This window comes from Acetobacter sp. UBA5411 (assembly GCF_002409645.1).
Taxonomy (GTDB): Bacteria; Pseudomonadota; Alphaproteobacteria; order Acetobacterales; family Acetobacteraceae; genus Acetobacter.
The window spans coordinates 46,233-103,903 of the sequence record NZ_DHNR01000034.1 but is presented as its reverse complement, the minus strand read 5'-3'; the positions used below and the strand labels follow the sequence as shown (position 1 = coordinate 103,903).

The following is a 57,671-nucleotide window of genomic DNA, read 5'->3' as shown; positions in this document are numbered from 1 at the left end:
ACCGTTTCCGCAATCGGGATTAGGCGGCCAAAGATCTGAAGCTGACGCGCGATCTGTTCGCAGCGGCTGCCGGTGCTTTCCAGCGACATGAGCAGCGAGGACTTGAGCTGCGCCCGGGCGCGGGACAGTTCGTCCATACCGACCGACTGCTGCACCTTCTGAAGTTCCGCCAGCGTCACTGGAATCAGCTCACGGGCTTCTTCGCCACCCGTTCCCGCGTAAATCCCGAACAGGCCACCATCAAGGAACGGCGTGGTGAAGGAGTAGACCGAATAGACCAGTCCACGCTTCTCACGGATTTCCTGAAACAGCCGCGACGACATCCCGCCGCCGAGCAGCGTCGAGAGCAGCAGCGCCGCGTGATAATCCGGGCCACCATAACGGATGCTCGGGAAGCCCAGCAGGATGTGCGCCTGATCCAGTTCCTTGGGGAGACGGAATTCGCCACCTGTATAACGGCCGGGCATACGATCCGGGACGGCTTCCGTCGGCAGATCGGCGAAGTGACGGCTGACCCGCTCCACCACATCATCATGGTGCAGGTTGCCGGCTGCCGCGACGACCATGTTCTGTGTCGTGTAATGCGTCCGCATGTAGGACATCAGCGTCTCACGACTCATCTCACGGATCAGCCCTTCCGGACCAAGCGTCGGCATGCCCATAGGCTGGCCGGTGAACGCCGTTTCCTGAAAATGATCGAAGATGATGTCGTCCGGCGTGTCGTTCGCCTGACCGATCTCCTGAAGAATTACGCCACGCTCACGCTCGACTTCTTCCGGCAGGAAGGTCGAATGCGTCAGGATGTCGCCAATGATATCGACCCCAAGCGGCAGGTCTTCCTTGAGCAGCTTGACGTAGTAGGCCGTCTGCTCGCGGGCCGTGTAGGCGTTGATGTGGCCGCCAACATTCTCGATCTCTTCGGCAATCCGGGCTGCCGAGCGGGTGGCCGTTCCCTTGAACGCCATATGTTCGAGAAAGTGGGAAACACCGTTCTCTTCGGGGCGCTCATTGCGCGTGCCGGTGGCGACATAGGCGCCAAATGACACGGTTTCGACGCGGTCCATGCGTTCTGTGACGACCGTCAGGCCGGAGGGAAGGCGTGTCTGCTGGATGGGATCGGTCATGAGCGTCCTGAAAGGGGAGTGGCGGGAAGTCGCCACTCCTGAGATGGAAATCAGTGGCTGTTGGACAGCACGGCTGATCTTACGGCGTCTTCAACGGTTCCAAGGGCGTTGTCCACCACGCGGAAACGCTCCTCGCGGTCGAACAGATCGGCCAGTGCGGGAGGAAGCGCCGGGGTAATGCCCGTGGCAGCCCGCATCGCATCCGGGAACTTCGCCGGATGTGCGGTCGCCATGGCCACCATCGGGACACCGGGTTCACGGAACTTGCGTCCGGCTGTGATGCCGATGACGGTGTGGGGGTCAGCAAGATACTGGCTGTTCTGATGCACGGAACGAATCTGGGCTTCCGTCTCTTCGTCATCAAGGGCGAGACCCGAGAAAAGCGTGTGAATCGACTCCCACACCTTCTCCGGCACATCCATCTTTCCGGTCGAACGGAAACCGGTCATCAGTCTGGCGCAGGCTTCGGCGTCACGGCCCAGGAACTCGAACAGCAGTCGCTCGAAGTTTGACGACACCTGAATGTCCATCGACGGTGACAGGCTGGGCACAACCTGACGGGCAGACATGTCATTGCTGTTGAGGAAGCGGGTCAGAATGTCGTTGCGGTTCGAGCCAACGCAGAGATGCTTGATGGGCAGCCCCATCTGCTTCGCAACCCACGCCGCCAGCACGTTGCCGAAGTTGCCTGTGGGAACGGCAAATGAAACTTCCCGATCGGGTGCGCCAAGCGCCAGCGCGGAATAGACATAATAGGGAATCTGCGCCGCGATACGCGCCCAGTTGATCGAGTTGACCGCAGACAGCTTCATGTCCTGACGGAACGGCGCATCGGCGAACATCGCCTTCACCATATCCTGACAGTCATCGAACGTGCCCTTGAGGGCGAGGTTGGTGATGTTGCTGTCCAACACCGTCGTCATCTGGCGACGCTGCACATCGGAGGTGCGCCCTTCCGGGTGCAGGATCACAACCGTCAGACGGTCACGGCCACGGCAGGCCTCGATCGCAGCGGAGCCGGTGTCGCCGGAGGTCGCGCCGACAATGGTGACGCGCTCATCACGCTCGGTCAGAACATGGTCGAACAGGCGTCCGAGAAGCTGAAGCGCCATGTCCTTGAAGGCCAGCGTCGGACCGTGGAACAGTTCCTGCACATACAGGCCGTCCTCGATCTGGGTCAGAGGCACGATGGCGGCATGATCGAACTGCGAATAGGCGTCCTTGCAGAAGCCCAGCAGCGTGTCGTGGTCGATCGACCCGGCGGTAAAGGGCGCAATGATTTTCGCCGCCAGTTCCGGATAGGGGAGCGCCCGCATGGCGCGCCACTCATCAGCGGAAAACTGGGGCCATGATTCCGGCATGTAAAGCCCGCCATCCTCGGCGAGCCCGGCCAGCAGGATATCGGAGAAGGAGTGGACCGGGGCCTTGCCACGGGTGGAGACGTATTTCATGCGCTTTCTATAACCGGTCTGGAGCGAAGCGGGGAGGGGACTATTTGCGAAGAACGTCAGAAGTCGCGTCTTCGGGAACATGGAAGCTGTAAACGGTCACAGGCCACTGCACCGTCGTCTGTCCATTCTGAAAGCGTGCGGCCTGATCAAGTTGCGCGGCTGGCACGAAAAGCGCGTTGCCAGACGGGGTCGTAGATAGGGACAGCCCACCCGGCCATTTCAGACGGGGATCGGTGATCAGGTGATGCGGAATCCGCCCCGGCGTGTAGCTGTCGATGCTGCCCGTGGTGACGTCCGACCAGTACAGCGTGCCATCCGGACCGACCGTAAGTCCGCCCAGCGCATGGGTTTTATACCAGAGCGTGGCGCTTTCCTGTAGGGCGGTGTTCGTCGAATCCGGATCGTCGAACAGGCGCGTGGCGATGCGATAAAGCGGGCCGCAATAGGACTGCACATACAGCCATTGTCCATCCGGGCTGATGGCGACAAGGGTGGCGTCAATGGCCAGTGGTCGCCCATCCCGCGCCTTGACCTCGCCCGAGGGGGTGACGATCGGACGCTTGGCGGTCAGCCCTTCAACGTGATCGAGAAAACGTCGGGCGACCCCGCTCTCAAGGTCGATGACCAGAATCCCCGGCACCCCCGAATCCGCGACATAGGCCGTCTGCTCATGCACGGCGATGCCTGCCAAGATGCTGCCGTCTCGCAGCGCATCGGCTGAAACGGGGAAAGAGCGTTTGACCTGACCTGTGGCGGGATCGATCTGAATCAGCTTGGCAGGCGCTTCCGGTTTGGCCTCCCGATCCGGGACGCCGCTATCGACAAGCCAGAGCGTGCCATCAGCCGCCCGCGTCATGCTGGTCAGCGCCACGAACCGTTTGGCCGGATCCCCTTCCGTCGCATTCCAGTCCGCATCAGGGTAGGGCGCGGGCGTGCCGCCGACTGTCGCGATGCTAAGTTGCGGGTTCGGATTACCCAGCCAGCGCGGCGCTTCCAGCACCAGCCTGCCATCGGGGAGAGCAATCACGGACTCCCATATCTGGGAGGACGACGTCACGGCGGGCGTCAGATCAGCCGCGGTTGCTTCCGGCTTTTCCGGCATGGGAACCGCCAGCGCAGACGGGGAAAATATCGCCAGCGCAAGCGGCAGGGACAGACAGGTGACGAGAAGCAGCCGTTTCATAAGCGAGAGTTTCACCCCGTTCATATCCCTCTGACAACACCTCGGGGTGCGATCCAGACGCGCAAGATATTTCTGTCAGGCCGTCAGAGCGAGAGGGTTGGCCAGCGCCAGCCCCTCCGCCACGGAAACGAATTCGCCACCCAGTTCAACCTTGTCCGCGCCGAACCGCTGGATGAACAGCTCCCGCACGGCTGGCACAAACGAGGTGCCGCCGGTGAGGAACACACGGTCGATCTGGTCCGGTGTCAGGTTCGAGCGCTCAATGGCAAGATCAATGGCGTCTCCGAACTGCGCCAGATCGGGCGCGATCCAGCGTTCGAAGTCGGAGCGCTGGATTGTCTCCTCGATTGTGAGACCCTTTTGCGAGAAGCGCAGCACAGCGCTGTCTTCGGAAGACAGGGTCCGCTTCGCGGCGGAGACGGCATTATAAAGAAGCTGTCCGTTCTGCTCACGGATCAGTTCGACCAGATTCATCAGCCGTTCAGGCTGGGAGGCTGTGCGAGCGACTTCGGCAATCTCATTCAGAATGCGCGGAGTCCGCATCAGCGACAGGCGATGCCAGCGAGCGAGGGAAGTGTACCACTCGATCGGCACGGGAAGCGGCTCACCGCCCATGATGCGGAACGTGCAGTCGCGGCCCAGAAACGGTGCGACAACATGATCGATGATCCGTGTGTCGAATTGATCCCCGGCCAGCCCCACACCCGCATAGCCCAGCGCCTGTGTAGGCTGTGCCGTTCCCGGCTCGAACCGGAGAACCGAGAAGTCACTTGTGCCGCCGCCGAAGTCACCCACCAGCACCGTTGCCGGATGATTGAGGCGATGCGCAAACTTCCATCCGGCGGCTTCCGGTTCAAGCATGATGGAAATCTCTGGGAAACCGGCTTCGGCAAGGCTGGCGCGCAGCCGGGCCTCGCCGAGATCGTCATCGGCATTGTCACCGACAAAACGCACCGGCCGTCCGACTGTCACGGCGCAGTCCTGTGGCGCCAGCTTCGCCAGCTTCATCAGTTCCTGCAGGAAGGAGGCGACCAGCGTTTCCAGCGGAACGCGCTGACCGAAAAGCTGGGTCTCACGGAAACTGGCCTGCGCCAGATAGGACTTCATCGACATGATAAGCCGCGTTTCGGTCGGATCGTCGAGATACGCCTCAACGGCCTCTTCTCCCACGGCGCGTTCGGTCAGACGCCGTCCGCCCGTCAGTTCCTGCCACAGCGCCAGAAGCGTGCGGCATGTATCCGCCGTGTCTCCTCCCGGCGTTGGAAAGCGCACGGTACGCGTGTCGCCGTCCTCGTTCCGTAGAACGATGACGCTGTTCGTTGTGCCGAAATCGATGCCCAGCCGGACAGAAGGAGAGGAGGAGCCGTTTTTCATGAGCGGGGACTTAAAAGCTGCGACTCCTCCTGTCCACGCCTGACTGTCACGATGTGCGTTTTCTTTTCCTCACACCTGACCGGGCTGGCTTGAGGTCTTTCAGAAAGTCCGTCAGAGACTGCGGTTTTCCAAGACAGTTTCCTCGCCCTTCCTGACAGCCGATGCTCTGCAGGAAATGAAGTGTTTCAGGCGTGTCCACGCCTTCGGCGCGTGTGTTCAGGCCAAAATCACCACCCAATTGCACCACGGCTCGGGCAATGCTCTGGCCTGCCTGAAGATGCGCCGGGTCATCATGACAGAACAGATGCCGGTCCAGCTTTACGGCTGTGAGTAGCCCTGAAAAGCTTCGGTCCCGCAGAAGGGACAGACTCGTCAGACCCGTTCCAAAACCCGAGAGCACAAGCCCGGCCCCTGCATCCCGCAAGGCTGCGAGTGAATAAATCAGAATCTCGTTATCAATGGCGAGGCTCGTTTCCGTAAATTCAAAATCCAGCCTCGAGGTTTCAAGCTGGTTGTCGGAAAGGAGGCTGGCCAGATGGGGCAGCAGATCATCCGGGAACGTGTCGGCGGCCTCGACAGGCAGGGCCAGACGGCAATCTGGTGGAAATTCAGCCGCTATTCTGCATCCTTCCGATATGAGCGGCAGCCAGACAGGCTCCTTGTGGCGTCGCCGGAGTGTCGTGCGTCCAGTCGAAAAGGTCGGAGGAGGACAGAGATCGCCGCCTGCAACAGCCAATGTCGAGAGTGAGAAACGGGGTACGATACAGAAGCTGGCCTCGGTCCTTTGCCTCGTGTGCGTGCCTGTCAGATGCGACGTGATGCGGTGGGTGGTCTCCGGGGGACCAGAAACAGGTATAACAGGCAAAAAAGCTCTCCCGGTAAGGCGGATCACAGGAGAAGTTACAAACAGCAGGTAATTTTCTGGTAAATTATGGCGATCCTGACAAAAAAGCCGGAGAAGATATCCGGCTGTCAGAGAGTTCAGGGCAAACCAAGACTTGTCCGGGTTTCCGGATCGACCGGAATGCCGATCTCCTGACGACGAAGGGCTTCCTGCCACTCCCGATCGCCCGGCGCCAGAACAGGATGTCCGGAATCGATGGATGGTCCCGCACGCAGCAGGTTCAGGTATCGCGTCATCGCCGCATCATAGCTGGCTCGCCCGATAAAGCGTTCCGGGTCGATGGCGATGACAAAGTGACCGACATTCTGGCGTGCTTCTGCCGTTTGCTCGGCATCCGTGCCGACCATTACAGGGTCCGTGTCGGCTCCCGTCATCACCGCTGCAAGAATGGTAACGAGACCGGCCAGAGCCGCTCCCTTGAAGCCGAACGTTTCTCCGCCGAGCGGCTGGAGGAAAGAGGCGTGCCGTGGGTCCCGCGTCGGCTGGCCATGCTCATCCAGCGCAACGTCTGCGGGCAGATCAATGCCGAGCGCCTCATAAAGTTTCACGCGATTGAACGGAATGGACGAGGTCGCCATGTCGAGCAGCCAAGGCTCGGCATCACGCACCGGAGCGGCTGCGGCAATCGGGTTGGTGCCATGAAACGGAGCAACGCCCGAGAACAGGGAGACAGCCGAATCCGAGTTGCTCACAACCAGACCGATCATGCCCTGTCGCGCCGCTTCGATCGCGTAAGCGCCCGCTGCCCCGAAATGTGTGGAACGATGAACGCCGACAGCGCCGATACCGGCTTCCCGTGCCAGTATCATGGCCTCGGACATGGCGCGGTAACAGGCGGGGTGAGCAAGACCACTGTCGGCATCCAGCCGTCCTGTCGCAAAAGCCGTCCGTGTATAGAGTGGAGACGGTGCTGCGTTGAGGCCGCCTGACCGCAACAGTGAGGCGTAATAAGCCGCCAGCCGGACCCCATGACTGTCCACGCCGATCCTTGAGGCATGCAGCAGCGCCCGCGCCGTCTCGGCAGCGTCGGAAGCCCGTGCGCCTGCCTCGACAAGCAGCGTCTGCGCACGGTGTTTGAGCATTTCTTCGGGATAATACCGAACGCGTGTTTCGTTAGTCACTCAGAGACCTGCTTTCGATGAAGGAGCGAGAGCGGCACGGACCTGCTCGCGATCAAGCGAGCCATTCCATGCTGCAATGACAACGGGCGCCACGCAGTTTCCCGCCAGATTGCCGACGGCGCGAGCGATGCCGATAAACCAGTCGATCGCCAGCAGCAGGACGAGACTGGAAACCGGGATGGACGGGGCCGCGGCCAATGTTGCCGCCAGCACCACGATGGCGATGCCCGGTACGCCATGAGCGCCCTTGGACGTGATGAGCGCCGTGGCAAGCATCGACAGCATCTGCATTGCGGTGAGATGTGTCCCCGTTACGTTGGCAAGAAAAACAACCGCAAGGCCGAGATAGATGGACAGCGCGTCGAGATTCAGGGAGTAGCCCGCGGGCACGACCAGCCCGACGACCTGTCGGGACACGCCCATGGCTTCCAGCTTCGCCATGATCCCCGGCAGCACTGAATCGGAACTGGTCGTCGCCGTTACAATCAGCAGTTCTTCCCGGAAATGACGTGCGAAGCGGAGAGGATTGACCCCGCAGAGAAACAGACAGCCGCCAAGGATCACCACGATGAAGACGGCGATGGCGACGAAGTACAGCACAACGAATGAGGCGAGATGCGCGATCGCGTCCAGACCATACCGGGCGATCGTTGCGGAGACGGCTCCGAAGACACCGAGTGGCGCGGTGGCGATAATGAGCCGCATCATGCGGGAAAAGACAACCGACAGGCTTTCGATCAGCCGTGTCACCGGCGCACCTGCTTCTCCAACATGCGAGAGACAGCAGCCGATCAGGATCGCAAAGAAAAGGATCTGAAGAATATTGCCTTCCGCAAAGGCGGCGACGGGAGAACGCGGAATGATACTCAGGATAAAGCCGGTCACGCCCTGTCCATGCAGAAGATGGGCGTTACCGGCATAGGAAGAGATCAGATGCGCGTCTTCAGGTGTCGGAGCAAAAGGCAGACCGCGCCCCGGTTCTATCAGGAGGGCAGCTCCGACCGAGAGAAGCAGCACAAGGGTCGTCATGGCTTCGAAATAGATCAGGGCCCGAAGACCCAGCCTGCCGACGGCGCTGAGGGAGCCCGCGCCGGTAATTCCGGTGACGACAATGCAGAACAGCAGCGGACCAACCGCCATAAGGATCAGGCGCAGAAACAGATCGGCGAGCCAGCGGCACTGTCCGGCAAGTTCGGGCAGGAAAAGGCCTGTCAGCACACCAAGACAGGTGGCGACGACCACCTGAATGAAAATGCCCGGCATGCGCCTCGACCTGCCCTGTGCGGGCATCGACGCAACGGTCTCGGATATCGTCATGGCCGCCTTTCCGTGTGTTCGATGAGTAGGGTCATTGCGGAAACGACACATGTCAAAAGTTGCCGTATCCGCATGACCTTTAGTAACTGACGTTGATTTTAGCGCCGACAAAGCGTGGAAGCCCTGGAATCACTCCATAGAATGTTGCCTGTGTTCCGCCCGAGAGCCAATAGCGGCGATCCGCAAGGTTTTGGCCGTAAACGGTGACGGACCAATGCTGCTTGGGGGCTGCGAAGGTCAGGAAGGAGTTGACGAGGAAATAGGCTGGCGCACGGTAAATGCCACCATCGCCGATATGCTGGGGTTGTGTCTGGGCTCCGCGATAACTGTAGTCCGCGTCATAGGTCATTTCGTAGTTTTGCAGAACTTTCCATGTATAGGTGACCGCTCCTGAAAGCGTGAGATTGGCAAGTCCCATGTTATAGCCGTCATAGTTCGTATTGACGGGTGACCAGGCTCCCGTCGCCGCGAACTGCGCCGTGGTCGCGCTGCGGTTGAGGCTCTGGAACTGGGAATAAGCCCCATTCTGGTAACCGAAATTCTGCGTCAGGACGAGCCCGCGGAAAGGATGCGCCTCAATGTCGAACTCGGCACCGTAAATATAGGAACGGGGGGCGTTTACATAACCGCCGAGTACGCCATAGGGCGGAACCAGAATACTGCCGAGAATCTGCTGGTCACGGTAATCGTAGTAAAAACCGGCAGCATTGAAGCGCAGTCGCCGGTCGAACAACATGGTCTTGAAGCCGCCTTCATAGGTGAGAACCTGTTCCGGCTTGAAGGGTTTGAGCTGACTGGCCTGCTGCGTGATGTTGGCCGAGAAACCACCCGGCTTAAAGCCGCGGGAGAACATCACATAGCCCATGATATTGTGTGTGAACTGATACTGCGCACCCACGCGCCCTGCAAACTGGTTTGTCAGAGCACCGAAGTTTCCAAAATTCTGAACATTGGTCGGTGCTCCCGTGTTCAGATTGTAGTCGGTGCTTGTGACGTTCAGCATCTGGCGATCATCGGATTCATGACTGATCGCGCCGATCAACGTCAGCTTTGGCAGAATGCGGTAGGAAAGCTGCACATACTGATTGAAATTCTGCTGATTCTGACGGTACGCCGTCTGGTTGAGGGGCGTCGTTCCCGGCCGGTCCGACGAATCGTACCAGAAATTCTGGGCCATGCGGGAGCGGCTGTAATACATCCCTGCTTCCCAGTGAAAACGCGCATGCGTGTCGAGAGATTCCAGCTTGATTTCCTGGGAGAAGACATTCGACTGGTTGTTACGGAACATGTTGCCATAGGACGCGACAGAGTCTGTCTGATTCGTCAGTTCATGTTCGTCCACGGCTTCGTAGGCGCTGATCGTCCGCAGACGACCCCAGTTGAAATCCCGAGTGAAACGAACGTTGGCGCCCCAGAAGATATTGTCTTCTCTCGGCTTCTGGTTGTTTCCGTTTATACCGATGATTTTCGCAAAGCGTGGATCAAGGCCCCACTCCGTTTCCATGAGATTCGACGTAACAGGCACGCCATAACTGTTGTAAAGGTTGTGTCCCGACGATGCCTCCGACTGATCCGTCGTCCAGTGACCGCCGATATCCAGCGTGGAGGCATCGTCGATTTTCCAGCGCAGCTTGCCACGGAGCGCGCCGATATCGGCGTTACCATAGCCTTCGCCTTTGGAATTATGCTGATAGCCGCCACCCGTCAGCGACTGTCCCGCAATCCGGAAAGAAACCGAGCGGGAAATAGGGCCAGAAACGAAACCTTCCACACGGTTTCTGCCATAACTGGCAATATCTTCCGTGACACCCGCATGGAACTGGGGTGTCGGATCACCGGTATGGAAATTGATTTCACCGCCTGTCGTGGATTGGCCATGCGTGAAACCTGAAGCTCCGGGCGCGATGGAGATGTCGTCCATGTCAAATAGCATGCCGGACGTCATGATGCTGATCGGATACGCTACGCCGTCAACATAGGGCATGACGGAGGGTGTATTGTTCTGCGTGAAATCCATCAGGCCGACGCCACGCAGTGCGAAATTCAGGGCGGCGCTGCCAAAGGACGGCTGGATGGTCAGGTTCGGCGCGATACGGACGATATCAGTCATCTGACGGATATTGCGGTTCTGCAGTTCCTTTCGGGAAAGAACTGTTTCGGAATGGGCTTCATGCTGTCCGGCACCCGTTACGCCACGCCGGACGGTCACATGCACGGCCTCATCATTGTTTGCAGGCGCTTTTATACCCGGGTGGGGTTTTTTCTGTGTGTGGGACTTTGATGCGGCCTGTGCAACTTTCTGTTCTGCAAAGGCGCTTTCAGGAACACAGATGCTTGCAAGGAGTGGTGTTGAGAGCAGAATGGTACGAAGCGAGAACGGGGAACGGCAGGCAGGGGCGCTGGACATCAGGCGTCTCCGGGTCGGGTCAGGGCATGCGGCTCAATGGTATTGTCCCGATTCAATACTTGGGCGAATCTTGTATACAAGCTAGAATGCAGAGAAATATTATTCCACACAAAAACGTATCGAATCCGAAATATTTTTATTGATACGCTGGATCGCCAACCGGGCTGTGCCATGTGTGCCACGGAGGACAGAGCTGTCTTTGCTTGCCTGTTGACCGGGCGGCGTTCATAGATTCCCCATGCAGGATCAAAAGCCAGACACACCGCCACTTGGAGGCAATCTCATAGAGCATCGCATCATGCAGGCGGTGCTGTCCGGACAGATTTCGTCCGGGGAGCGGCTGGGTGAAAAGGATCTCGGTGAGATTTTCGGCGTTTCCCGGACCCGGGTGCGCGAAGCCATGATGCGGCTCAGCAGCCGGGGGATTGTTGTTGTCTCACCACGTCGAGGCTGGTTTGTCATTGAGCCCACCGTTGAGGAAGCCCGCGAGACAATCGAGGCGCGACGGGCGGTGGAGGTCGGGCTTTTATTGATGCAGAAAAGCATAAGACCGGAGGCGATTCGGCAACTGGAAGAGCATGTGGCGGAGCAGCAGAAGGCCATAGACGAGGGCGATTTTGCGCGACGCAGTTACCTGCTCGGGCATTTCCACGTCTATCTCGCAGAAGCGCTGGGTAATTCTGTGCTCGCCGGTATTCTGGAAGAACTGACAACCAGAACGGTCCTGATCGCAGCGCTTTATCAGCCGACCGAGGACGCCCAACACTCCTGCGACAATCATCGTCGGCTTATCAGCGCAATGGCGGCTGGCCATATGGAAAAGGCTGTCCAGATCATGAACGCGCATCTGACACGTCTAGAAAAGGTGCTGAATGTTCGTGCTGGCAAGAAGAAGTCAGGTCAGGCTGAAAAATAAAACTTCCCTGTAATCGCCAGCCTCTGTCCTGATTTTTTATGTGCAGCACAGAGGAAAATGGGAAGGACTTTGCAGAAGGCATGAATGCAAAAAAAGCCCCACCGCAGAACGGCAGGGCTTTTTCAAGCGGACCGAAAAAGGAGAATTCCTGTCCGCACGTAGTGCTTTATTGAAAGATCAGACGAGAGCCTGCTTCAGTGCAGCCGTCAGTTCCTTCGTGCCAGCTTCGCCGCCCATGTCACGGGTGCGAACCTTGCCGCTGGTGATCAGGTTCTTGATCGCCGTGTCGATCCGGTCAGCCAGATCATCGCGACGGACGTGACGCAGCATCATCACCGCAGCCAGCAGAAGAGCCAGCGGGTTGGCGAGGTTCTTGCCTGCGATGTCAGGAGCGGAGCCATGCACCGCCTCGAAGATCGCAGCTTTCTCACCGATGTTCGCGCCCGGCGCCAGACCCAGGCCACCGACAAGACCAGCAGCCTGATCGGAGAGAATGTCGCCGAACAGGTTTGTCGTGACGATCACGTCAAACTGCCACGGGTTGGTCACCAGCTGCATGGAGCAGGCGTCGACGATACGCTCGTCACACTCGATCTTGCCCTTGTATTCCTCGGCGACCTTGCGACCAGCCTCAAGGAACATGCCGCACATCTGCTTGATGATGTTGGCCTTGTGGACCAGCGTCACCTTCTTGCGGCCGTTCTGCACGGCGTAATCGAAGGCGAAGCGAACAATGCGCTCGCACTCCTTGCGGGACACATAGCCGCCTGAAAGCGCAATACCCTGCTTGTCGCCATTGGCCGGAATCGTGTGTTCCATCGCGGCGTAATAGCCTTCGAGGTTCTCACGAACGATCACCAGATCGATGTCTTCGTAACGACCACCGGGAATGATCGTCTTTGTCGGACGAAGATTTGCGTAGAGTTCGAACTCCTGACGCATGGTGACGTTGATGGACTTGAAGCCGCCGCCGACAGGCGTGGTTAGCGGGCCTTTGAGAGCAAGGCCGGTCTTGCGGATGCTCTCGAGGGTGTCTTTCGGAAGAGGATCGTTAACCGCGTCAACTCCGGCCATGCCGGCGATGTGACGTTCCCACTTGAACGGAGCGCCAACCGCATCGAGGATCTCGACCACCGAATCCATAATTTCGGGACCGATACCGTCGCCCGGAATAAGGGTGGCGGGGATTGTTTTGCTGTTCGTCATCATGAACTCCCTATACATCCGCCGCCTCTTCTGCCTCGCATTGAGAGCCAGCGCGATACGCAATTACGTGTTGTCACTTCCTCTTGATGGGAGAGCAGGCATGCACCAGCCAGGATTTTGTTTCTCCGGAGAGCAGCGGACCAACCTCCGTCAGCACTCTCTCATGGTAAGAATCAAGGAAATCCAAGGCTTCCGGTCCCATCACGGCCGGATCAACCAGACGGCGGTCAAAAGGAGCCAGAGTCAGCGTCTCGAACTCAAGAAAGTTTCGTCCGTCCTGTCCGACATCGGATGATCTGACCATTTCCAGAGTCTCCAGCCGGATACCGAACGCGCCCGGACGGTAATAGCCCGGCTCGTTCGAGACGATCATGCCTTCCTCAAATGCGATTCTGTTGGGCAGCTTGGAAATGCGCTGCGGTCCCTCATGCACGGACAGATAGCTCCCCACGCCGTGTCCCGTGCCGTGGTCGAAATCCAGACCTCCCTGCCACAGCGCATACCGCGCCACCACATCCAGCGCGCTGCCGGTGGTGCCGACGGGAAAGCGCGTCCGCCCCAGCAGCAGATTGCCCTTCAGTACGCGGCTGAACGCGTCCCTGATCTCAACAGGAGGCTCATCCGGCCCTGTCCAGACGGTGCGGGTGATGTCCGTCGTGCCATCGGGATACTGCGCGCCGCTATCCACCAGATAGACCGTGTTCGCGCCGAGGCGACGGCTGGTTTCCGGCGTAACGCGGTAATGAATGATGGCTCCGTTCGGTGCGGCTCCGGAGATCGTATCGAAGGAATCGTCGCGATACTCAGGCGCTTCGGCCCGGAACGCACGGAGCCGTTCCACCAGTTCCATCTCCGTCGAGCCTGCGGCATGCGTGTCCAGCCAGTGCAGGAAGCGGCAGACGGCGACGGCGTCACGCAGATGTGCGGCGCGGGCTCCCTGCTGTTCGACCGCATTCTTCCGGGCGCGGGGCAGGGCACAGGGATCGGCGGCTTCCACGACCGTCGCTCCGGCGTCTTCCAGCGTCTGACTGAACCAGACCGGTGTGGCGGACGGATCGACGGCTACCGTCTGCCCCTTCAAGACCCGCAACGACTCTTCCAGCTTTTCCGGCGGCAGAATGTTTACATCGTCGCCAAGCCAGTTGCGCACTTCAGGCGTGATCTTCGTCTCATCCACAAACAGATCGACCTGTCCGTTGCTATGCAGAACGGCAAAGCAGAGCACTACGGGCGTGTGCGGCACATCGGTCCCACGGATGTTCAGCAGCCACGCGATAGACGTGCAATCGGCGATGAGTGCGGCCTGCCACCCGTTTGTAGCAAGCTGTGCGCCGAGAGCGTGACGTTTCTCTGCGCTGCCTTGCCCGGCGAATTCCAGTGGATGAACCTCCGCCGGAGCGGAAGGTGGGGCAGGACGATCGTTCCAGGCGGCGTCGATCAGATTGAACGCTGTCGGCACAAATGTGACACTGTCCGAACGCAGTGCTTCAAGCGCGGAGCGGCTGATGATCCGCGGGTCGTAACCGATACGGGCCTTTTCCGAGGCATTCCTGGCAAGCCAGGAACGTGGAGGCGCTTCCGTGATGTGATGGCGTTCCCACAGCGCACCATCGACCTGATCGTCCATCTGGGTGATGTAGCGTCCATCCGAAAAAACGGCGGCCTTATCGGACAGAACTACGGCCAGTCCAGCGCTACCCGTAAAACCGCTGATCCATGCCAGCCGTTCGGCGCAGGCCGGAACGTATTCTCCCAGATATTCATCACTACGCGGAATGATCAGCCCATCCAGACCGTTTTCTTTTAACAGAACGCGCAAGGCCTGAAGACGGTCGTTCATCTTTCCGGAAGCGGAACTGATCGTGGTCTCTGTCAACGGTCTCTCCTCTGACACACATCTCTTTCAAAGGATGCGTTGCTGCCCTTTCATGGCGATGCCGCGGCGCGAGCCGTGGAAAAGCACGACAGGAGTATGCGCCCTTTTCCCGCCTGCTTTCGCGCGACAATCATCCTCAATCAAAGCATATCTGTACGACCCAGCGCGTAAACCGGCGGGGACTTACCGTGTCGTTCTGCCGGTTGCCTTGCCTGAAGATTGTTCGGTGGAAGGCTGCGAGGACGTGACTGGATCGGGTGAGGGGTCGAGCCAGGCAGGCAGCACCTGAGAGGCCGCTGATGTCGACTCGTCCGGACCCTGAGGCATGGATGAACCCGGTTTGACCTTGAAGGGAGCCTGTTGGGCTGTGGGCGTCGATGGAGCCGTTTCCTCTTCATCCGGCGTCTGAACCGGAGCGGAAGGCTGGACGTTTGGCGCGGGAGCAGACTGAACAGGCGGCGTCTGGACAACAGGTGCAGGCTGTGGTGCCGGGACGTTGGCCGGAGCAGTTGTCTGTGGAGCAGCAGGCGTAACAGTTGGGGGTACTGGCGCCCTTGGTGTCGGAGCCGCTGGAGTGGCCACCTGTGGCGTTGTTGGTGCGGGAATGGAAGTTGGATGTGCTGGCGGCGCGATCGGTGCTGGCTGCGGGATAGGCTCCTGCACAGCTTCCGGCACAGGGTTAATGGCGGACGGCGCTTCTTCCTGAGAACGGACAGGGGACGAAACGGGCGAGTGCGCTGGACCACGCAGGGCAGGGGCCGTTCTGCCGACAGGCGCTGATTGGCCGGGGAGCAGAGACGATGCGGCATTTGGAGCCGTCTCATGGGCGTCATGCCATGCCGCGCCATCGAACCAGCCCTGCCAGTGACCGTGCTGGTCATACCAGCCGAGATGACCGGCATGATGTCCCATCGTCCATCCCTCTTCATAACCGGTGGGACGATAGTTGTACTGGGCGTAACAGCCTTCAAGCGCCAATGCGGTCAGCAGCATGGCCGCAATCTGTCCTGTTCGCATGGCGCACTCGTTCTCCTGAGCGTGTTCTCTTGATCACGGGTTGGACCAGAGACGGCGCACAAGAGCAAGGGGGGCACGGATACAGAGGCCGGTTTTCAGGTAATTCCCCGGAAAAACTGCACTGCGGACGTATGTTCTGTTCCTGCTGTGCGACGTCATATAACAGCGGTAATCCGTCGAACAGCATACCATGTCGTCAGGCTATATTATGACGCATGAATATCGACACATCCCTGTTTCGATTTTACTCTGATTCTACTGTTTGAAATCACGCTCTGAAGTCAGGAGAAATGTCATGTCGCGCTCTGTAGTAGTCCGGGGACTTGTCGCTGTATTGATATGTTCGGGATTGATGGCCTGTTCCACTGAAAAGGAAATAATACAGGACCATAATTCACCACATACCCGGCAGATTGAAAAAGAAATCAATCTTGATGAAGATGCCGCAGGACCGCCCAAAAGTTCTTCACCAGAAGTGCAGCAGCCTCGCAGTGATCAGGGAAAAAACTGAAAGCAGTCTACTGGAAGAACTGTCTGTCGTAGACGGCAGACGGGATAGCCCACTCAGTTAACGGCTTCGGACCGGCGGTTTCCGGGGATGCTGATACAGATAATGGCGTCTGGATTCAGCCATGAGACACCGTCCACGGGCGGTTCTGTCTGAAATTTCATTGCAATTATGCAGTTTCTTCTGATCCCGCCGGAACTCCTGATGAGGGGATAGTCGGGTGGGACCGGAGCACGCCGCCAGCAGACACAGAAGGGAGGTCATCGTCAGGATACGAAAGGAAGAAGTTATAAAGGTCATGGTTCTGGATCAGATTTACCGCATGCGACTTTGGAGCGAGGAATCACGTATGTGAGCGAGACGAAACCGTGTGACGTCCTTTTCCTGTTCTGTGAAAAGCCTATCGAATTTAAGGACGCTGGCCTCGTCCAAATCAACCTCCCTAAAACTACCAACACCTTAACTCTGTGATCCTTGATTGGGGAGTCGATACGCGTCGAGGACGATAAAGAGTCGTAGTGGTGACAGTTAGACAGGCTGAAATGGTTATCTCTGCCTGTCTATGGGACGATTTATTCGGGCAGGAAGCCAGTGTGGCGGCTGAGATATCCCATTCTGCGACTACTTTACGGCACCTTGCTGGCGTGCATTTAAAGAAGAGTGCGGGAAATTTGGGGGAGATTTACTGCTCTCAATGCATCTGAACAACAGATGCATATAAACGGATGTCGGGTCATCCGTTAAAAATCCCTGGTCGGAGTGAGAGGATTCGAACCTCCGGCCCCTGCGTCCCGAACACAGTGCTCTACCAGGCTGAGCTACACTCCGATTGGGTGCGGGCCTAATAGCGCTCATCGTTCATGACTGCAAGAGCCGAAATATCATGAGCCCCCTGAACAGGAGGTTTATTTTTATCCAAAGGGCGGAAATTTACATTCTGGAGGTCGCTTCAAGGGCCTCGCGGCTGTCCGAGCGGGGAATGAGCTCCAGTCGTTGCAGTGCCGCCGCCGCATCAGGCACCACCTCAAGCAGGCCACGAGCTTCTGGCGAGGCGAAGCCCTGACTGACAGCCTCGTTAAGCATCGCCAGCACGCCCTGCGCCCAGTTTGCGGTGTTGACGATAAGGATGGGCTTGGCATGCAACTGGAGCTGCTTCCAGGTCAGAATCTCCATCAGTTCGTCAAAGGTGCCGAAACCGCCAGGAAGAATCAGAAACGCATCAGCCAGCGCAAACATCTTCTGTTTGCGCGTATGCATGGAATCCGTGACAACCAGTTCCGTCACACCGCGATGCATGACCTCACGCGCTTCCAGAAATTCTGGAATGATGCCCGTGACACGTCCGCCTGCCTGAATGGCTGAATCCGCCACAACGCCCATCAGGCCCACATATCCACCGCCATAAACGAGATGAATACCAGCCTGAGCAAGTCCGGCTCCCACGGCTTCCGCTGCTTCCTTGTAGGCTGGCAGATTTCCAAAACGGGAACCGCAAAAGACGGCGGCGGCATTAATGCGGGCAGGCATGCGGTCAACTCTCCATGGCTTATCAGGCATTTTTTCCGGCAGCATCGTCAGTCAACGGCAGCCGGTTTTTCCAATAAAAGCATGATACAGCTTCACACCTTTCCGCCAAGTCATCCAACACCGTATTTGCGATGATCATGGGGCGGGAGAGAGTTTTCTGCCGTAAAGACGGCATTTTTCGCCGCTCAGATGCTGTTAGTCAGTTGGAAGCCGGGTTCAACGGACAGACTGGCAGGATGCAGCCTGATGCCGGGCAAGAAGGGAAAAAGCCGCGGCACACAGACCGCTTCCGGTTCCAAGCGCACCAAACCCCATTCCCATAAGCCCGACTTCTGTTTCATTCGCCAGATTTGTGCCCAGAAATATGCTCTTCCAGATTTCTATGCAGAAGATCAGCGACGCCATACCGACGAGTCCGTAACCACCCCAGAACATGAAGGTGTAACGCTTCATTCTGTCCGCTCCGTTTTGCTTAGGCTACCCGCCTGCATCTTGCCTGCACAACAGAAACCCGTCGCCAGAAAATTCGATCAAACCGCAAGAGCGACGGAAATGAGGCTACTCCCTCAGGCAGACGCGGCATGACTGTTTTTGGGCAGAGTGAGAGTCAGGAAGAAACCAATAGCGCAGAACGAGGCCGCCACGACAAACAGCGTCGGAAAACCCCAGATGGGAATGATCATCCCCAGTCCCGGACCCGATGCGCCGATGGCGAGATCCAGAAAGACGGAAAATCCACCCAGCGCCACGCCGCGATTTTCTGCCCCCAACTGTTCAATGGCCAGCACGCCCAGAGCCGGAAAGACCAGCGAGAAGCCGACACCCGTAAGCGCTGCTCCGATGTTCGCCAGAATGGGCGAGGGGCCGCCTGCGATGATCAACAGGCCCAAGGTCTCCACGGCCATGGAGACCAGCGCCACTTTCACGCCACCGATCTTTCTGATCATGGACGAGAAGACGAACCGGGTTAGCACGAAGAACCCGCCGAAAACAGCCAGCGCAATGGCAGCCCCACTCCAGTTTTTGTCGTTGAAGTAAAGAGTCAGACAGGAGACGATTGCGCCAAATCCAACAGAACTCGCTCCGAGGGCGCAGCCATAGGGCATGATGGCGCGGAAAATGGTCGTGAAGCCCGGTTTCGGGCCGGTCTGGGGTGCCGGGCGGGTTGTTTCCTGCCGCAGGGCATTGGGAATACAGGCGACAAAGAGGAGCGTCGACAGAAGGCCTACACCCATAAGGCCGCCGAACACTGCATGAGATGAAAAAATCATGGCGGCGATCGGTGCGCCAAGGGCAATGCCGCCATAGGAACAGACGCCGTTCCATGAGATGACAGCCGCCGAATTCGCTGCACCCGCCCTGTGCATGTTCCAGATGATGACGCCCACCGCCACCCAGCTCTCACTAAAACCCAGCAGGGCGCGACCGATGAGAAGCAGTCCAAGAGACAGCGAGGATTCCGCCGCGCACAGACTTGATGCCGCCAGCATCACGCCGGACAGGGCGCCGACAATCAGTCCGATGGTGACCACAGGCCGTGCGCCATTGCTGTCGAGGCGTTTTCCTGCCCATGTTCTGGTCGCCAGCGTGGCGAGATACTGTGCCGAGACTGCAAACCCCGCGAGCGCTGCGCTGTAACCCAGAGTGCGATGAACGAACAGCGGCACGACGGCCATCTGAAGGCCAATGACCGTGTAACAGGCCAATGTAAACAGCAGAACAGAATAGATGCGGGCAATTACGGATGAAGAACGGGGTGAAGAAGGAATCATGCAGCATCCGGTGGCAGTGGTCAGTGCGGTCATTGCAGAGGCAGGGGTTTCTGCGTGCGGGAAGGCGGTTTAGCCTGTAACGCTTGGGAAACAGGGACGTTTCAGACGCCTCAAGTGAACTTCCACCCCTCAGGGAGGTAATCCGTCATGACGATCACGCCGTCAGAAGAAAATGTCAGCCCACTCACAGATACACCCGATGATGGAGGATATGTCACGCTTTCCTCTCGCATCGCCTATGAGAATCCCTGGACACGAGTGCGTGAGGATATCATCCGTCGTCCGAATGGGAAGGACGGTCTCTACGGGATTGTCGAGCGCGGAGATTTCGTCGTCATCATGCCTGTGGGCGGCGAGGGTAGCGAGCGGACCGTGACGCTCATCCAGCAGTTTCGCTATCCGGTTCAGCGCCGCATGTGGGAATTTCCCATGGGCATGTGGGAGACGAAACCCGATGCCGACCCGGACGCAGTCGCCGCCGGAGAGTTGCGGGAAGAAACCGGCCTGTCCGCCGCACGGATGCAGCATGTTGGCGTCGTCTATCAGGGGGCGGGTTATTCAACCCAGCGCGGCCACGTCTATTTCGCGACCGATCTGACGCAAGGAGAAAACGCGCTTGAGGACACCGAGCAGGACATAACCTGTCACACCGTACCTCTGGCGGAATTCGAGCGGATGGTGCGCGATAATGAAATCACCTGCATGGTGACGCTCGCAGCCTTCGCCATGATCCGCTCTCACGGACTGGTCTGAAGCAGACGTCGGACGCCATACGGACCACGCGGACGTGTCCGTATGGCTGGACTGTCGGCAAAGCAATCCTCGGACGATAAGCAATTGACAGGGACTCGTCTTCCACAGTCTCTAGAAGGGTCAGAATTCAAGACCTGTCTCCCACCGTTCCGGATACGCAGTGGTAAAAGACACGCCGCTGACGGCAGAGGGAGTCCGGGGCATGCCGCACGATATGGATGAGTCGGTTTCTTCAGAGGCGTCATCGGACGTAAAAGCCGGTGCGGACAGCGGCGCAAAGCGCACAACGCTTCCGCCGTCGGTTCTGGCCAGCGAGCCGGATGAGGAAGCCGCTGCGGAGCGGGCCCAGCAGGCCCGCATGCATGAAGCGGTGCGGCGTGCGCGTCTGAGCGTCAATCAGGTCTGTCTGATTATTCTGACCATTCTGGCGATATTGTACACCCTGAAGTTTGCCGCCTCGATCGTGCTGCCGATGGTCATGGCCGTGGTGACGAACCTGATGCTGGTGACGCCGATGCGCGTCATCTCCCACTGGATCAGGCTCCCGCGCCCCATCATCGCGTTTCTGCTGATTGGCAGCATGTTTGGCGGGTTTGCGGCGATTGGCATGGCCGTGTCGGTGCCTGCGGCTGGATGGCTCTCTCAGTTGCCACAGGAAATCACGCTCGTTCAGTCGCATCTGGCGATCCTCAACGACCCCATCCATTTTCTGGAAAGCACCGGCCTGAGAATTCAGAAACTGCTGGGTGTGCCGACCGACCCGCATGTGCCGGGTATGGCGTCCGGCATCATGCCGCTGGGTTCTTCGCTTCTGCTCGGCACGCAGGCGTTCATGGGGCAGCTTTTCACTTTCTTCATCATGCTGTTCTTTCTACTTGCGCAGGGAGACAGCCTGTTGCGGCGCTTTGTCGAGATCATGCCGACTTTCAATGACAAGCGTCGCGCTGTGCAGATCTCGTCCCATATCGAGCGGAATATCTCACTTTATCTGGCCACCATCACGATGATGAACATGTTCGTGGGGATCGCCAATACGGTCCAGTGCTGGATGCTGGGTATGCCGACCCCCTTGCTATGGGGTGTGGTGGCGTTCGCTCTGAACTACATCCCGATCATCGGTCCCTGCACGGGCATTGTGATCTATTTCTGTGTGGGACTGCTGTCGTTTCCAACGGTCGTGCAGGCGCTTCTTCCGCCAGCAGTCTATCTCTGTATCCATCTGCTGGAGGGAGAAACCATCACGCCCATGCTGCTGGCGCGCCGTTTCACGTTAAACCCGGTGCTCGTGATGGCGTCCCTGCTGTTCTGGGACTGGATGTGGGGCATTACCGGCGCGTTTCTCTCCGTGCCGATGCTGGCGGTCTTCAAGATCATCTGTGATCACGTCGATTACCTGACGCCCATCGGTCACATGATCGGTGGACCGGGTGCCATGCCTGACAGGCATGACCTCCACCATGAGGCGACCGAGTTACATCCCGGAACTCATGCCAGTTCGTAAGATCCGGGCCTGACTACTGCCTTCTGTCGCCTTTTCTGCGCATTTCACCGGGCGTCGCTTCTGAAGAAAAGACAACGCCCTTGATACTGTGTGTTGAAACGCTGGTTCAGGTCGGATCGACAAAGAAAACGGGAATGGCCTCTCCAGCGGCGACAAGCTCGTCAATCCGGTCACAGGCCGCCAGAGCCTCCGAGATGGTCACATCCATGTCGAGATATCTGTAGGTTCCAAGGCGTCCAAGGAAGGATATCTTCTTTTCCGTTTTGGCCAGCTCGATATAGCTTTCCAGCATACGTTTTTCATGGACCTGACGGATCGGGTAGTAAGGAATGTCCTGCTCCCCGGCCAGTCGGCTGTATTCCTTGAAGCAGACCGTGCGTGAGAATTTGTCAGCTTCCCACGGTGCAAAATGCTTGTGCTCGGAGATACGCGTGAAGGGAACGGACTGGTCGCAGTAATTGATGACGGCCGTACCCTGATAGTCGCCCTCATCCTCGATCCGCTCGAAGTCCAGCGTCCGGTAGCCCAGTCGTCCAAGCCTGAAGCCAAAGTAGCGGTCAATCGGCCCCGTATAGAAAACATGGTCGAACTCTTCGGCCACCGCCTCAAAAGAGGAGCCAAGCCGGACTTCGATCCGGTCATTCTTCAGAATGTTTTCGATGATGGCCGTGTAACCATCTTCGGGCATGCCCTGATACGGATGATTGAAGTAATTGTCGTCATAGTTGAAGCGCAGGGGGAGGCGCTTCAGAATGGAGGCTGGCAGTTCCGTGGGCGACATGCCCCACTGCTTGCAGGTGTAGCCGTGGAAAAAGGCCCGATACAGGTCCGGGCCGATCATGGACAGCGCCTGTTCTTCAAAATTCTGCGGGTCCGTGATGGATTTATCCGCTTTCGACTCAATGAAAACCCGGGCCTCTTTAGGGCTCAGGGTCGTGCCGAAAAACTGGTTGATGGTCAGGAGATTGACGGGAAGCGTATAGACCTTGCCCTGTGAGATCGCCTTGACCCGATTTACATACGGGTGAAATTTCCCGAACTGGTTGATGTAATCCCATGCCCGCTGATCGGCTGTATGGAAGATGTGCGGACCATACCGGTGCACCATGATGCCGGTCGCCGCATCGCGCTGGGTGTGGCAATTGCCGCCGGCGTGAGGACGCTCATCCAGCAGAACGACTTCATGGCCTTTCTGCGCAAGATGACGGGCAATAATGGCGCCGCTGAAACCCGCTCCAACGATACAGACTCTCATAAGCATAAACTCAAATTCTATTCCGGGTGATATGCGTACAAGATTCTGACGCATACTTTGTCAGAACTTCTACCCGTTATGTTTTGCAGGAGTAAAGTTTATAATTTTATAATGTAGCGCTTTTGTATATTAATATAAGTATCGAGATAGTATTTATGAATAAGATTTTCTGTGGTTTCCATTCTCCGACTGTTCTTGTGAAGGGAATGAGATAAAATTCCTGTAATCATGAAACCATTCGTTGCGTGAATTGTTTAGTCGACTGCGTTAACTTCGGATGTTTGGAAAGAATAATGAAAGTCGCTTACGCATTGACCTTGGGTGTCGCTCTGTCACTTTATTCACAGGCTTCTTTCGCGCAGGCCACGGGTCGAAGCGATGTAGCTCCCACTGCTGAAAGTGCAGCGCAGCAGGTCGGGAAAAGCCCGGCTTCCGCGAAAACGAAGCACGGCAAACGCATTGAGCCTTCACAGAAGCTCTGGAACAACCCGAGAACCGTGGCCGAGCAGCCGGGCAGCGTGCCGCCTGCAAACAAGACCACCAATGATCATTCAAAGCCGCTCAGCTCTGGCGAGCATGAGAAGGATGGCCCTCAGAAGCCACAATCTTCGGACTCTAACGAGCAGCAGTAAAACTGCGTTAGATCGCTGCCAGATGCGCCGCATAAGCCTATGCGGCGTATGACAGGATGAAACTTTATTCCACGGTGCGTGGAGCGCCATCAGGACGGTAGTCTGTGGTGTGAAGCGCCAAAGGGAGTGTCAGACCTTACGGCTCTTCGCGAGCAGCAGGTATGGCCGGATCGGACGGATTTCCCAATGCCTAGGGCTGGTTTGCGCCAGAAGGCGGTTGATAGTACCTCGGCGGCTTCCATCAGCCCGTCCGAGGACCTCTGAGCCCCCATGATCCGTCTCGACAATATCAGCAAGCACAACGGCAAGCGTGTCATCTTCATCGAGGCGTCAGCTTCCCTCCAGAAAGGCGAGAAGATCGGTCTCGTTGGTCCGAATGGTGCAGGCAAGACGACCCTGTTCCGGCTCATCACCAAGCAGGAAGAGCCAGATGAAGGCAATGTCGTCACCGACAAGGGGCTGACCATCGGGTTCTTCAGTCAGGACGTTGGCGAGATGGAAGGCCGGAGCGCTGTCGCCGAAGTCATGGATGGCGTGGGCGAAGTCTCCACTGTTGCGGCAGAACTGGCCCAGCTTGAGACGGCATTGGCAGATCCCGAACAGATGGACCAGATGGACGCCATTCTGGAGCGCTTCGGGGAAGTGCAGGCGCGTTTCGAGGAACTCGGCGGCTACGCGCTGGACGGAAAAGCGCGTGAGGTGCTGGATGGTCTCGGCTTCAGTCAGGAAATGATGGACGGCGATGTCGGCAAGCTGTCGGGCGGCTGGAAAATGCGCGTCGCTCTGGCCCGTATCCTGCTCATGCGTCCCGACGCCATGCTGCTCGACGAACCGAGCAACCATCTCGACCTCGAAAGTCTGATCTGGCTCGAACAGTTTCTTGCCAACTACGATGGCGCGTTGCTTATGACGTCGCATGACCGCGCCTTCATGAACCGCATCATCAACAAGGTCATCGAGATTGATGGCGGTAATCTGACCAGCTTTTCAGGTGACTACGAGTTCTACGAACAGCAGCGCGCCCAGAACGAAAAGCAGCAGCAGGCCCAGTTTGAGCGCCAGCAGGCCATGCTCGCCAAGGAAATTGCCTTCATCGACCGGTTCAAGGCTCGTGCCTCCCATGCAGCGCAGGTCCAGAGCCGTGTGAAGAAGCTGGACAAGATCGACCGCGTTGAGCCGCCAAAGCGTCGCCAGACCCTGTCTTTCGAGTTTCCGCCAGCACCGCGTTCCGGCGATGTCGTCGTGACCCTGAAGGGCGTCGACAAGAAATACGGCAGCAAGGTGATCTACGAGGGGCTCGACCTGATGATCCGCCGTCAGGAACGGTGCTGCGTTCTCGGTGTGAACGGTGCGGGTAAATCGACGCTGCTGAAACTCGTTACCGGCACGACGGAGCCGGACGCTGGAACAGTCACGCTCGGCGGCAGTGTGAAGATGGGGTATTTCGCCCAGCACGCCATGGATCTGCTCGACGGCGACCGCACTATCTTCGAGACGCTTGAAGACAACTTTCCTCTGGCAAATCAGGGTGCGCTCCGAGCGCTGGCTGGCGGCTTCGGTTTCTCCGGCGACGATATCGACAAACCGTGCCGTGTTCTATCGGGTGGCGAGAAGGCACGGCTTGTATTGGCATTGATGCTGTTCGATCCGCCGAATTTTCTCGTGCTCGACGAACCAACCAACCATCTCGACATCGGCACGAAGGAAATGCTGATCAACGCCCTGTCGAAATACGAGGGCACCATGCTGTTCGTCTCGCATGATCGACACTTCCTCGCAGCCCTGTCCAACCGCGTGCTGGAACTGACACCGGAGGGCATCCATCCCTATGATGGCGGCTATTCGGAATATGTCGCCCGCACGGGTCGGGAAGCGCCCGGTCTGCACGCATGAACGGGGTAAGGGGGCCTGTGGTCCCTTCCGGGTGCGGGCAGATCCCGCATAAGGGGCAGCCCTAATGGCTCCGCTGGTATTATTCCCGCCGCAGCACCTTGTCCGTGACAAATGACGCCAGCTTGCCCGCAACGAAATCGCGCTTGAGGACAGCTTCGTCGTAATGATGCTCAACCCATTCCAGAAATGGAATGCGTCCTTCGGCTTCGGTGCGATAACGCCAGAAGAAAGCGTCAAGAATCCCGGTGCGGGAGCGGTTGAAATGTCCGAAGCGCCAGGAAAGCTGGCGTAGCGCCTCATCGGTCGTGCCGCCCTCGAACATCACTACGAGACCTGAGGCAAGCCCCGCCCGATCCGCGCCGGATTTGCAGTGCATCAGCATCGGAAATTCAAGCGAGCGATAGAGCGACGCAAAGCGCAGGATGCGATCGCGGTGCGGCGCGCCACGGCTTTCAAACGCCATGTCCACGTGGATCAGTCCCTGCTGCTTTGCCGCATCGCGGGACAGGGCATCGGAGCCACATTTCCGATGCCCGCGCAGATTGACGAGCGTCTTCAGGTGGAAGCGACGTTTCGCGGCAGCAAGACGGGCAGGGGTAGGATGGTTGCAGCGATAAACCTTGCCGGGAACGACTGTGTGGAAATTGGTCCAGACAAGTCTGAAAACCGCATGATCCACGAACAGGCTGTCTACCCAGGCTTTGCGACGGCCGCTCCGCGAGGCCAGACTTCCTTCGAACACAAGGTGCTCCTTTTGTTGGGAGGCGGAGTATAGGGAGAGAGCGGCTTCTCTCCAAGATGGTCAGTCGCATAGGTGTAAGGCGCGCTCACGACGCTCTGTCTTGCTGCCTGAAGAGCGAAAATATGCAGAGATTTTGGTGTAATAACAGGACGATAATCAAAGCATCCTGAACCCTGTCTTATAGGGAAGGCGTGTGAATCCCTCTCGCTGTAACAGAAACGTCTTGAGGACTGAAACAGGCAGGTCAGTTGTTCGGCGAACCTGTCAGCACTCGCCGGGCCGGAGCCGTGAATTCCCAGAACACACCATCCGGATCGTGACGGCAGATAACCTCCGCGCCTTCTATTCCGCGTGGATTGCGTTCGATCACCGCCGTGCCGAAGCCTTTTGTGGGTGGTTCGGTGATCGGGGGACCGCCCCGTTCTTTCCATTGTAGCCGGAACAGTGCGTCGTCGTCCTTTCCTTCAACCTGCCAACTGACGGTCACGGTGCCGGTGTCGTTGGAAAAAGCGCCGTAATGCACAGCGTTCGTCGTCAGTTCGTGAATGACCAGACCGATTTTCTCCACGGCTTCCGCACGCAGCCGGAGACGGGAATCTCCGTCAAGATGAAGTCGGTTGACGCCTGTCTCTCCGTTTGTGGCTGTGTGCGCTATCACAACATCCTCAACACGGGCACCAGTCCATTGCTCCCGCACCAGCAGATCCAGCCCGCGGGCAATGGCGGTGATGCGCTGATCGAGCGTGGTCACAAAGGAGGCGCGCGGGTCCGGAACCGTCCGTCTGAGCATGGCCCGCACGACAGTCAGCATGTTGCGCGAGCGATGCGTGACCTCCCGCAGAAGCATTCCGATGCGATCCTCGTTTTCCTTGACCTCCGTCACATCACGGGACACGCAGAGAATGGCTTCCACGAGACCGTTTGCGTTGAGGAGAGGGGTCAGGACGTTATCCCAGTAACGCGGCGGGGCTCCCGCTATCTGACTGAGGCCGCCAAACCGGGAGCCTTCACCGTTACGGGCTTCTGCCAGCGCCTGTTCGCCCGGCTCCCATGCTTCCTCGGGCAGAAGCGGCAGCCATTTCATGCCGAAACCGGAATCGGCATTCAGCGCCGTGCAGCCCGCATCATTCATGTGAGCCAGTGTGCCGTCGGTATTGATCACCTTGATGCAGTCTGAGCTTACATTGAGCATGGCCATGCGCATGCGGGCTTTCTGGCTGGTCTCATGTTCGCGCAGTTTCTGCTCATGAACATCGGTCAGGATATGGAACCAGAACCGAAGCGTGCCGTCGGGGTCCCTGTGCGGTGCGGCGCGAAACAGAAACCACCGGCCACGACTGGAAGGACTGTGTGAAACGCATCCGGTCAGGCGACACTCCGTCACCTGTTGCTCACCGGTTTCCAGAGACAGCCTCAACGCCTGTTCGATATTTTCCCGATCTTCCGGAATGATCCAGTTGACCCAGGCGTCAGAGGCAAAATCATGCTGCGATCCGCCAGCATGGCTGCGCCAGGCCTTGTTGAAATAATCACTGCGTCGTTCGGGACTGACCACACAGATCAGATCAGGCAGCAGATCGAGCGTGGCATTCATCGAAGACGGAGTGACAGCTAGGGCGATATTCATGGCAGTTCCGGATCTTCAGAAAAGTCTGCACGCGCTGTCTCTGGGCAGAACCAGAATGCAATTCTTCATAAATTACGTATCTTAATTGAAACACGGCACAGGCTTTTTTGTCAAAAAAATGTATCAATCTGACGCGTTTCTTGGGGCAGTCGTCTTCATTTCCAGTTTTTTACCGATAATACCGGTTTGCCGAGCAAGCGGCTTCCTGTCATGGAAGCGCCATGACTGAAACGCGCCCCTTCGAGATCTTTCTGGCAACCATTCCAGGACTGGAAGCCGTCCTGTGTGACGAGGTGCGCCTTAAAGGCTTCAAACGTCCCGTCGCCGTTCCCGGCGGCGTTACAATCCTGGGCGGCTGGCCGGAGGTCTGGCGGGCCAATCTGTGGATTCGTGGCGCAAGCCGGGTGCTGGCCCGCATCGACAGCTTCCGTGTGACGCATCTGGCGCAACTCGATCAACGCGCCCGGCAGGTGCCGTGGGCGAAGATTTTGCGTCCGGACGTCCCGTTTCGCGTCGAGGCAGACTGCACCACCTCGCGAATCTATCACGAGGGAGCGGCGGTCGAACGTATCGCCCGCGCCATCCACGAAACACTGGGCGCATCGGAAGCCAAGGATGGCGGTGTTCTGGTGCGGGCGCGTATTGAACGCGACATCTGCACCATCAGTGTGGATACGTCCGGTGTTCTTCTTCATCGACGCGGCCATAAGGCGGCCGTCAATCGGGCCCCCATTCGTGAAACCATGGCGTCTCTTTTTCTGCGCCAATGCGGTTACACGGGTAACGAACCCGTGGTGGACCCTATGTGCGGCTCAGGCACCTTTCTGCTGGAGGCAGCTGAAATTGCCGTCCGTCTCAATCCCGGACGCTCCCGCCACTTCGCGTTCGAGGAACTGGCGACATTCGATCCCGAGGCCTGGGCTCAGATGCGGGCTGTAAAAAGTGAACGCACGCCTTCCGTCCGGTTTTATGGCAGTGACCGTGATGCAGGCGCCATCGCCATGAGCCGCACCAATCTGGAGCAGGCGGGTGTCGCCGACTATGTGACGCTGCAACAGGCGACAATCAGTGAACTCCAGCCGCCGGAAGGACCGCCGGGTCTGGTGATCGCCAATCCGCCCTATGGCACCCGGATCGGTGACAAAAAGGCGCTGATCCCTCTTTATCGCGCATTTGGTCAGACGCTGACGACCCGGTTTTCCGGCTGGCGTGTAGGGATTGTGACGACGGAAACCGCCCTCGCTCATGCGACAGGCCTGCCATTTCTGCCGACAACAGCGCCTGTTCCGCACGGCGGATTGCGTGTGACACTCTATCATACGGCACCGCTTCCCTGACTGGACAGATATGAAATCTGTTGCTCGTGATGGGCCGCAGACTTGTGTCCCGGCCGCCGGTTTGCCATGCCTGCCTCCGCGAAGGCGCACCCTGCGTCTGTCGGTAACGGAGAGTGCGAGATGAGCGAAGCCCTGAAATGCCCGGAATGTGGATCGGAGCATGTATATCAGGATGGCCCTCTCTGGATCTGTCCGGAATGCGCTCACGAGTGGTCAGGTGAGGCTGCGGAAGCAGGAGAGCAGGGCGAGCGTGTGATCCGCGACGCCAATGGCAATGTGCTGGCGGATGGCGATACGGTCAGCGTCATCAAGGATCTGAAGATCAAGGGATCGTCGCAGGTTGTGAAAGGCGGCACGAAGGTCAAGGGAATCCGCCTTGTCGACGGTACGGATGGACACGATATCGCCTGCAAGATCCCGGGCTTTGGTGCCATGAATCTGAAATCCGAGTTCGTGAAGAAAGCCTGACTTTCAGGAAATTCTGCGCTGCGACTGAAAGAGAGAGGAAAGCCGGTGACCCAGTCGGTTCGCTGGCCTTTCCACTTTCTCATACAGAAGGTGACTTAACGGCAGCGCAATCAGCAGCGTCAGGCAGAACACCATGCCTTCCCGCACCGGCATTGAAAATGCTGGAAGAATGGGAGAAAGCAGCCGCCCTGCAATGGCGATAACCAGAAAATGCACGAGATAAAGGCTGAACGAGATATCGCCCAGCCAGAGCAGCATCCTGTTTGAAAGCAGGCCCGCTATTGCGCCATTTCGAGCCAGCCCGAACAGCAGGAAACCAGCGCAGATCGTCTCTGGGATAGCCAGTTTCGGCGAGTTGAATACAGCGCCCAGCGTTTCCGGTTCGGTCAGCAAGGTGGTGGGAAGCGACATGCCCACCGCTGCGAGCAGAACACCGGCAGACGTGAGAATGACGTTCGTATTCTGCCATCCACGATAGGCGATGATCCCCACAACAAAACTGAAACCGTAGATAAAGGGCAGTCCCTTGCCACCCGCTGGCGCACAGATGGAAAGAGCCAGAGCAAGCAGCGCGACGGGAAGGAACAGTCGGCTTTCATTCCGGCTGGACGCCCAGAGAAAGGGAAAAAAAGCGGCGGCGATCAATTCGACGGCGACGGTCCAGTTCTGGGGCACCAATGCGCTTGAAACCGAGGCAAGGCATTTTGCCAGCAAGCCGGGCGACAGCGGCATGTGATAGGGAAGAAGCGCTTCCATTGACGGGTCGCTTCCTGCCACAGGCCAGTTTGCGAGTGGCGTGCGGGTAAAAAGAGCCGAAAGCAGCGTGACAACCATCAGTGCTGGCAGAATGCGAAAGACGCGACGGGTCCAGAAGGTCAGAACGGTCTCTGCGGAAAAGTCCTGACCCACAAGGGAATGTGTGAGAACAAAGCCACTGAGAACAAAAAAGAGCGTGACGGCCGCAGGCGAATTGAAAAGAAAGAAGACGATGACCGTGGCTGAGTGGCTCGACAGGGGATAGCAGGCCAGAACGTGCCTCAGCACCACGACCAGTGCGGCCAGTCCGCGTACGGACTGTAATGCGTCAAAGCGGACGTTTTTCATCGGTGCGTCTGAGGCGAAAAACGTGGGCGAGAAGACTGCATTGTCGTTTTCGTATCCTGTTCCATATATGAAGAGACCTCTTCACGTCAGGGAAACAGGTATAATCATGTTTTTCAATGACAGGAATTGATGTTTGACTACAGCTTTTGCAGTCTTTCAAAAGTCAGCATCGTGCTCGTGACTTCTGAAAATGATTTTCTCAATAAATATAAGATGAAATGCAAAAACGTTTTTGGCGAAGCTTTTCCAAAATGCTCATGGACGGTCGCAGTTTTAAACTTCCCGTTGCAGATGTTTATGCCTCGCAGGCAAGTTCACAAGCACAGCGCACAGGAGTGTTCTCCATAAGAGCTTCAATCCGGCGACGCACACGCACGGCGGCGGCATCGGTCACGAAATTCGGTTCCTTGCGCGCGTCCGCTTCTGCAAGATGCGGCTCTATTGCTTCTAGAATCCTGATATCCTCGCTCACAACCTGATCGTTGCGCTCTGCATAACTGTTGGAAATATCCTGGTCGTTCAGTGCGAAATTACGCATGATCCCGGCAAAATAATGGGTGCTGTGTTCTGTTTCCGGCGTGATCGCATGGAAAAAGACGAGATCACCTACGCTCGATGTCGGTTCGCCCTCTTCATCGCATGCGATAATCTCGGAACCCGCTGATATGACCAGCCCGACACCAAACAGCTCTGAGCGGCTTCTGATCCGCATCTGCGCGCTGAGAGCGGGAAACAGGGCGTGAAGAGCTTCATCTGTGGTCTTGGGTGGCGAGAGGCGCAGGAAGGCCAGATAGTTTTCCTCGTCGATGATTTCAGAAGGTCTGGTAGGCCCGTTGGCCGCGCAGCGCTGTCCGAGCGTAAGAGGATGCGTGAAGCTGATGTGAGACTGGTCAAAAAGATTTTCGAGCACGATCAGCGATCTGGCCTGCACATGAAAGGTCTTCAGACCAAAGAGCAGAGTCTGGCCCGGCTCAGGTTGAAGACTGCGTGCAGACGGTAGGCGATTCAGGTCAGGCGTTTCCTCTGCGCCGACCCACAGCCAGATAAACGGCGCATCTTCCACAACATGAAATGATTTCAGGTTCATGCCTGCGGGAACATGTTTCTGAAAAGGGAGATGGGCACACACGCCATCAGAACCGAAAGCAGCACCGTGATAAGGGCAAACGATCTGGTCGTTGACGATTTCCGCTGTTTCCAGAGGCATCTGCCGGTGGGGACAGAGTGCTGACACCGCCGCGACGGAGCCTGATCGCTGACGATAGAAGATAATGCGCTCATCTGCGATCGTTCGCATCAGCGGTGCTTCGCCAACTTCATGGCTCCATGCTGCGACATACCACTGGTTGTGGGGGTAGGCCTGCTCGGCAGCAGTGAAAGGATAAAAGGCCATGAAATCTCGCACGCTTTTTGAATAGTCAAAGAGATGCGGCGAGAGAGTTAACAGTTCATTGGGAAAACTGCCGATTGGTTCAGAATTTAAGGTTTGAGCGAAAAAGTTTCGTTCTGTTACGTCGGACGCTGATGAACAGACAAACCTTCTCGCGCTGCCTGTAAACAACCTGCGACAAAAAAACGCCGGAAGGTTCCCCCTCCGGCGTTCCTGATACAGCGCTGGATCAGCAGATCAGAGCTTGCGCTCGACCTGAAGCTCCTTGATCCGGCCAATAGCCTTGGCGGGATTGAGGCCCTTCGGACAGGTCTGCGTGCAGTTCATGATCGTGCGGCACGCATAGAGCTTGAAGGTGTCTTCCAGCGAGTCGAGACGATCACCCTGATGCTCGTCACGGCTGTCCGCGATCCAGCGATAGGCCGCGAGCAGCGTGGCCGGACCGAGGTAACGGTCGCCGTTCCACCAGTAGGACGGGCAGGAGGTGGTGCAGCAGAAGCACAGGATGCACTCCCACATACCGTCCAGCTTGGCGCGCTCTTCCGGTGACTGAAGACGCTCGCCATCCGGCGGAGGCGCGCTGTCGGCCTTCATCCAGGGATCGATGGAGCGCAGCTGGGCATACGCGCCGTCGAGGTTGGACACCAGATCCTTCACGATGGGCATGTGGGGCAGGGGATTGATGATGATATCCCCCTGCATGTCCCGGATCGGCTTGAGGCACGCAAGCGTGTTCTCGCCGTCGATGTTCATCGCGCAGGAACCGCAGATGCCTTCACGGCAGGAGCGGCGGAACGTCAGCGTTGGATCGACGTCGTTCTTGATGTGGATCAGCGCATCGAGAACCATCGGACCGATGGAGTCGATGTCGATCTCATAGGCGTCCATCACCGGATTGCTGCCGTCATCCGGCGTCCAGCGATAGATCTTGAAAGTCCGCACATTCTTGGAGCCGGCGGGGGCAGGAAAAAACTGCCCCTTACCCACCGTGCTGTTACGCGGAAGTCTCAGTTCGACCATCTTCAGTCTCCCTTTTCTGACGGCGGGTTAGTAGACGCGCTTCTTGGGCGGGAAGACCTGAACCTCATCGGTGAGGGTCTTCATGTGCACCGGACGATACGTCATGTTCGTGCCGCCCTTGTCATCCAGCCACGACACGCTGTGCTTCATCCATTCCTTGTCGTCACGGTCCGGATAATCGTCACGGGCATGAGCACCGCGGCTTTCATGGCGGACAAGGCCGCTTTCCAGCGTTACCGTTGCGTTGGCGAGGAGGTTTTCGAACTCAAGCGCTTCCATCAGGTCGCTGTTCCAGATCAGGGAACGGTCGGCCACGGACAGGTCGCCCTTGGCTTTCCAGATATCCTGGATCTTGTCACAGCCTTCCTTGAGGCTTTCCTCGGTGCGGAACACCGCCGCGTGCATCTGCATGTCACGCTGGAGACGGTCACGCAGTTCGGAAACGCGGGTGCCGCCCTTGGCGTAACGCAGCGCGTCAAGACGATCGAGCGCGTTCTCGCCAGCGCCAGCAGGCAGCGGCTTCACGAAGTCGGTCGGCTTGACGATCTCGGCAGCGCGCTTCGCAGCGGCACGACCGAAGACGATCAGATCGAGCAGCGAGTTGGTGCCGAGACGGTTTGCCCCGTGAACGGACACACAGGCCGCTTCACCGACAGCCATCAGACCCGGCACGACGGCATCCGGGTTATCGTCCGTCGGACGGACAACTTCACCGTGAATGTTCGTCGGGATACCGCCCATGTTGTAGTGAACGGTCGGCAGAACCGGAACTGGCTCCTTCGTCACATCCACACCGGCGAAGATGCGGGATGTCTCGATGATGCCCGGCAGACGCTCATGCAGCAGGTCGGAGCCGAGATGCTCCAGATGCATCATCATGTGATCCTTCTTCGGACCACAGCCACGGCCTTCGCGCATCTCGACCGTCATGGCGCGGGACACAACGTCACGGGACGCCAGATCCTTCGCCGTTGGCGCGTAACGCTCCATGAAGCGCTCGCCTTCCGAGTTGGTCAGGTAAGCGCCCTCACCACGGCAGCCTTCCGTAAGCAGGCAGCCTGCCGGATAGATGCCGGTCGGATGGAACTGCACGAACTCCATGTCCTGCGTCGGCAGACCGGCGCGCATGACCATGCCGCCACCGTCACCCGTGCAGGTGTGGGCCGAGGTGCAGGACTGGTAGGCGCGCCCGTAACCGCCCGTCGCCAGAACGACCATCTTCGCGTTGAAGCGATGGATCGTGCCGTCATCCTGACACCACGCCATCACGCCGCGACATGCGCCTTCCTCATCCATGATGAGGTCGATTGCGAAATATTCGACGAAGAATTCGACGTCATGCTTCAGGCACTGCTGATACAGCGTGTGCAGGATCGCATGACCCGTGCGGTCAGCGGCGGCGCAGGCGCGGGGCACAGGAGCCTTGCCGTAGTCGCTCATGTGACCGCCGAAGGGGCGCTGATAGATCTTGCCCTGTTCGGTGCGGGAGAATGGCACGCCGAAATGTTCGAGTTCGTACACGGCGGGGACTGCCTCGCGGCACATGTACTCAATCGCGTCCTGATCGCCCAGCCAGTCCGACCCCTTCACGGTGTCGTACATGTGCCAGCGCCAGTTGTCTTCAGCCATGTTGCCAAGGGAAGCGCCGATGCCGCCCTGTGCTGCGACCGTATGGCTGCGTGTGGGGAAAACTTTCGTGACGCAGGCGGTGGACAGGCCAGCGGCGCCCATACCCAGCGTTGCACGGAGACCCGACCCGCCGGCGCCAACCACGACCACGTCATAGGCGTGATCAACAATGCGGTAGGCCCCCCGAGAAGGAGAGGAATTAGCGTTCATAGTGACGGCGCTCCCGTTGTCTTGCGACCAGTCAATGCATCAGAAAAACCGGCGAAGCCTGCTGGCCACGTCGGTCAGCGGCGATCAGCCTTTAGAGGCAGGGCGACCAAGGGCCAGTTTCAGCACCGAAACGATGCCGAGCAGGCCAAGAAGTCCTGTGCCGATCTTGACGAGTAGTTTTGTGGGGGCGTGAGCCTTGCCATGCACATAATCGTCCACGATCACCTGCAGCCCGACTTCCGCATGATAGAAGCTGGTGGCGACCAGAGCGGCGAGGAGCGTCGCGTTGACCGGCTTGCCGCCCCATTTGGCGACCTGCTCATAATCCGCTCCGCCGAGACGGAACATCTGGATCACGAACCAGCCGGAGAGCGGCAGCAGGCTGGCTGCTGAAACACGTTCCACAATCCAGTGGCCAGTGCCGGAATGACCGGAGCCGAGGCCACGGGCGCGGCCCAGCTGTGAGCGCATCACGGTGCGATGCGTGGGAGACGTTGCATTCATCTCAGGAAGCCTTCTTCAGCAGCTTGGCGCGATGCCGTGCGCGACAGCAGGAGACACCGAGCAGGGCGGTTGCGAGCGTGACGCCCACACCGGCGATGACGCCAAGCGCCACTGGACCGTCCTCGTTCAGTTCCTTCTTGTCGTAGCGATGACCGGCATCCCAGATGAAGTGGCGAAGGCCACCGACTGTGTGCCAGACTAGGGAGAGGATCCATCCGAACAGCACGAGCTGGCCCAGCGGATTGCCTGTCACCTTGCGGGCGCTTGCAAAGGATTTCGGTCCTTTTGCGAGGGCCGCCAGCCAGAAGACACCCAATGCTGAACCGCCGGTTGCCACCACACCCGTAATTCGGTTCGAAATGGAAAGAAACATCGACAGGCGCATTTTATAGACCTGAAGATGCGGTGACATCGGTCGTCGTATTAGAGTGCCGTCACTTCGGCTCCCGACATAGAGCGCTTCCCGGACATCCTGCATCGTCGCCTCGTCATCTTGTCCATGTAAAACACCGCACGGAAGGCGGCGCTATTCCAGAACCGGTCCTACGCCGCAGGATTTTTGTGGTCAATTGAACGGGGAAACACGAGACCGAGAGGGGGCCTCACGTTTTGGGGGATGCAGGGTCGCCGGGAACGGGGGCATTCTGCCTGAGATGACGCTTGGACTGTTTCAGGGCGTATAAACCGCCTGAAACAGTCATCTGGCCGACGGGTTGTATCAATCCCCCGTGACCGGCGGCCTTCTGCGCTTTAGTTGCGATGAGGCAACAGATCGAGAGCAATCATCGTCTCGGCGATCTGCACGGCGTTCAGGGCAGCGCCCTTGCGCAGATTGTCGGACACACACCAGAAAGCCAGACCGTTCGGCACGGTCGGGTCGATTCGCAGACGGGAGACATAGGTTGCGTCTTCGCCGACGCACTCGATGGGGGTCACATACCCACCGTCCTCGCGCTCATCGAGCAGCACGACTCCCTCGGCTTCACGCAGCGCCTCACGCGCCTTCTTGAGGTCGACCGGTTCCTCGAACTCGACCACGACGGCTTCCGAGTGACCGATGAAGACCGGCACGCGCACGCAGGTGGCGAGAACCTGAATCTCCGGGTCGAGAATCTTTTTCGTCTCGACGGTCATCTTCCACTCTTCCTTGGTGGCGCCGTCATCCATGAAACGATCGATCTGCGGAATGCAGTTGAACGCGATCTGCTTCTGGAACTGCTCGACCTTTGGGGGATCGTTCACGAACGTGCCCTTGGTCTGGGCGAACAACTCGTCCATGCCGTCCTTGCCTGCGCCTGCGACGGCCTGATAGGTCGCGACGACGACGCGCTTGGCCGTAAACAGGTCATGCAGCGGCTTCAGCGCCACGACCATCTGGATGGTGGAGCAGTTCGGATTCGCGACGATCCCGCGCTTGGCCTTCTTCAGATCGTTCGGGTTCACTTCCGGCACGACCAGCGGGACATCCGGCTCCATGCGGAAGTGGGAGGTGTTGTCGATTACGATGCATCCGGCTTTTGCGGCACGAGGACCGTGAATGGCGGACACGCTCGCGCCCGGCGAGAACAGGGCGACATCCCAGCCAGCAAAATCGAACGTCTCGAGATTCTGGACTTTCAGCGTGCGGTCCCCGAAGGAGACTTCGCGCCCGGTCGAACGCGGTGACGCCAGAGCCACGATCTCGTCGACGGGAAACTCCCGCTCGTGCAAGGTCTTCAGTATTTCGCGTCCGACAGCGCCTGTCGCGCCCACGACCGCTACGCGATAACCCATCTCAGTTCCTCTCCTGCTCCACGCTCACTGTGGAATGCCACTGTAGAATTGCGAGTCGACACCTATAGCAGGAACGTGGTGCGTGGAAGGCTTATCGCAAGCCCAGAGAGTGCGTTCACATCAGAGGACAGGTCATTCGCGCAGTGAACAGGAAGAGAGAGTTGCAGGAGAAACAAGCCTGCAATTCACGGCCGACTTTGCGGTTGTGCCGCGTTTCCGCCTCATTAAGGTTCAAGAGTCTGAATGCGCTTCGGTGATAACTGGCTTGCCGGGGCCATCACTGAAAAGGAAAATCCATGATCTTTCGTCGTTCTGGCGTTCTGGCGCTTGTTGCTGGCCTGTCGTTTGCCGGTGTCTCCGCTTCTCATGCACAGTCTTTTGGAGGCATTGCCAAAGGTGCAGAGCAGGGTGCCCTGCAAAGCGTGACGGGTTCTTCCGGCGGCACATCCGGCCTGCTCGGCAGCCTTGGCGTTCCGTCCCTGTCTTCTGCCAGCTCAGGTAACATCGCTGGTCTGCTGGGCTATTGCGTTCAGAATGATCTGGTCAGCAATGTTTCTTCCGCCAAGTCCACGCTGAACACTTTGACAGGCAAGTCCGATGTGACCAGCGACACGTCCTACGCTTCCGGCCAGCAGGGACTGCTTCAGCTTGCTGACGGCAACCAGCTGTCCCTGTCGTCTCTGAAAGCCGCTGTCCGCAAGAAAGTGTGCAAGGCCGTCACGAGCAAGGCTTCCTCACTTCTCTGAAAAGGGTAGCGAGCCTGCCGCCGTTAAAACATTCGGCGGCAGGTTAAATAAAAACGCCTGATGCTGTGCAGGCGCACCTTTGATTCGAAAATCTGTTGAGCAGAGTACTGTGAAGGTGGAAGCTGCCTTTTTCGCCTCGGCATGCAGACCATACAAACAAGAAAGCCCCGGTCTTTTGAACCGGGGCTTTCTTCGTCAGATGCGAAATGGAAAGGCGATCAGAGCTTCTCGACCTGCCCATATTCCAGATCGACAGGTGTGGAGCGACCGAAGATGGAAACGCTGACCTTGAGGCGCTGCTTCTCTTCGTCGACTTCCTCGACAACGCCATTGAACGAGGTGAACGGACCGTCTGCAACGCGGACCTGTTCGCCAACCTCGAAGGTGACGGAGGAGCGCGGACGCTCAACGCCTTCCTGAGCCTGCTTCATGATCCGCTCGGCTTCCGCCGCAGGGATGGGGCTTGGACGGGTCTTGGAGCCAAGGAATCCGGTCACTCTGGGAGTATCTTTCACCAGATGCCAAGCGTCATCCGTCAGTTCCATGTTCACCAGGATGTATCCCGGGAAGAACTTGCGCTCGGAATTGACCTTCTGGCCCCGACGGATCTCCACCACTTCCTCAGAAGGGACAAGAACCTGTTCAATATGGTCGGACAGCCCTTTCTGGGCAGCCTCTTCCATGATCTGGGTGGCGATTTTCTTCTCGAAACCCGAATAGACGTGAACGACGTACCACCGCTTGGCCATACCGGTCCTCTAGCCTCCCAGTCCGAAAAGTTCTCGAACGCCGAGCCCGATAGCCTGATCGACGACGAAAAAGAAAATGGAAGCGAGTGTAGCCATCGCGAGTACGGCTCCCGTTGTCACCAGCGTCGCTTTCCGTGACGGCCACGTGACCTTTTTGGCCTCGGCTTCTACATCCCGGAGGAATTTGACTGGGCTGGTTGACACGAAAAAACCTTCTCTTTCGACCTGCCATCAATCCTTCGTGGATCGAATCCGGCAGACCGGTAACACTCGCCAGAAACCGACCGGAGCCGGCAACCTGTGCCAGCCCTGTCCAGCGTCGGGACTGGTCCCGTTGAGACTGAATTCAGGCTGATTTGGCAGGGGCGGAGGGTCTCGAACCCGCAACCTCCGGTTTTGGAGACCGGCGCTCTAGCCAATTGAGCTACACCCCTGCGGTACCATCCCGAGTGACCCCGAAGCAGACCGAAGTCTTTTTCGCTGTTTCCACTCAGGTCGGGCACAGGTGGCGGAAAAGAATATGTTGCGCGTTTAAAGTCAAGGGGAGGGAGCGGGAATTGCTCCGGAAAAATGTTCTTCGCAACCGGAAGAGAGTTGAAAATCCGCCGGAAATTCCGGGTTTTTACGAGAATTATTTTCTGTGAAAAAAGTCGCTCATGCCTCCCGACGCATAAGGGCAAGGATAGAGGCTTGCGTCGTCGGAAAGGGAAGTTATATAAGCGCCTCGGATGCGGGCGTAGCATAGTGGTAATGCAGTAGCCTTCCAAGCTTCTGAGGAGGGTTCGATTCCCTTCGCCCGCTCCAGATTTCCTGTATAAGTAAAATACGCAATGTGACTAAGTCGGTCAGGCTGGGCTATTCCCATTTGCCTGCGCTTTGTCATGTCTGCCGCGCTGTCAGGAAAAGAAACGATGCCTCAACAAGTCACCCAGCCGGATTCCAGACGACATCAGTGGCTTGTGCTGGCGTCCTGTTGCCTCAGCCTGCTGCTGGTGATGATGGACGTTACCATCGTCAATGTCGTGCTGCCTTCCATCAAGCAGGCTTTCGGAGCCAGTCTTTCCGGTCTGCAATGGATTGTGGACGCCTACACGTTGACGGTTGCAGCCCTGCTGATGGCGGCAGGCACTCTGGCGGACCGGTTTGGCCGCAGAAAAGTGTTTCTGACAGGCATCGTGATTTTCTGCACCGCATCCGCGTTCTGCGGATTGGCCCTTACACCAACACAGATGATCGTGGCGCGGATTCTGCAGGGCGTAGGCGGCGCCATGTTGAACCCGGTCGCGCTCTCCATCATCGCGAATACATTTCTGGACCCCGGCGACCGTGCGCGTGCGATCGGTTTGTGGGGCATGATGTCTGGCATCGCTCTGGCGCTGGGGCCGGCTGTCGGCGGATTCATCGCCGATGTCCTGAACTGGCGGGCGGTATTCTGGATCAATGTGCCCGTGGGGCTGATTGCCCTGGCGATGACGATTCGTTTTGTTCCCGAATCGCGTTCACCGATTCCGGCGCGATTCGACCCGGCGGGGCAGGGACTGGCCGCACTGACGAGCATGGCGCTGGTGGGCGCGCTGATCGAAGGTCCGGATCTGGGGTGGCAGAGCACTCCGATTCTGGGACTGCTGATCCTGTCCGTCCTGTCGCTGGTGGCATTTCTCATTGTCGAGAAACGCAGCACACACCCCATGCTGAATCTTGGCTTCTTCCGTTCCGTTCCTTTCGCCTCAGCCACTGTGCTGGCTGTGCTCTGTTTCGCGGTTTTTTCGTCGCTGCTGTTCCTGAGCACCATCTACCTCCAGGACGTAAGAGGATTCGCGCCCGGTGCAGCGGGCTGGAAACTGATGCCTTTCGCCGTGGCCGTGGTGATCGCAGCTCCGCTTTCCGGGCGGCTGGTGGCAGCGCAGGGCGCGCGCGTGCCGTTGGTGCTGTCCGGTTGTGGGCTGGCTGGCGGAGCATGGATGCTGACCGGACTTTCTGCGGACACGTCACCGCTCTGGCTTGCGATGGCTTATGCGCTGACGGGCGCAGGATTCGGACTCTGTAACGCCCCCATAACCAACGCCGCCGTATCGGGGATGCCGAGACGGCAGGCCGGACTCGCGGCTGCCGTGGCTTCTACGAGTCGACAGATCGGGGCAGCGCTCGGGGTGGCGATAGCCGGCAGTTTGCGTGGTGCTGGGATTGTCGCAGAAGACAGGGCGGAATTTGCTGCCTCATTTCTGCATCTTAGCTATTTCGTCTGCTGGATCGCGGTGGTGCTGGGAGGCAGTGTAGTGCTTGTGGGAGCGCTGGCGACAAGCGGCTATGCACGGGCAAGCGCGGAGCGGGTGGCAAGCGATTTTTCCTGAGTAAGCTGAACAAGCCCGGATTGTTGCCGGGTTGAAATATTAGGGGAAGATTGACTTCTCTTCATCTGGTCTGTTGCGCGCCGATAGTCACCATGCTAGAGGCCGCGACAATAACAAATGCGACCGGGTGTGCTTTCTGGTCTGGTGCAAAACCCGACCGGGACCGCGCAGTCCGATGCCCTTGGGGAACGCAGAAGGAAACAGCCGACAGTGGCCACTGCCGTAACAAGTACCCGATCCGCTGCTCAGTCCCCGGTGGGGACAGGCGGCCTCGCCGGGCGGTATGCGACCGCGCTTTATGAGCTTGCCGCTGACAAGTGGAAGCTCGACGAGGTCCTCCCCCAGGCCGATGCTCTCGCCAGACTGATCGACGAAAGCCCTCAGTTCGCGGCAGTCCTTCAGGACACGCGTCTTGATATCAGAGACGCCCGCAAGGCTGTTCTCGCCGTGATCAAGCAGCAGGGCTTCAGCGAACTGATCATCAATTTTGTGGGTGTGATCGCTGACAATCGTCGGCTGTCCCGCCTGCGCCAGATTCTGGCGGCGTTTGCTGCTGTGGCTGCCGCCCGTCGTGGGGAGGTGTCTGCCGAGATCGTCAGCGCGCAGCCCCTGACGACAGCGCAGCGCGCCCAGTTGCAGGGCAAGCTCGCCGAAGCCGGTTATTCGCGTGTCGTGCTTCAGGAGCACGTTGATCCCGAGATCCTCGGTGGTCTTGTGGTGCGCGTTGGCCCTCGCCTTGTTGACACCAGCCTGCAATCCCGCCTTGTACGCCTGCATTATGCCATGAAGGGAGCCGCGTGATGGAAATCCGTCCCGCTGAGATTTCGGATATCCTGAAGCAGCAGATCGCTTCATTCGACACGGCGTCAGAAATCGCCGAAACAGGAACGGTCCTGACCGTTGGTGATGGTATCGCCCGCGTTTACGGTCTTCAGAACGTCATGGCCGGCGAGCTCGTCGACTTCCCGACGGCCGGTCAGAAGGGTATGGCCCTCAACCTTGAGAACGACAACGTTGGTGTCGTTATCTTCGGTTCCGATACGGAGATCCGTGAAGGCGACACCGTCAACCGTTCCGGTGCGGTTGTTGAGGTTCCGGTCGGCAAAGGTCTGCTTGGACGTGTTGTCGATGGTCTCGGTAACCCGATCGACGGCAAGGGTCCTCTGACAGACGTCACGATGAAGCCCGCCGAAGTCAAGGCTCCGGGCATCATGCCGCGCCAGTCGGTCAGCGAGCCGATGCAGACAGGCATCAAAGCGATCGACGCTCTTGTGCCGATTGGACGTGGACAGCGTGAGCTGGTGATCGGTGACCGTCAGACCGGCAAGACCGCAATCCTGCTCGACACCATTCTGGCTCAGAAAGAGGTAAATGCGCTCGGCGACAACAAGAAGTCGCTGTATTGCATCTACGTCGCAATCGGTCAGAAGCGTTCCACGGTTGCCCAGCTCGTTCGTACGCTCGAAGAGCGTGGCGCGATGCCTTATTCCATCGTGGTGGCTGCAACGGCGTCCGACCCGGCTCCGATGCAGTATCTGGCGCCTTACTCCGCCTGCGCCATGGGTGAGTATTTCCGTGACAACGGTATGCACGCCCTGATCTGCTACGATGATCTGTCGAAGCAGGCTGTTGCTTACCGTCAGATGTCGCTGCTGCTGCGTCGTCCGCCGGCTCGTGAAGCCTATCCGGGTGACGTCTTCTATCTGCACTCCCGTCTGCTGGAGCGCGCTGCGAAGATGTCCGACGCCAATGGCGCCGGTTCGCTGACGGCTCTGCCGGTCATTGAAACGCAGGCTGGTGACGTCGCCGCCTACATTCCGACGAACGTGATTTCCATCACGGACGGTCAGATCTTCCTTGAGACCGACCTGTTCTACCGTGGTATCCGTCCGGCTGTGAACGTTGGTGGTTCGGTTTCGCGTGTTGGTTCTGCGGCGCAGATCAAGTCGATGAAGCAGGTTGCCGGCAAGATCAAGCTTGAGCTTGCCCAGTATCGTGAGATGGCTGCGTTCTCCCAGTTCGCATCCGACCTTGATCCGGCTACGCAGAAGCAGCTTGCCCGTGGTGCCCGTCTGGTTGAGCTTCTGAAGCAGCCAGAGTCTTCCCCGCTATCTGTTGAAGAGCAGGTTGTGGTGCTGTTCGCAGGAACGCGTGGCTATATCGACAGCATTCCTGTCGAGAAGGTCGTGCCTTGGGAGACGAAGCTTCTGGCTGAACTGCGGAGCCCCGCCAAGGACATTGTCCAGGCGCTGCGCACCGAACGTCAGATCACCAAGGATCTTGAAACGAAGATCGGCGAGTTCCTTACGGACTTCAATCGTCGTTTCACAGCCTGATCGCGAGTAACCGTTCATGGCCTCCCTGAAGGAACTCCGCGCACGAATCGGAAGCGTCAAGTCGACGAAGAAGATCACGAGCGCGATGAAAATGGTCGCGGCGGCGAAACTTCGCCGCGCCCAGTTGCACGCCGAGGCAGCCCGCCCTTATGCGGCTGCCATGCGTCGTATGCTTGGTGAGCTCGCCGGATCGATGGCTGGTCAGGATGGTCTTCCGCAGCTTCTTGCCGGCACGGGTAATGACCGCGTTCATCTCCTGATTCCGATCACCAGTGACCGTGGTCTTGCCGGTGGGTTCAACTCGAACATCAACCGCACGACCCGTCTGACGATCCGTCGTCTTCAGTCTGAAGGCAAGACCGTCAAGCTGCTGCCGATCGGGCGCAAGGGATATGACTATCTGTCCCGCGAATATGCCGATCTGATCGTGGATCATGTCATCGGTGTAGGTGGTAAGGAAATTCCGTTCTCTGCGGCGAGTGATCTCGGTGCGAAGGTGACGGCGCTTCTGGAAGCCGGACAGTTTGATGTCTGCACCGTTATCTACAACCAGTTCCGCAATGTGATGTCGCAGGTGCCCACGCCTCTGCAGCTGATCCCGCTGGGACTGGATGAAGCCGAGGCAAAGCCTGATCCGGATGCTGCTCAGTATGAGTTCGAGCCGGACGAACAGGTGCTGCTGGAGCGTCTGCTGCCGCGTAATCTGCAGGTGCAGATGTATGCTGCCCTGCTTGAGTCGGCAGCCGGTGAGCAGGGTGCGCGTATGACCGCCATGGACAACGCAACCCGCAACGCAGGTAAGGCGATCGACCGTCTGACGCAGACCTACAACCGGACCCGTCAGGCCAACATCACCAACGACCTTATCGAGATCATCTCGGGTGCGCAGGCGGTCTGATCGCCGCCTCCATCCGATCCCGTATCATTCAGACCGAATTTGCCCGCAGGAGCTGATCCCATGTCGGACACCACCACACAGACCCCGGCCCAGTCTTCAGCCGCGGGTTCGTCAAACAATGTCGGCCGTATCACCCAGATTCGTGGCGCTGTCGTTGACGTCCAGTTTGAAGGCGAGCTGCCCAAGATCCTTGGTGCGCTGCATGTAAAGCTGGGCAACCACACTCTTGTGCTCGAAGTGGCGCAGGAAATTGGCGAACACGAAGTGCGCTGCATCGCCATGGACACCACGGACGGTCTCGTCCGCGGTCAGGAAGTCGTTGATACCGGCGCGCAGATCTCCGTGCCGGTTGGCCCGGAAGTGCTTGGCCGCATCATGAACGTGATCGGTGAAGCCATCGACGAGAAGGGGCCGATCCGCACCACGCGTAAGGCTCCGATCCATCGTGAAGCTCCTTCCTTCGAAGAGCAGGCTGGTGCCTCCGAGATCCTCGTGACAGGCATCAAGGTTGTCGATCTGCTCTGCCCCTACCTCAAGGGCGGTAAGATCGGTCTGTTCGGTGGTGCCGGCGTCGGCAAAACCGTTATCATTCAGGAACTGATCAACAACATCGCCAAGGCGCACGGTGGTGTGTCTGTGTTCGCCGGTGTTGGTGAGCGTACCCGTGAAGGTAACGACCTGTATTTCGAAATGCAGGACGCGGGCGTCATCAAGGTTAACGAAGATGGTTCCACGGACGGTTCCAAGGTGGCTCTGGTCTATGGCCAGATGAATGAACCGCCGGGTGCCCGTGCCCGTGTTGCTCTCTCCGGTCTGACGCAGGCTGAGTATTTCCGTGACGAGGAAGGTCAGGACGTCCTGTTCTTCGTCGATAACATCTTCCGCTTCACGCAGGCCGGTTCGGAAGTGTCCGCCCTGCTGGGTCGTATCCCATCCGCCGTGGGTTACCAGCCGACGCTGGCCACGGAAATGGGTGCCCTGCAGGAGCGTATCACCTCCACGAAGAAGGGTTCGATCACGTCCGTTCAGGCCGTTTACGTGCCTGCCGACGATCTGACCGATCCGGCTCCTGCCGCGACCTTCGCTCACTTGGATGCAACAACGGTTCTTAACCGTTCGATCGCTGAAATGGGTATCTACCCGGCTGTGGATCCTCTGGACTCCACCTCCCGTTCGCTCGATCCGAAGATCGTGGGTGAAGAGCATTATCAGGTTGCCCGTGACGTTCAGCGGATCCTGCAGACCTACAAGTCCCTGCAGGACATCATTGCCATTCTCGGCATGGACGAGCTCTCGGAAGACGACAAGCAGCTCGTCGCCCGTGCTCGCCGCATCCAGCGCTTCCTGTCCCAGCCGTTCCACGTGGCTGAAGTGTTCACGGGCGCACCGGGCAAGCTGGTCTCGCTTGAGGACACGGTCCGTTCGTTCAAGGCGATTGTGGCCGGCGAGTATGACGATCTTCCGGAAGGCGCCTTCTACATGGTTGGCTCCATCGAGGAAGCAGTCGCCAAAGCTGAGAAGATGAAGGAAGCGGCGTAAGTCGCCGACGTCGGAAGGGACCAACAGAATGCCGATCAAGGTCGAGATCATCAGCCCGGAGAAGGTTCTGGTGTCCCGCGACGTGGACATGGTCGTCATGCCGGGTGAGGAAGGCGATATCGCCGCCATGCCCGAGCATGCACCCATGATGCTGCTTCTGCGTGGTGGCACCGTTACTCTCTATGAAGGTGAGACCCCTACTGACCATTACTTTGTCGGTGGTGGTTTTGCAGATATGACGCAGACACGGTGCACGATCCTTGCGGACCAAGCCGTGCCGGTTACGGAAATCTCCATCGACGCCGCTACGGCAAGGCTTGAAGCCCTGACGGAAGCATGGGAGTCAGCTGACAAGTCAGACGTTTCCCGTCTTGAAGGACTGATGTCGAAGATCCAGTCTGTGCGTGCAGAGATTGATGCCGGAGCTGGTGGCTGAACATAGCCAGTTACGGTCATTACATTAAAAAAACCCGGTTCAGTGTCCTGAGCCGGGTTTTTTTATATCTTGCAAATGTGTCTTCAGGCTTTGCGTCTGATCGCACAAAGGGACGCAATCCCTTTGTGGATGCTCTACCGGTAAAGTGGAGACAGACACTTTTGGGGCGGATGATTTTACAGAATTGTCTCTCAAGTGCCCCTAGGTGTGCGGCTTAGCCGCGTCCCCGGTAACCCGGAACATCCTGAGCGGGGATCCAGACACCTTCCGGCGGCAGGCCTGTCTGCCAGAAGACATCAATCGGCATTCCGCCTCTGGGGTACCAGTAAGCACCAATTCGCAGCCAGACCGGATCAAGCAGCTTGACGAGCGTTTCTGCGATCGTCACCGAACAGTCCTCGTGGAAGGCTCCATGATTCCGGAAGCTCGTGAGATACAGCTTCAGGGACTTGCTTTCGACAATCCAGTCACGGGGAATGTAGTCGATTACCAGATGCGCAAAATCCGGCTGACCTGTGACGGGGCAGAGTGATGTGAATTCAGGTGCAGTGAAGCGCACGACATACTGTCGTCCCTTGTGAGGGGCCGGGACGCGTTCCAGTTCCGCCTCCTCGGGCGACTGTGGCATCGGTGTGGACCGACCTAGCTGGGTAAGGGTTTCCCGGCCGTCATTCTGCGCGGTCATGGTCTGTCTCCATTCAATCTTTCAGGCGATGTGTCACTGGCGTGGTGCTGACGTCAAGGAAGCACACTTTCGCTTTTCAGCGGCTCTGTGTATGGAACGCTCATGGCTAAAAGTCCCCGATACAGCTTTCCGGCACCCCGTCTGATTACCAGCACGACTGACCTTGCAGAAACAGTCGAAAGACTCAGAAACGAGACGTTCGTGACGGTCGATACCGAGTTCATGCGGGAAAAGACGTACTGGCCCGAACTGTGCCTGCTTCAGATTGCTGGGGAGAAGGAAGTCGTCCTGATCGATGCCGTCGCTCCGGATATTGACCTGACTCCCCTGACGGCGCTGTTCGATGATCAGTCTGTCGTGAAGGTTTTTCACGCAGCCCGTCAGGATCTGGAAATCTTTCTGCATCTGTTTGATCGCCTGCCACAGCCCTTGTTCGATACACAGGTGGCGGCGATGGTGGCCGGATATGGCGATCAGGTTGGATACGACAATCTTGTCGGCGCAGTCACAGGTGCATCGATCGACAAGAGTCATCGTTTTACGGACTGGTCAGTCCGTCCCCTGTCTCCCGCTCAGCTGAGTTATGCTGCGGCTGACGTGACCTATCTGCGTCTGGTTTATGAATCCCTGCTCAAACAACTGGAGCGGGAAGGTCGGTCGGCATGGGTCAGTGCTGAGCAGGCTGCTCTTTCCGATCCGGACAGATTGTGGGTTGATCCGGAAAAACAGTGGGAAAAGCTCCGCGCCCGGACCAACAATCGTCGGATGCTGGGTATCCTGCGGGCGATTGCGGCATGGCGGGAGAGGGAAGCCCAGAACGCGAATATTCCTCGGCAGCGTATGCTCAAGGATGAAAGCCTTCTCGAGATTGCCGCAACGGTGCCGGGTAATACGGACGATCTGGCGCGTGTAAGAGGCGTCAGTCGGGGCTTTGCGGAAGGTAGGGCCGGACAGGATCTGCTGGCTGTGATCCAAGATGCTGTCCAGCTTCCGGATTCCGAATTGCCCAAGGTTGTGCGGGGCGGGAAAGGATCGGATGGTCCTCGCCCTTCTCCGGCGCTGGTTGCACTGTTGAAGGTATTGCTGGCGTATCAGTGCGAAAAGCACGATGTTGCCCCCAAACTTGTGGCCAGTTCCGATGATCTCGACGCTTTTGCTCTGGACCCCGACCCGACCGGGCCGCTACTGACGGGCTGGCGTCGTGATATTTTCGGTGAGGAAGCACTTGCGCTGTTTGAGGGACATCTGTCTCTCGGTGTCAGTGCAGGGCGGCTTCGTCTGATACGGACGGATAATCAGGGCCAATCCCGTTCAGGTGAGAACGTCTGAACGGGGGCGAGACTTTGACGCGGCAAAATCACAAGACTCTGCGGGGCATTGTGATGTTCGCGACTGAGTTTCGATGGCTGTTGCTTGAGTGTGTGTGGCGAAAATCATATTTTCGCTCAGAACTCGGATCCGGGTGCGACCGTCCGAGAATGGGAGAGGCGTGTCATGGAATGGACAGACGAGACAATCGCCCGTCTCAAGGCTTTATGGCAGGAAGGACTGTCAACGGCTGAGATCGGGCGACAACTCGGAATTACAAAGAACGCGGTGGTGGGCAAGGCTCACCGTCTGGGGCTTCCTGCGCGTCCATCTCCGATTCGTCGACAGGATGGAAAGACAGCCGCCAAGAAAACGGCAGAGGCTGGCGAGCAGACCAAAACCTCAGCATCGCGTCGCTCGGTCAAGGAAGCCGCTACAGCAGAAAAGGCACCTGCTTCGCCGTCTACGGCTTCTGCTGACAACGTGGTCGCAAGTGGGGAAACCCCACTTTCTGCGGTTAAAAAACCGGCTGAAAAGCCGGCCGTTGCCAGCGCTGTAAAAACGGAAAGCGCTCCAGTAAAGCAGCCGACGGTAGTGGCTGTGCAGGAAAAGCCGGTTGAGCCGCGTGTACAAGCGACTGTTCCGGCTCTGGCTAAAGTGTCTCAGGAAGAGCCTGTCGCAGAAAAACCGGCTCCTGTTGTGAAAAAAGCCTCTCCTGCTCCACGTCCTGCCGCCCAGCGTCTGGCTGCCGTGATGGAGCCTCGTCGCCGGAGTGCTACCTGCTGCTGGCCGCTCGGCGATCCGGGAACGCCGGGCTTTCACTTCTGCGGAGCGACACCTTTGCCGGGGAAGCCTTACTGTGCGGAACATGCCGCTCTGGCTTACGTCAAGCTGCGGGATCGTCGCGAAAACGCGGGCTGAGGGAAGGGTATTTCCTTCGGATGGAAGCGGAGAGTGCAGTTTCCATCCCATTGCCGAAGGAAATCTGTCACTCGACCAGAGAGCAGCCATAAAAAAAACCCGCCGAATGGCGGGTTTTTTGTCACCAGACGCACAGGCCTGAACCTGTGCTTTTCTGATGTCCTGATTCAGGCAGGCTTGTCAGTCTTGATCGCCACTTCCTTGTCGGAGAGCATTTCCAGCTGACCCGTGATCTGACCACCATCTTCAACGCGCAGACGCTTGCAGGTCGCCTTGCCAAGCAGGCGGCCGGTTGCTGCAACGGTCAGATGACCACGCACGGTCAGCGTGCCGTCGACGGTACCGGCGATCTCCGCGTCTTCCACTTCGACGCCGCCACGGAACAGACCACCCGGAGCAACAGACAGCTCCTTGGCGTTGATCATGCTGGACTCGACGGTGCCCTCAACCACGAGACGCTCTGCATCCTGCACGGAGCCCTGAACGCTGATCCCGCGACCGACAACAAGCGTGCGACGGTCATCACGCGGAGCGTTGACGGCCGAAGGGCGCTGACCCGGGACGATACCCTGTCCGCCTGCGAGTGGTGCGCTTGGCGGGGTAGGGCCACCGGCAGGGGATGAACCCGGAGTTCCGGACGTGGGAGGAAAGGGAGCACGACCCATAGATGTTGAATCCTTCGAAGGTGAGGAAGAGCCAGCGGTGCTGGCTGGCGCCCTGTCCGGCTGGTCTGCAGGCTTGGGCGAAAAGATGGCTCCATGTCCGGCAGCGTCTGCTTGTGCAGAATTGCTTTCGGAAGAACCAGAAGCTGGCGACCGGGAAACGCCGGCATTGCTACCGGTCGCAGATGTGGCCGACCCGGCTGACTGGGTCTTGGAGGCGTCAGGTTTGTGTCTCTTGAATAGCAAGAAAAAACCCCGTCACTCGTGATATGGGCCGCTGGGCGACCAGATAGCTGCCGACATCGTCAGCTTCGGAAGGGAAGTCTGCAACCAATGTCAGCGGTTCCTCACGGTTATACGCATAAGAGGCCGCTCGACAAGGGAGTTCGTTACGGAATTTTCCCGGAAAATGGCTGATAAATGGTTATCCATGTAACGGAAATGGAAAAGAGGATGCTCTGGAGGCATGGACTGCGTCAGCACATTGGGGGTAGACGAAACCAGCTTTTCAGTCAGCAGGACCAGGGTATGACCATCCTTTACGATCTTTGCGGTATAGGAAACGCCATCACGGATGTGCTGGCGAAGGTAAGTTTCGATTTCCTCGAAGCTCAGGGCCTCGTGGCCGGCAGCATGACTCTCATTGATGAGGACAGGGTAAAGACTCTGCGTGATGCGGTGCAGGTCGAATGCGAGACTGGCGGTGGATCAGCCGCCAACACCTGCGTGACTGCGGCCCAGCTGGGCGCGCGCGTGGCGTATCTTGGCAAGGTGTCGGGCGACACGGCTGGAAACGCATTTTCTGATGACATGCGTGGGTGTGGGGTTACCTTTCCCTCCAAGCCTCTGGACGGACGCCTCGGCGCCAATCTGGCGACCGCCAGCTGCATCGTGTTGATCACCCCGGATGGTCAGCGGACGATGTGCACATATCTTGGAGCCTGCACACAGTTTTCCCCGGAAGACGTGCTGCCTGACGTCATCGCCTCGTCCTCGATCGTTTATCTTGAGGGCTATCTCTTCGATCCGCCGCATGCGCAGGAAGCCTTCCGTCGCGCTGCGACACTGGCGCACAATGCGGGACGTCAGGTTTCCCTGTCGCTTTCAGACCCGTTCTGCGTAGGACGTCACCGCGATGCGTTTCTGGATCTGATCAAGGGACACATTGATATTCTCTTCGCCAACGAGAATGAGATCTGTGCGCTGTATCAGACGGATGCGTTTGAAACGGCAGCCCGGCATGTTGCGGAAGACACCACCTTCGCGGCGCTGACACGTTCCGAGCAGGGAAGCGTGGTGATCCGTGGCGGTGAAAGAGTCGATGTCGCGCCCGTGCCGACACAGGTTGTCGATACGACTGGCGCAGGCGATGCCTATGCGGCGGGCTTCCTGACCGGCCTGACCTCGAACCGTTCGCTGGAAGAGTGCGGACGACTGGCTTCGCTGGCAGCTTCCGAAGTGATCTCCCACTATGGCGCTCGCCCGCTGTCCAACCCCTGGAAAGACGCCGGCTTCTGAGAGCGGTTTATACCGGAGAGCCGAACGACGCTCTCCGGTAGCGGGACATCAGGAATGGCCGCGACTGGTCTGCTCCAGAATATGCTGGGCGCAGTCCCGCCATTGCGGAGGACTGTAAGTCTCGCGAATGGCGGCGCTCCATTCAGCCAGCGTCTGCGGGTCATCCAATATTTCAGAAACGACCCTGAAAATATCTGCAGCATTATCCGGATCGAAATAGCGCACCAGAGCCCCCCCGGCTTCCGGTATGGCGGTTGTGCTGGACGCCAGACAGGGTTTGCCGGACGCAAGACTTTCCGAGACAGGCAGGCCCCATCCCTCTGCGAGTGAAGGGAACACGGTGAACAGGCAGCCGTCATAGAGAAAGGTCAGTTCTCTGTCGGTGGGGCTGGCGATATGGCGTATTTTTCCGTTCAGCCATTTCATCCCCACAAGCTGCTGCATCAGGTCATGCTCCAGCCAGCCAACCCGTCCTGCAAAAACCAGTGTCGGCACACAGTCATCTCCTCGCTCTTCCACAAGACGACGCCAGACCCGCACCATCTGGATGTGGTTCTTGCGCGCCTCCAGCGTGGAGACAAACAGAACATAGCTGTCGGGAGCAGGAAGATGCGCAGGGCGGTCTGCTTCGGGTGCAGGACGTCGAAGAACTGCACCCACACCGATGGGCCTCGGTTCAGAGGACAGGAATATCCTTTGCTGTCGTACATATTTCTGAACATCGCGGGCCGTGGCAGCGCTGGTTGTGAACACATGATCCGCCAAAGGCAGCACGGTTCTGTGCCATGCGGTGAAGCTTGCGATCACACCACGATCGCACCATTCAGGATTGAAAATCGGGATCATGTCATGGATGAGCAGTCCGAACGTCATTCTGCGACTATCGCGCAACCAACGCACGGTTTGGGAATAGTCCGTAAAATCCCAGGGAGAGCCTGGAACCAGAAAGACATCACCGGGACGGGCCAGTTCTGACAACAAAAGACCGGAGTCAGCAGTCAGAAGAGAAGCCTGATGTTGGCTTGAGTTATAACGAACAGCTCGCCTGACCCGGTTGGCCAGATTGTCTGCAAGCCGGGTCAGATGCCTGAAGGTTGAAACCTGCATGCTGATTGCTTCTTGCATGAGAGAGAACCGTCCCTGTGGGGGAATGAATGGTCCGAGCTCATCGGGTGAAGGGGGCGGGGACTGTGCCGCCTCTTGAGAAACGATCTTTTGGGCTGTTTTCTCGAAAAGACTTTCCATGTCCTGCCAACTGACAGTTTCAAAATCACATGGTCCTGCAAAACGTCGCACGAACCGCACGCGTTCCGGCGCACATTCTACAAGAGCGCGCCCGAGTTCGGATACAACGCGCTGGATACCGCTCGGCCTGTTGTGTTGACCAAGATAACCGAGGAGATCAGTCACATCGATCCATAGCATGGACATTACGGGCGGTCCTCCGCATGTGACGTTGCAAGGCAGGCGTCCAGAAGCATGTCAGCGGACTGCGTCCATGACGTGGATATAAAGCGTGTTCTGATCTCGTTTCTCCAGAAGGAGAACTGTTCACGGTCAATGAGAAGATCGCGAATTTTCTCGACGGCGTCGGTAACGTTCTCAGGATCAAAGTAACGGGCGAATTGTCCCCCGGCCTCCGGTACAGATGTGGAGTGTGATGCGAGGCACGGAACGCCCATCATCAGGCTTTCCGACACAGGAAGTCCCCATCCTTCAGACAGTGATGGGAAGATGGTAAACAGACTGTCCTGATAAAGATGTTTCAGTTCTTCATCCGTGGGGTTGGAAATCAGTCGGATCTTGCCGTTCAGCCAGTCGCTGTTGTCGAGTTGCTGCAGCAGGTCACGCACCAACCAACCGACGCGTCCCGCGAAAACCAGTGTTGGGATGTCGGCTTCATTTCCATCACTGAGAAGACGACGCCAGACACGCAGCAGGAACGCGTGATTTTTGCGCACTTCCAGCGTTGAAACGAATAGAACATAGGAGTCTGCGGCGGGCAGTCCCATCGGAATCGTTTCTGACTTTGCCTGCATATCGCTGAAACCGGAGCCCATAGGCATGACCTGAACATCTGAAGAAAATTTCAGCCTGTGTTCGGCTGCATACTGCTCCACATCGCGGGCTGTCGCCTTGCTGACGGCCAAAAGCTGGGCGCAGTGTGGTAGGCTGGTCTTCAGCCAGTGCTGAAAATTCCTGACCAGAGAAGGATCGCACCATTCAGGACGGCGAAACGGGATCAGGTCATGGATGAGCAGAACGGGACGTGAATCATATAGTGTGCGTGCCTGCTGTAGGCGTTCGCTGAAAAGCGGATCGCTCCATGCAGCGCCAAGGATCAGGAAGATATCTTTCTGTCCAGGTGAGGGGGTATTTTTACGAAATTTATTTGTATTATCGATAAAGATTTCGGGAGGTTTTTCTGCGCGTGAAGCAGCCTGTCTGTTGCGCGTCGTTCTGAAGCATTGGCGCAGTAGACGCATCGCCCGAATTTGCGCGATGCCAGACGCCAGAAGGGGTTTTCCTATATCCTCCGGCATGGATTGGAACTTTGCAATCAGAGACCTGCGCAGGCTCTCACCAAACCGATGCTGAGGAAGAAGCGTCTGTCCGGTGCGACGGGTGTTCCCGCGCCTTTCGCTCGACGGGTCAATACCGGTAAGATTACCGAACAGAGCTGTGATGTCGGACCATGAGACTTCTTTAAAAGGTTCGCCGTTCCGGCCCCGGCGTACAAACAGAATGCGGGGTGTGTCTGGATGTGTGGCCGCACGCTCTTCCAGAACGCTCAGAATCTCATAGACGACGCGCTGAATTCCGCTTGGTCTGGGATTGGCCATCGCATACTGGAAAAGATCGTCAACATCGACGCGGATCGTGCATTGAGAAGAAGATCGTATCATAAGGCTCAGGCCTGTTGCGTGGCGGCGTAATGGCATCCACCATTACTGGAGGGTTTCCGTCAACCTGATAGCGGATCGAAGTATATTTGATACAAAAACGATATTTTGAGACTCTTCTGAATCGGTCTGCATCGCTTTCCGCACGACAGATCCATGAAGCGGTCCTCGCCATGGGCGCGATGTTTCGTGTCGGGTTGGAACGTCTGCCCGACCAAGGCGAGATCTGGCGTCTCATGCGTCGCAGTGTGGATCGTAAAACCGGCGAGGTAACGCTGGCTTCTCTGCGCTCCCTGGCGCAAGTTGTGGTGCAATCAGACGCGTTTCATCGGTTGAATGAACACAGGATGGGCATTTCTGGTGCCTTGGATGCGCATCTGAAACAGCGCTTCTGTGATGATCTGATTGTGGCGGCTCAGCTTCCTGAAAATCGTGCCGGAATCATGCCGTTTCAGTTGTGTTATCCGGACAGTGCACCTCCCGATGATGATCGTGCCTATGCGTTGTGGTTTCTTTCGGTTTCGCAGATTGAGGCTGGGAACAGGCTGAAAAAGCCATGTCGAAGTCGGATATCTTTCGATATCTATATGACTGTTGGAGCTGGTGACATTGAATCTGCCCGACTCACCCTGAACTCGTTCTTTAGGCAAGGAGATGCGGACTGGACGTTGCACGTGGCGGCATCTGCCGAGGTGTTCGAATGTCTCAATCCCGGTTCTGTTCAGAAGCGCATCCGACGCACGGCGAAGCGGCTCGAAGGCGATGCGGCCTATGTCGCTTTCATTGAGACGGGTGACAGGCTGGCCGACGGCGCGCTTGCCCATATCGCCGCAGTAATTGAAATCAGACCTGAGACGGTTCTGCTTTTCACCGATGAAGACAGGATTGATCCGGCGGGTAATCACATCCGGGCCTGTCTGAAACCGGGCTGGAGCGATGACCAGTTACTGCTTGGTGATACGGTTGGACAGCTCAGCATTTTTTCAAGCCAGCATGTGTTGGAGGTTGCCGAAGAACTCAATGCAATTGAGGAATTGCGTGCTTTGCCACAGCCCTCTGCATGCTGGCTATATGCGCTGAAACTTGCAGTCGTGGAGGGTGTGAAACCGGAGCAGATTGTTCATCTGCCAGCCGTGCTGTTTCATCGTTTCAGAGAGAGTTCCGATGACGTTTCTCTCCAGCGCAGGCTGGTGGCAAGGCATCTTGCTGGCCATCGGCCTGATATAGTGCTGATGGAGACGCCTTTGGTGCCTGTGCAGGCCGGAAGCGCATGTCCTGTTCGGGTCTATTACCCGCTACCGCCCGTCCTTCCGCTTGTGTCGATCATCATTCCCACAAGAGACAGGTCCGATTTTCTGCGGGCCTGTCTACAGGGACTTCTTGAAGAAACAGACTATTCGCGTTTCGAAATCATCGTGGTGGATAATGGCAGTATCCAGCCTGATATGCTGGCACTTCTGGAAGAGTTATCCCGCCATTCGATCGTGACCGTTCTCCGGCAGGAAGGTGCATTCAACTGGGCATGGCTGAACAATCAGGCTGCGGCGTGTAGTCAGGGCGATCTGCTGCTTCTGCTTAATGATGACGTGCGTATTCTGCATCCGGGCTGGCTGGAGGAGATGGTGCGGCAGAGTCTGCGTCCGGGAGTGGGTGTTGTCGGCGCACGGCTGCTCTATCCGGACGGCACGCTTCAACATGCCGGGGTGATGCTGTCACGAGATGGCGCGACGCATCTGCTGCGCGGAGCGAAAGCCGGAGATACGGGATATCTGAACGCGCTGATCTGTCAGCGGGATCTGAGCGCCGTCACGGGGGCGTGTCTGATGATCCGCCGGGAAGTCTTCGATCAGGTGGGCGGTATTGATGAGTCTTTCGCCGTGTCCTGCAATGACATTGATCTGTGCCTGCGGGTCAGAGCAGCGGGCTGGCGGATCGTATGGACGCCGTATGCAACCCTTACGCATGTGGATGGTGGCACGCGAGGACGGGATGCGACGCCGCAGCAGATTTTGAAACATTGGCAGGAAACGGCGCGTCTGGTTGGGCGCTGGACAGATTGGATGGAGCAGGATTTTGCGGTCAATTCCGCCTTGCGTGTGACGGATGATGCGCTGCTTCTGAAGAGTAGGCGATTGAAGTTTCTCGGCATGTAAGCAGGGAAGCTCGCATGCTGATATATCTTGACACTATAGTTGCGTTTCATAATGTGAGTGAGCACGGATAGTGCAGGCCTGATGTATTCGTCGAAAGACGGACCATCTGAGGATGTGGGTGACGGGCAGTCTGCTTGTGAGAGTTTACGACGAGGCACCTGATTTCCTGAATGGACCAATGGACAAGGACTGTCATGTCCTGTGCGGTGTTTTTTTTCAGTTTCAGTGAATTTGTCTGGTAACAAACACTGGCCATGACGGCATAGGCCAGCATGACTAGGAAGACATGCCGATGCTATCCATGCCAGGAGCGGGTTTCGTTATGATCGGGACCGAATTCGTTTTTTGCCGTCTCAAAGTCTTCTTCAATTCTCCAACGTGTGTCTTCGACGTTCACCAGTGCCTGCATGGTTGTCCCTTTCGGGCACCAGGTCTTAAAATAGGTGCGATCTTCATTAGCGATGTTACGGCGGATCAGCAGGTCACGCGTCCATAGTCCGGGTCTGGAACAATCAAACTCCGCTGCATCAAGATCGGCAAGCCGGAGCCAGACCCAGACCCAGTCATATAGCCGCTCACCCTTTGTACCACTGGCCGCTGACAGACGATGCCAGACTTGATCTGGCCAGTCCTCTGCAATACCTTTCGCCTCTACGGCAATCAGCGATTCTGTTGCCTATGATACGAACCAGTGATTGCCCTTGAACCCAAGGGCATACCCAATTCCTGCTCGGCGAAGCATGCGTTCCATATCGTTCACGCCATAAACGCTGTCCGAAGCAACCTAATGGAATGGCACATCAGCATCCAGACACCGTTCGATCATCTCCGATGCCAGTGCCAGTTTAGTCGCAAACACCACGTCATCAGGAACATGAGCCTGCTTCATGCGCTCAGGCTTTGATGTCCAGTCTTTTGGAAGATA

49 protein-coding genes, 3 tRNA genes and 1 pseudogene (1 of these 53 only partly in view) are annotated in these 57,671 nt (G+C 57.9%); 20 read left to right on the top strand and 33 right to left on the bottom strand.

The annotated features are described in order from the left end of the window. The 8 genes from B3759_RS12245 to B3759_RS12210 form a co-directional block, all read right to left on the bottom strand. On the bottom strand, window positions 1-1,124 hold the 5' portion of the coding sequence (locus B3759_RS12245; protein WP_291366161.1) for a M16 family metallopeptidase. It extends 142 nt beyond the left edge of the window; the window shows 1,124 of its 1,266 coding nt (coding positions 1-1,124); it begins with the start codon at window positions 1,122-1,124; the stop codon falls past the left edge of the window. Window positions 1,125-1,174: 50 nt separating this feature from the next. Next, window positions 1,175-2,575 (bottom strand): threonine synthase, encoded by a 1,401-nt coding sequence (gene thrC / locus B3759_RS12240; RefSeq protein ID WP_010667256.1) that lies wholly within the window; start codon window positions 2,573-2,575, stop codon window positions 1,175-1,177. 40 nt (window positions 2,576-2,615) lie between these two features. Beyond that, a complete protein-coding gene (locus B3759_RS12235) occupies window positions 2,616-3,782 on the bottom strand; it encodes an L-dopachrome tautomerase-related protein (RefSeq protein ID WP_291366160.1) in 1,167 nt (388 codons plus the stop codon). 51 nt (window positions 3,783-3,833) lie between these two features. Beyond that, window positions 3,834-5,132 (bottom strand): Hsp70 family protein, encoded by a 1,299-nt coding sequence (locus B3759_RS12230; RefSeq protein WP_291366159.1) that lies wholly within the window; start codon window positions 5,130-5,132, stop codon window positions 3,834-3,836. A 46-nt stretch (window positions 5,133-5,178) separates the two neighbouring features. Continuing rightward, a complete protein-coding gene (locus B3759_RS12225; RefSeq protein ID WP_291366158.1) occupies window positions 5,179-5,997 on the bottom strand; it encodes an EAL domain-containing protein in 819 nt (272 codons plus the stop codon). Between the two features lie 116 nt (window positions 5,998-6,113). After that, window positions 6,114-7,157: an Ldh family oxidoreductase gene (locus tag B3759_RS12220; RefSeq protein ID WP_291366157.1), complete on the bottom strand. Its 1,044-nt coding sequence runs from the start codon at window positions 7,155-7,157 to the stop codon at window positions 6,114-6,116. Further along, window positions 7,158-8,420, bottom strand: coding sequence for a cation:dicarboxylate symporter family transporter (locus B3759_RS12215; RefSeq protein ID WP_291366220.1), 1,263 nt, complete (start codon window positions 8,418-8,420; stop codon window positions 7,158-7,160). Window positions 8,421-8,553: 133 nt separating this feature from the next. Then, window positions 8,554-10,881: a TonB-dependent receptor gene (locus B3759_RS12210; RefSeq protein ID WP_291366156.1), complete on the bottom strand. Its 2,328-nt coding sequence runs from the start codon at window positions 10,879-10,881 to the stop codon at window positions 8,554-8,556. 238 nt (window positions 10,882-11,119) lie between these two features. Between B3759_RS12210 and B3759_RS12205 the strand changes: the two genes are divergently transcribed. Further along, entirely contained in the window at window positions 11,120-11,797 is a 678-nt protein-coding gene (locus B3759_RS12205) for a GntR family transcriptional regulator (RefSeq protein ID WP_291366155.1), read from the top strand. Between the two features lie 177 nt (window positions 11,798-11,974). Here the strand turns inward: B3759_RS12205 and B3759_RS12200 are convergent, their stop codons facing one another. The 3 genes from B3759_RS12200 to B3759_RS12190 all read right to left on the bottom strand — a co-directional run bounded on the left by B3759_RS12200 (window position 11,975) and on the right by B3759_RS12190 (window position 15,896). Continuing rightward, on the bottom strand, window positions 11,975-13,006 hold the full coding sequence (locus B3759_RS12200; RefSeq protein WP_291366154.1) for an isocitrate/isopropylmalate dehydrogenase family protein: 1,032 nt from the start codon (window positions 13,004-13,006) through the stop codon (window positions 11,975-11,977). 70 nt (window positions 13,007-13,076) lie between these two features. Then, window positions 13,077-14,843, bottom strand: a complete 1,767-nt coding sequence (locus B3759_RS12195) for an aminopeptidase P family protein (protein WP_408736492.1) — start codon at window positions 14,841-14,843, stop codon at window positions 13,077-13,079. A gap of 219 nt (window positions 14,844-15,062) precedes the next feature. Then, window positions 15,063-15,896, bottom strand: a complete 834-nt coding sequence (locus tag B3759_RS12190; RefSeq protein ID WP_291366153.1) for a hypothetical protein — start codon at window positions 15,894-15,896, stop codon at window positions 15,063-15,065. A 295-nt stretch (window positions 15,897-16,191) separates the two neighbouring features. On the opposite strand from B3759_RS12190, the gene B3759_RS12185 reads away from it, so the two are divergent. Then, window positions 16,192-16,407: a hypothetical protein gene (locus tag B3759_RS12185; RefSeq protein ID WP_291366152.1), complete on the top strand. Its 216-nt coding sequence runs from the start codon at window positions 16,192-16,194 to the stop codon at window positions 16,405-16,407. 748 nt (window positions 16,408-17,155) lie between these two features. On the opposite strand, the gene B3759_RS12180 is transcribed toward B3759_RS12185, so the two are convergent. From B3759_RS12180 to B3759_RS12165, 4 genes are all read right to left on the bottom strand, one after another. After that, a tRNA-Pro gene (locus tag B3759_RS12180) sits at window positions 17,156-17,232 on the bottom strand. Window positions 17,233-17,334: 102 nt separating this feature from the next. Next, window positions 17,335-17,931: a TIGR00730 family Rossman fold protein gene (locus B3759_RS12175; RefSeq protein ID WP_291366151.1), complete on the bottom strand. Its 597-nt coding sequence runs from the start codon at window positions 17,929-17,931 to the stop codon at window positions 17,335-17,337. Window positions 17,932-18,147: 216 nt separating this feature from the next. After that, complete coding sequence (locus B3759_RS12170) at window positions 18,148-18,384, bottom strand: hypothetical protein (RefSeq protein WP_291366150.1); 237 nt, start codon at window positions 18,382-18,384, stop codon at window positions 18,148-18,150. 113 nt (window positions 18,385-18,497) lie between these two features. Beyond that, window positions 18,498-19,703 carry an MFS transporter gene (locus tag B3759_RS12165; RefSeq protein WP_291366149.1) on the bottom strand — a complete coding sequence of 402 codons (1,206 nt, stop codon included), beginning with the start codon at window positions 19,701-19,703 and terminating at the stop codon, window positions 18,498-18,500. Between the two features lie 147 nt (window positions 19,704-19,850). Between B3759_RS12165 and B3759_RS12160 the strand changes: the two genes are divergently transcribed. Beyond that, window positions 19,851-20,456 carry an NUDIX domain-containing protein gene (locus B3759_RS12160; RefSeq protein ID WP_291366148.1) on the top strand — a complete coding sequence of 202 codons (606 nt, stop codon included), beginning with the start codon at window positions 19,851-19,853 and terminating at the stop codon, window positions 20,454-20,456. 202 nt (window positions 20,457-20,658) lie between these two features. Next, window positions 20,659-21,957, top strand: a complete 1,299-nt coding sequence (locus tag B3759_RS12155) for an AI-2E family transporter (protein ID WP_291366147.1) — start codon at window positions 20,659-20,661, stop codon at window positions 21,955-21,957. Between the two features lie 106 nt (window positions 21,958-22,063). Here B3759_RS12155 and glf read toward each other — a convergent pair whose 3' ends face one another. Then, on the bottom strand, window positions 22,064-23,212 hold the full coding sequence (gene glf, locus B3759_RS12150; RefSeq protein ID WP_291366146.1) for a UDP-galactopyranose mutase: 1,149 nt from the start codon (window positions 23,210-23,212) through the stop codon (window positions 22,064-22,066). A gap of 293 nt (window positions 23,213-23,505) precedes the next feature. On the opposite strand from glf, the gene B3759_RS12145 reads away from it, so the two are divergent. Both B3759_RS12145 and B3759_RS12140 read left to right on the top strand, forming a co-directional pair. Continuing rightward, entirely contained in the window at window positions 23,506-23,844 is a 339-nt protein-coding gene (locus tag B3759_RS12145) for a hypothetical protein (RefSeq protein ID WP_291366145.1), read from the top strand. 270 nt (window positions 23,845-24,114) lie between these two features. Beyond that, window positions 24,115-25,737 carry an ABC-F family ATP-binding cassette domain-containing protein gene (locus B3759_RS12140; RefSeq protein WP_291366144.1) on the top strand — a complete coding sequence of 541 codons (1,623 nt, stop codon included), beginning with the start codon at window positions 24,115-24,117 and terminating at the stop codon, window positions 25,735-25,737. 79 nt (window positions 25,738-25,816) lie between these two features. On the opposite strand, the gene B3759_RS12135 is transcribed toward B3759_RS12140, so the two are convergent. Together B3759_RS12135 and B3759_RS12130 are read right to left on the bottom strand one after the other, a co-directional pair. Further along, complete coding sequence (locus B3759_RS12135) at window positions 25,817-26,479, bottom strand: tyrosine-protein phosphatase (RefSeq protein WP_291366143.1); 663 nt, start codon at window positions 26,477-26,479, stop codon at window positions 25,817-25,819. A 244-nt stretch (window positions 26,480-26,723) separates the two neighbouring features. Next, window positions 26,724-28,106, bottom strand: coding sequence for a sensor histidine kinase (locus B3759_RS12130; protein ID WP_291366142.1), 1,383 nt, complete (start codon window positions 28,104-28,106; stop codon window positions 26,724-26,726). 221 nt (window positions 28,107-28,327) lie between these two features. Between B3759_RS12130 and B3759_RS12125 the strand changes: the two genes are divergently transcribed. Continuing rightward, the gene (locus B3759_RS12125; RefSeq protein ID WP_291366141.1) at window positions 28,328-29,443 is read left to right on the top strand and encodes a THUMP domain-containing class I SAM-dependent RNA methyltransferase; all 1,116 of its coding nucleotides are present in this window, start codon (window positions 28,328-28,330) and stop codon (window positions 29,441-29,443) included. A 120-nt stretch (window positions 29,444-29,563) separates the two neighbouring features. Then, window positions 29,564-29,911, top strand: coding sequence for a zinc ribbon domain-containing protein YjdM (locus B3759_RS12120; protein WP_099348582.1), 348 nt, complete (start codon window positions 29,564-29,566; stop codon window positions 29,909-29,911). Window positions 29,912-29,914: 3 nt separating this feature from the next. Here B3759_RS12120 and B3759_RS12115 read toward each other — a convergent pair whose 3' ends face one another. From B3759_RS12115 to B3759_RS12085, 7 genes are all read right to left on the bottom strand, one after another. Further along, on the bottom strand, window positions 29,915-31,015 hold the full coding sequence (locus B3759_RS12115; protein WP_291366140.1) for an acyltransferase family protein: 1,101 nt from the start codon (window positions 31,013-31,015) through the stop codon (window positions 29,915-29,917). Window positions 31,016-31,310: 295 nt separating this feature from the next. Further along, entirely contained in the window at window positions 31,311-32,408 is a 1,098-nt protein-coding gene (locus B3759_RS12110) for an aromatic ring-hydroxylating dioxygenase subunit alpha (protein ID WP_291366139.1), read from the bottom strand. 234 nt (window positions 32,409-32,642) lie between these two features. Next, window positions 32,643-33,425, bottom strand: coding sequence for a succinate dehydrogenase iron-sulfur subunit (locus B3759_RS12105; protein ID WP_291366138.1), 783 nt, complete (start codon window positions 33,423-33,425; stop codon window positions 32,643-32,645). Between the two features lie 27 nt (window positions 33,426-33,452). Further along, window positions 33,453-35,264, bottom strand: coding sequence for a succinate dehydrogenase flavoprotein subunit (gene sdhA, locus B3759_RS12100; RefSeq protein WP_291366137.1), 1,812 nt, complete (start codon window positions 35,262-35,264; stop codon window positions 33,453-33,455). 84 nt (window positions 35,265-35,348) lie between these two features. Further along, window positions 35,349-35,768 carry a succinate dehydrogenase, hydrophobic membrane anchor protein gene (gene sdhD, locus B3759_RS12095; protein WP_291366136.1) on the bottom strand — a complete coding sequence of 140 codons (420 nt, stop codon included), beginning with the start codon at window positions 35,766-35,768 and terminating at the stop codon, window positions 35,349-35,351. A gap of 1 nt (window position 35,769) precedes the next feature. Continuing rightward, window positions 35,770-36,246: a succinate dehydrogenase, cytochrome b556 subunit gene (gene sdhC / locus B3759_RS12090; protein ID WP_010668720.1), complete on the bottom strand. Its 477-nt coding sequence runs from the start codon at window positions 36,244-36,246 to the stop codon at window positions 35,770-35,772. Window positions 36,247-36,518: 272 nt separating this feature from the next. Further along, a complete protein-coding gene (locus B3759_RS12085; RefSeq protein ID WP_291366135.1) occupies window positions 36,519-37,541 on the bottom strand; it encodes an aspartate-semialdehyde dehydrogenase in 1,023 nt (340 codons plus the stop codon). A gap of 296 nt (window positions 37,542-37,837) precedes the next feature. On the opposite strand from B3759_RS12085, the gene B3759_RS12080 reads away from it, so the two are divergent. Further along, on the top strand, window positions 37,838-38,287 hold the full coding sequence (locus B3759_RS12080) for a DUF2501 domain-containing protein (protein WP_291366134.1): 450 nt from the start codon (window positions 37,838-37,840) through the stop codon (window positions 38,285-38,287). Between the two features lie 218 nt (window positions 38,288-38,505). On the opposite strand, the gene nusG is transcribed toward B3759_RS12080, so the two are convergent. The 3 genes from nusG to B3759_RS12065 form a co-directional block, all read right to left on the bottom strand. Continuing rightward, window positions 38,506-39,036 carry a transcription termination/antitermination protein NusG gene (gene nusG / locus B3759_RS12075; RefSeq protein WP_010668723.1) on the bottom strand — a complete coding sequence of 177 codons (531 nt, stop codon included), beginning with the start codon at window positions 39,034-39,036 and terminating at the stop codon, window positions 38,506-38,508. A 9-nt stretch (window positions 39,037-39,045) separates the two neighbouring features. Then, window positions 39,046-39,240 carry a preprotein translocase subunit SecE gene (gene secE / locus B3759_RS12070; protein WP_026200153.1) on the bottom strand — a complete coding sequence of 65 codons (195 nt, stop codon included), beginning with the start codon at window positions 39,238-39,240 and terminating at the stop codon, window positions 39,046-39,048. A gap of 153 nt (window positions 39,241-39,393) precedes the next feature. After that, window positions 39,394-39,470 (bottom strand) — tRNA-Trp (locus B3759_RS12065). Window positions 39,471-39,766: 296 nt separating this feature from the next. Between B3759_RS12065 and B3759_RS12060 the strand changes: the two genes are divergently transcribed. The 7 genes from B3759_RS12060 to atpC all read left to right on the top strand — a co-directional run bounded on the left by B3759_RS12060 (window position 39,767) and on the right by atpC (window position 46,596). Next, window positions 39,767-39,840 (top strand) — tRNA-Gly (locus B3759_RS12060). Between the two features lie 107 nt (window positions 39,841-39,947). Continuing rightward, on the top strand, window positions 39,948-41,387 hold the full coding sequence (locus B3759_RS12055) for an MFS transporter (RefSeq protein ID WP_291366133.1): 1,440 nt from the start codon (window positions 39,948-39,950) through the stop codon (window positions 41,385-41,387). Window positions 41,388-41,504: 117 nt separating this feature from the next. Next, window positions 41,505-42,188, top strand: coding sequence for a F0F1 ATP synthase subunit delta (locus tag B3759_RS12050; protein ID WP_291366132.1), 684 nt, complete (start codon window positions 41,505-41,507; stop codon window positions 42,186-42,188). After that, window positions 42,188-43,723: a F0F1 ATP synthase subunit alpha gene (gene atpA, locus B3759_RS12045; RefSeq protein WP_291366131.1), complete on the top strand. Its 1,536-nt coding sequence runs from the start codon at window positions 42,188-42,190 to the stop codon at window positions 43,721-43,723. Before B3759_RS12050 ends, atpA begins: the two co-directional genes overlap by 1 nt. 16 nt (window positions 43,724-43,739) lie before the next feature. Then, window positions 43,740-44,621: a F0F1 ATP synthase subunit gamma gene (locus B3759_RS12040; protein WP_010665850.1), complete on the top strand. Its 882-nt coding sequence runs from the start codon at window positions 43,740-43,742 to the stop codon at window positions 44,619-44,621. A gap of 60 nt (window positions 44,622-44,681) precedes the next feature. Further along, entirely contained in the window at window positions 44,682-46,160 is a 1,479-nt protein-coding gene (gene atpD, locus B3759_RS12035; protein ID WP_010665848.1) for a F0F1 ATP synthase subunit beta, read from the top strand. Window positions 46,161-46,188: 28 nt separating this feature from the next. Then, the gene (atpC, locus tag B3759_RS12030) at window positions 46,189-46,596 is read left to right on the top strand and encodes an ATP synthase F1 subunit epsilon (protein ID WP_291366130.1); all 408 of its coding nucleotides are present in this window, start codon (window positions 46,189-46,191) and stop codon (window positions 46,594-46,596) included. Between the two features lie 214 nt (window positions 46,597-46,810). Here the strand turns inward: atpC and queF are convergent, their stop codons facing one another. Continuing rightward, window positions 46,811-47,281 (bottom strand): preQ(1) synthase, encoded by a 471-nt coding sequence (gene queF, locus B3759_RS12025; RefSeq protein WP_010665846.1) that lies wholly within the window; start codon window positions 47,279-47,281, stop codon window positions 46,811-46,813. Window positions 47,282-47,383: 102 nt separating this feature from the next. Between queF and rnd the strand changes: the two genes are divergently transcribed. Both rnd and B3759_RS12015 read left to right on the top strand, forming a co-directional pair. Next, window positions 47,384-48,610 (top strand): ribonuclease D, encoded by a 1,227-nt coding sequence (rnd, locus tag B3759_RS12020; RefSeq protein ID WP_291366129.1) that lies wholly within the window; start codon window positions 47,384-47,386, stop codon window positions 48,608-48,610. 165 nt (window positions 48,611-48,775) lie between these two features. After that, a complete protein-coding gene (locus B3759_RS12015; RefSeq protein WP_291366128.1) occupies window positions 48,776-49,510 on the top strand; it encodes a GcrA family cell cycle regulator in 735 nt (244 codons plus the stop codon). A gap of 167 nt (window positions 49,511-49,677) precedes the next feature. On the opposite strand, the gene B3759_RS12010 is transcribed toward B3759_RS12015, so the two are convergent. Continuing rightward, the gene (locus B3759_RS12010) at window positions 49,678-50,418 is read right to left on the bottom strand and encodes a polymer-forming cytoskeletal protein (RefSeq protein WP_408736489.1); all 741 of its coding nucleotides are present in this window, start codon (window positions 50,416-50,418) and stop codon (window positions 49,678-49,680) included. Window positions 50,419-50,700: 282 nt separating this feature from the next. Here B3759_RS12010 and B3759_RS12005 point away from each other — a divergent pair, with 282 nt between their 5' ends. Then, window positions 50,701-51,690, top strand: coding sequence for an adenosine kinase (locus B3759_RS12005; RefSeq protein WP_291366127.1), 990 nt, complete (start codon window positions 50,701-50,703; stop codon window positions 51,688-51,690). Window positions 51,691-51,738: 48 nt separating this feature from the next. On the opposite strand, the gene B3759_RS12000 is transcribed toward B3759_RS12005, so the two are convergent. Beyond that, complete coding sequence (locus B3759_RS12000) at window positions 51,739-53,121, bottom strand: glycosyltransferase family 4 protein (protein WP_291366126.1); 1,383 nt, start codon at window positions 53,119-53,121, stop codon at window positions 51,739-51,741. After that, window positions 53,121-54,596, bottom strand: coding sequence for a glycosyltransferase family 4 protein (locus B3759_RS11995; protein WP_291366125.1), 1,476 nt, complete (start codon window positions 54,594-54,596; stop codon window positions 53,121-53,123). Before B3759_RS11995 ends, B3759_RS12000 begins: the two co-directional genes overlap by 1 nt. 86 nt (window positions 54,597-54,682) lie before the next feature. Between B3759_RS11995 and B3759_RS11990 the strand changes: the two genes are divergently transcribed. Further along, on the top strand, window positions 54,683-56,746 hold the full coding sequence (locus B3759_RS11990; protein WP_291366124.1) for a glycosyltransferase family 2 protein: 2,064 nt from the start codon (window positions 54,683-54,685) through the stop codon (window positions 56,744-56,746). Window positions 56,747-56,890: 144 nt separating this feature from the next. On the opposite strand, the pseudogene B3759_RS11985 reads toward B3759_RS11990, so the two are convergent. Then, window positions 56,891-57,671: pseudogene (locus tag B3759_RS11985) on the bottom strand (IS701 family transposase); the annotation flags it as partial.

Bases quoted from the DNA above. Each gene is read 5' to 3' on its own strand.
- thrC (WP_010667256.1), bottom strand. From the start codon at position 2,575: ATGAAATACGTCTCCACCCGTGGCAAGGCCCCGGTCCACTCCTTCTCC.
- B3759_RS12235 (WP_291366160.1), bottom strand. From the start codon at position 3,782: ATGAACGGGGTGAAACTCTCGCTTATGAAACGGCTGCTTCTCGTCACC.
- B3759_RS12230 (WP_291366159.1), bottom strand. From the start codon at position 5,132: ATGAAAAACGGCTCCTCCTCTCCTTCTGTCCGGCTGGGCATCGATTTC.
- B3759_RS12215 (WP_291366220.1), bottom strand. From the start codon at position 8,420: ATGCCGGGCATTTTCATTCAGGTGGTCGTCGCCACCTGTCTTGGTGTG.
- B3759_RS12210 (WP_291366156.1), bottom strand. From the start codon at position 10,881: ATGTCCAGCGCCCCTGCCTGCCGTTCCCCGTTCTCGCTTCGTACCATT.
- B3759_RS12205 (WP_291366155.1), top strand. From the start codon at position 11,120: ATGCAGGATCAAAAGCCAGACACACCGCCACTTGGAGGCAATCTCATA.
- B3759_RS12200 (WP_291366154.1), bottom strand. From the start codon at position 13,006: ATGATGACGAACAGCAAAACAATCCCCGCCACCCTTATTCCGGGCGAC.
- B3759_RS12195 (WP_408736492.1), bottom strand. From the start codon at position 14,843: ATGAACGACCGTCTTCAGGCCTTGCGCGTTCTGTTAAAAGAAAACGGT.
- B3759_RS12190 (WP_291366153.1), bottom strand. From the start codon at position 15,896: ATGCGAACAGGACAGATTGCGGCCATGCTGCTGACCGCATTGGCGCTT.
- B3759_RS12185 (WP_291366152.1), top strand. From the start codon at position 16,192: ATGTCGCGCTCTGTAGTAGTCCGGGGACTTGTCGCTGTATTGATATGT.
- B3759_RS12175 (WP_291366151.1), bottom strand. From the start codon at position 17,931: ATGCCTGCCCGCATTAATGCCGCCGCCGTCTTTTGCGGTTCCCGTTTT.
- B3759_RS12170 (WP_291366150.1), bottom strand. From the start codon at position 18,384: ATGAAGCGTTACACCTTCATGTTCTGGGGTGGTTACGGACTCGTCGGT.
- B3759_RS12165 (WP_291366149.1), bottom strand. From the start codon at position 19,703: ATGATTCCTTCTTCACCCCGTTCTTCATCCGTAATTGCCCGCATCTAT.
- B3759_RS12160 (WP_291366148.1), top strand. From the start codon at position 19,851: ATGACGATCACGCCGTCAGAAGAAAATGTCAGCCCACTCACAGATACA.
- B3759_RS12155 (WP_291366147.1), top strand. From the start codon at position 20,659: ATGCCGCACGATATGGATGAGTCGGTTTCTTCAGAGGCGTCATCGGAC.
- glf (WP_291366146.1), bottom strand. From the start codon at position 23,212: ATGAGAGTCTGTATCGTTGGAGCGGGTTTCAGCGGCGCCATTATTGCC.
- B3759_RS12145 (WP_291366145.1), top strand. From the start codon at position 23,506: ATGAAAGTCGCTTACGCATTGACCTTGGGTGTCGCTCTGTCACTTTAT.
- B3759_RS12140 (WP_291366144.1), top strand. From the start codon at position 24,115: ATGATCCGTCTCGACAATATCAGCAAGCACAACGGCAAGCGTGTCATC.
- B3759_RS12130 (WP_291366142.1), bottom strand. From the start codon at position 28,106: ATGAATATCGCCCTAGCTGTCACTCCGTCTTCGATGAATGCCACGCTC.
- B3759_RS12125 (WP_291366141.1), top strand. From the start codon at position 28,328: ATGACTGAAACGCGCCCCTTCGAGATCTTTCTGGCAACCATTCCAGGA.
- B3759_RS12120 (WP_099348582.1), top strand. From the start codon at position 29,564: ATGAGCGAAGCCCTGAAATGCCCGGAATGTGGATCGGAGCATGTATAT.
- B3759_RS12115 (WP_291366140.1), bottom strand. From the start codon at position 31,015: ATGAAAAACGTCCGCTTTGACGCATTACAGTCCGTACGCGGACTGGCC.
- B3759_RS12110 (WP_291366139.1), bottom strand. From the start codon at position 32,408: ATGGCCTTTTATCCTTTCACTGCTGCCGAGCAGGCCTACCCCCACAAC.
- B3759_RS12105 (WP_291366138.1), bottom strand. From the start codon at position 33,425: ATGGTCGAACTGAGACTTCCGCGTAACAGCACGGTGGGTAAGGGGCAG.
- sdhA (WP_291366137.1), bottom strand. From the start codon at position 35,264: ATGAACGCTAATTCCTCTCCTTCTCGGGGGGCCTACCGCATTGTTGAT.
- sdhD (WP_291366136.1), bottom strand. From the start codon at position 35,768: ATGAATGCAACGTCTCCCACGCATCGCACCGTGATGCGCTCACAGCTG.
- sdhC (WP_010668720.1), bottom strand. From the start codon at position 36,246: ATGCAGGATGTCCGGGAAGCGCTCTATGTCGGGAGCCGAAGTGACGGC.
- B3759_RS12085 (WP_291366135.1), bottom strand. From the start codon at position 37,541: ATGGGTTATCGCGTAGCGGTCGTGGGCGCGACAGGCGCTGTCGGACGC.
- B3759_RS12080 (WP_291366134.1), top strand. From the start codon at position 37,838: ATGATCTTTCGTCGTTCTGGCGTTCTGGCGCTTGTTGCTGGCCTGTCG.
- nusG (WP_010668723.1), bottom strand. From the start codon at position 39,036: ATGGCCAAGCGGTGGTACGTCGTTCACGTCTATTCGGGTTTCGAGAAG.
- B3759_RS12055 (WP_291366133.1), top strand. From the start codon at position 39,948: ATGCCTCAACAAGTCACCCAGCCGGATTCCAGACGACATCAGTGGCTT.
- B3759_RS12050 (WP_291366132.1), top strand. From the start codon at position 41,505: ATGCGACCGGGTGTGCTTTCTGGTCTGGTGCAAAACCCGACCGGGACC.
- atpA (WP_291366131.1), top strand. From the start codon at position 42,188: ATGGAAATCCGTCCCGCTGAGATTTCGGATATCCTGAAGCAGCAGATC.
- B3759_RS12040 (WP_010665850.1), top strand. From the start codon at position 43,740: ATGGCCTCCCTGAAGGAACTCCGCGCACGAATCGGAAGCGTCAAGTCG.
- atpD (WP_010665848.1), top strand. From the start codon at position 44,682: ATGTCGGACACCACCACACAGACCCCGGCCCAGTCTTCAGCCGCGGGT.
- atpC (WP_291366130.1), top strand. From the start codon at position 46,189: ATGCCGATCAAGGTCGAGATCATCAGCCCGGAGAAGGTTCTGGTGTCC.
- queF (WP_010665846.1), bottom strand. From the start codon at position 47,281: ATGACCGCGCAGAATGACGGCCGGGAAACCCTTACCCAGCTAGGTCGG.
- rnd (WP_291366129.1), top strand. From the start codon at position 47,384: ATGGCTAAAAGTCCCCGATACAGCTTTCCGGCACCCCGTCTGATTACC.
- B3759_RS12015 (WP_291366128.1), top strand. From the start codon at position 48,776: ATGGAATGGACAGACGAGACAATCGCCCGTCTCAAGGCTTTATGGCAG.
- B3759_RS12005 (WP_291366127.1), top strand. From the start codon at position 50,701: ATGACCATCCTTTACGATCTTTGCGGTATAGGAAACGCCATCACGGAT.
- B3759_RS12000 (WP_291366126.1), bottom strand. From the start codon at position 53,121: ATGTCCATGCTATGGATCGATGTGACTGATCTCCTCGGTTATCTTGGT.
- B3759_RS11995 (WP_291366125.1), bottom strand. From the start codon at position 54,596: ATGATACGATCTTCTTCTCAATGCACGATCCGCGTCGATGTTGACGAT.